A 43,452-nucleotide genomic window follows, 5' to 3' on the forward strand; every position below is an offset into this window, starting at 1 on the left:
TAGTTATAGAAGTTAGAGATGTATTTACTAACATATTAATTTGAGAAAGTGCTGTGATTATACAACAAAACGCTATATACGCTGGCACATTTAGCCCTTTTTTCACCATAAATGATGTTACAAATACCGAAACTATTGAACACACACTATAAATGGTTACGAATGTCAAACTTTGAGTTTTTCCAATATTTATAGTTTGTTGAGCAAATGTTGGTATCCATATAATAAAAATATTAAATAACGAAGCTGATATGAATGAAAAAGCTAGTAATGCCGCTCCCTCAATACCTATTTTAGATTTTAATTTTGGAAGTTCTACCTTTTTTTCTTCCTCTTTATACATTGGCGGAAACTTCATTCTGGAAATTACCACAAAATTAAATATTATAAATATAGAAATAATTATAAACGGCCATCCAAAATATAAATCTCTTAGTAAAACGAATTGTGTCATCAATGGTAGTATGAATTGTCCACCTGAGATACCCGCTTTAACAAAGACGTTAAATGTGCTACTTTCTTCTTTATATGCATCTGATATAGCTGGGTAGGTTGCTGTATCTAAAAATGCATTTCCTATTCCTGCTATCATCGTTAAGATAAATGCAGCTATATAACTTGGAAATAGTAACAATCCTATGTAAAAAATCAAATAACAAGTTAAACCTATGTAAATTCCTTTTTTCCTACCATATTTATCTGAAAAATATCCTGCATAATTTATACTAATAATTCTACCTACACCCAATGCACTTATTACTAAAGCAACTTTACTAGCTTCAACTCCCCAAAACTCTTCAAATGTTGACATATTTTGAGAAATTATTATTTGATCCATTCCTTGGAAAATATAATTTATTAGTAAAAAAACAATAAGTGGAAGATAGTTTCTATTTTTATTCTCCATACACTATTCTCCATAAATTTTTTAACTACATTATAGATAGATAAGTGTTGTTCTAATTTTATTAGCTTATTACCACTTATCCATCTCGTACAAACATGACCTATTTTTCACTTATTCTTTTTAGGTATGCTTCGTGTTCTTTTATTGCAAACTCACGACGTCCACCAGGTTTTGGCGTTTGATCACCCATCATAATTCCAAATCCACCTTCAACTCTTAACTCATGTCCATTTGTATAATTAGAACGATCACTCGCTAAATAAAGAACAGCATTTGCAATATCAAAAGTGTTACCAATACGTTTGTTGGCTGTCAATGCTTTTCTTCCTTGTTCTACTTTTGGATCTGCATAAAACGACTCTGATAGTGGCGTTTTAACAAAACATGGCTGAATACAATTACTACGAACTCCAAACACTCCCCACTCTGCTGCAATTTGCCTTGATAACATGTTTACTCCTGCTTTACTTGGACTGTATGCTGCACTATAAGTTTCTGGAAATACTGACGCTATTGTAGAAATATGGACCATATTTCCATATTTTTGTTCAATCATAACACGTCCAAAACGTTGCGATACTAAGAAATATCCAGTTAAATTAACATCAATAGTTTGTCTCCATTCATCTAACGGAAGATCTTCTAATGGACATGCTCTAAGCATTGCCGCTGTATTTACTAAAATATCCACTCTACCAAATTTTTCTTTTACAGCTTTCACCGCCTTATCTACCGTTTCTTCTTTAGTAGTATTTACTGCTAAACTTAATGTTTCTACACTATAAGTGTCTTCCAAATATTTTGCATATTCGTCAGCTTTATCTTTAAACAGGTCTAATAGTACGATTTTAGCATTTTGTTTTGCCAATTCTTCGCAAATAGTTCTGCCCATGCCTCCTACTGCACCAGTTACAACTGCTACTTTACCTTCTAATCCTAACCATTTATCCATTTATATTTCCCCTTTGCTTATTTTTATTTATTTTCTGGAAGTTGTTCTTTCCACGCCTCTTTTAATACTTTTGCGGTATGTTCAAAATTGTATTTAGATGCTTCTTCTAATCCTTTTGCTAAAATATTATCTGAAATCACCTCTACTCCTATTACTTTTGGCGTGATACCTGATTCTTTGATCATTTTAACAAAACCTACCGTATCTTTAGCACCAGTTCCTGGTGCTAATCTATCATGCATACTCTCATCACGTAAAATTGATTTCGCATAAGGACGCTCATACGCATCATTTATTTGAATAGAAATTACTTTTTCCGCTTCTTCTTTTGTTAACGTTCTATATTCTTGATCTGCTCTTACCCAATGCCAAGAGTCTAAAATAATAGCCGCATTCTCCGCGCCAGATTCTTTTACTACCGCATATGCTTTGTCAAAATTAGGTATACCACTGTATGGCATTGGTTCTACACCTATTACGTATGGATATGATCTATGACAAAGTTCTTTTAATTTTCGTGCTGTATGTTCTACAGAATAATTTTCCATTAATCCGACGTTAATATGATTTACTCCAAATAATTTACACATATGAAAACACATTTGTTCTTTATATTTTTGTTCATATGAACGATGATTTTCTGCCCACTGTACTATATATTCAACCTCTGTTACTTTTATATCATATTTTTTTAAAATATTTAAAATATCCTCATCATGTAACCCTTCTGCTAAAGCATCAACATAAGTTTCTGCTCTTAAACCTATCCCTTCAAAACCAGCATCTTTTGCTGCTTTTACACGATCTTCAAACTTACATACATCTCCTAGTGTCCATGAACTTATTGTTATTGGTGATTGTTTACTCATTTTTATATCCCCCTTGAGCATAATTTTATTATTTGTATAATTATTTTTTATTTTTTTTATAAATTTAGTGAATTTTTATTTAATTAATGATAAAATATATTTATTAATTTTTTAAAGGAGTTTTATATGAATATATCTCAACTTGAAGCTTTTGTTCTTTTAGCAGAAACTGAACATATGACTCAGACTGCTAAAAAACTAAAAACTTCACAACCAAATCTTAGTTACACCATATCAGAACTTGAAAAAGAACTTGGTGTTCCACTTTTTAAAAAATCTGGCCGTAATATAAAATTAACGAAATACGGTCATATATTTTATGAACACGCCTCTAGTGCTTTAACAAAATTAAAGCAAGCCACAACTATAATTCAAGAAGAAGTCAATCCTAATTCTGGAACAATAAACTTTGGTTTCATCTATACCATAGGTTCTGAAATAGCCCCTATGCTTACTAGAACATTCTTAGAAAAAGAGGAAAATAAAAATATTAAATTCTCTTTTTCACAAGGAAACTCTTTCCAACTTCTTCAAAAACTTAATGATGAAGATATTGATATTGCTATTACATCTTTTGTAAAAGATGCAGACAATGTCAATTTCGAAAAACTACTACAACAAAATATTTATTTAGTAGTTCCTAAAAATCATCCACTTGCCGAAAAAGACGGCGTTTATTTGAAAGAAACTGCTAATTATCCTTATGTTTATTTTGATAAAAACAGCGGTTTACGTCCTTATCTTGATAATCTAATGCGTACTCTAGATTTCAGCCCAAATATCACTATTGAGGCCAATGAAGATCATACACTTTTAGGTTTTGTTTCTCAAAATCATGGAATTACTATTATGCCTAAAATAAGAAGTTTGAATTCTTATCCAGTAAAAGTTTTAGAAATTCTTGATAAACATGAACCTAGATGGCTTTATCTTGCAACTAGGAGTGATGGTTTTACTACTCCTACTGTACTTCGATTTAAAAATTTCTGTACAGATTATTTTAATAAATAATTTTATTTTTGTTAGGAGTGGATAAATATCCACATCCTAACTTTTTATATTTGCTATTTAATTATATTTTTTCTCAATTGATTCCGCTGCAAGTTTTCCTGAAGTTAATGCCCATGCATTATTTGCTCCAGATGGTGAGTCAGTTCCCATAACTCCACCTACTACTTCCCCAGCAGCATATAGACCATTAATTGTATTTCCTTTTTTATTAACAACTTCTAAGTTTTCATTAACCACTAATCCACCCATAGTTGTTGCAAATCTCGGTTTTTGTTCAACTAAGTAATACGGTCCGCTTCCTACTTCTTTCTGTAAGAATCTGTTTTCACGATTGAAGTCTTCATCAACACCAGCTTTAACAAAACCATTAAATCTTTCTACTGTATTCTTAAGACTATTTTCTTCCATATTAGCAACCTTAGCTAATTCTTCTAGAGTTTGTGCATGGAAGAAATGTGGTGTTTTTTCTCCATTATTTTCTAGCCAACGATCAATATCTTGACCAGAAATACCACCTTCTGCTACTGCTTCTCTAAATATATCAAAATGTTCTTTATCTAAAAGAATATACAAAGTCTGATCTTCTTCTTTCATCAGCACATCTAATATATCATGATTACTTGCTCTTTCATTTACTACACGACGACCTGATTTATTTACTAACAGTCCATTTTCACGAAGAACTGCAATATTTCCACCTATAGTTGATTTCGCATAACCATTCGAAACCTCAATACCGTTTGGATATATTTTTCCGTACTCCATCATACGAGTAGCTGCATCTACACCCTCTTTAGTGGCCATCACAAGACCTTCTCCATTAGAAGATTTAGTTCCATAAAACAATACTTTTCCTAATTCTTTACTCAATAATTGTTTATTATTACCATAACCACCAGTTGTAAGTATTACTGATTTTGCACGAATAATATGTTTTCTACCAGTCTCTTCACGAGCAACTAATCCAACCACATTTCCATCTTCATCTTGCAACAATTCTTTAGCTTTAGTTTGCATTAAAACTTTAACATTACTATTAGTAATTTTCTCTCTTGCTGCTCCAGCAAATCCATGCCCACCATGGTTATACGCTAATTCTCTATCTTTTCTATACTCAGCAAGAACATGTAATCCTTCGTTTACATCATATTCTACACCTACATAATCAGTCAACCAATCTGTAGTTTCTCCAACATTATGAGCCAATAGATTTAATAACTCTGGAACATTTTTCCCATTTCCATTTTTCATAAAATCTTCATACATAAGTTCTGGAGTATCGTCTTCAACACCTAATTGTTTTTGAAGTTTAGAGCCCAAAACAACCTGGTTACCTCCACTAATAGATATTGCCCCACCAATGAAGGCTTGTTTTTCAATCAAAGTAACTCTTAATCCAAGTTCATCTGCGCGAAGCGCTGAAGAAATTCCTGCAGCACCTCCACCGACTATAACAACATCTGTCTCTTCTTCAACTACTTCTTTAATCCATTTTACAACTGGTTTTGGTCTTACAAATAATACTTCTGGGTCTGCACCCGCAAGTTTTACAGCTTCCGCAACCCCATCAATAAGCCCTTGACTTGAACTTGAAGCGCCTGAAATAGCATCTACATTAAGTGTTTGTCCCTCAATAATTTGTTTCGGTAATCTTTCAAATACCTGTTCTGATAATCCTTCCGATTCTTCACTATTATCAACTTCAATTTTTTCTATTCTATCCTTGGAAAAAGTAACTTTCATAGGAAGACTATTATTATGACCCTTAGCTTCTACATCATAACTTCCTTCCTTAAACTCTAACTTAACTTCTAAAAGGCGTTTGATTTTTTCATGTTTTTGTCTTTCTACTTCTGGATCTGAAACCATATATGACATAAAATCCCATAACGGCATTGGAATAATAAGTTCTTCTCTTAAGTTCTTATCAGCAAAGTCAGAAACTTTTTTTCCTTCTTTAATCGCACTTACCCAATGTGGTTCAATTAAAAATCCTTTACCTACCGCTAAGATATCATACCCTAACTTCAATGCTTCTTCTGCATCTTCTTTTTGCAAAATTCCTCCAACACCTACTACAGGGATTTCAGCTAATCTACTACTTCTTCTTGCCAAAAATTGTGTAATAAGTTCTTCTGGATCATCTGTATCTACTATTGAACTTCTTGTATAAATTCCCATCGAAAAATGAACATAATCTAAATCATATTCTGCAAGTTGATTTAGTAAATACATTGTATCTTCAAATCTAATTCCTGGAATTTCTAATTCTTCAGGTGAAAATCTATAGCCAATAACAAAATTTTCTTTTCCTGATTCCTTTACTACTTCTTTAATCGCTTTAACTATCTCGATAGCAAAACGTGAACGATTTTCTCTATTTCCACCCCATTTATCTTCTCTACGATTTGAATGTGGTGAGAAAAATTGTTGAACTAAGAATGTATTAGCACCATGAATTTCTACTCCATCAAATCCTGCTTTAATAGCACGTTTCGCCCCATCAGCAAACAATTGTATCATATTTAAAATTTGCTCTTCTGACATTTCTCTTGGGACAGGAGCATTTGGTCTAAGTGCAGGAACTGGACTTGGTGCAATTGGTTCTGCTCCACCATTATATTCAGGCCAAGCCATTCTTCCTGCATGATACAACTGAGCAAAAGCTTTAGAACCAGTCTCTTTTATCGCTGAAGCTAATTTAGTTAAACCAAAAATTTTATCATCATTATCAATTCCAATTGCACCTGGGAAACCTCTACCATCTTTTTCTACAAAACAACTTTCAACTACTATTGCACCAGCTTCACCAGATCTATGCTTGTAATAATTTATAATTTCTTCTGTTATGCCACCATCATAAAATGCCGATTGAGTTGTCATAGGTGCCATAAAAATTCTATTTTTTAAAGTTACACCAGATTTTAGCTTCAATTCATCAAAAATCTTTTTCACCATTACGACCTCCATTATTTATAGATATATTTTATTAATAATTTATTATTGATAAATTTATTATATATCTTCTGTGACAATTTGTAAAGCATTATCTAAAAGAAAAATCACCAAAAACCATTGATACATCTGTGTTAATCTGTAATATATTAATTATAAAACAATAAAATAATAATATTATCCTTGTTAAAGCACCTTTTTTCGATATTCAATAAATACTGTTTTATTTTTTCGAGAATAAAACTTTAATTTTCAAATTTTTAAAACTATAAATACATAAAAAAATAAGGTTACACATATGTATATGTAACCTTATAAAATTTTATGAAAACATTTGGCGGGAATGTGTGGGAATCGAACCCACCCAAGAGGCTCCTAACCCCTCATACTAGTTTTGAAGACTAGAGAGCACACCAGAACTCATCCACTCCCACAGACAGAGAATATTATACAACAAAAACAAAAAAAAAGCAATAGTATCTTTTTAGATACTGTATGCTAGATTAATTTTCCAGTAATTTCTTTTGATAATTTTTTATATCTTTAGCAAACAATATTTAATAAATCTGTTTTTATTGTAATATTTTCTACCTCTTACTCACTTAATTAAACCACTTAGTAGAAAACTATTAATTTTCTATACAAAATATAGTATCATATAATATAGAAGGAGTTAAAAAGGAGATTCCTATGAAAATTACTATTGAGATAGATCCTAATTTAGTTAATATTGAGCTCGTAATTAGAACTAGCGGATTAAATGATAACGTTCAAAACATTAAAGCTACTCTTGAAAAAAGTTTGGCTAAAACAGAAAAAATTATTTTTTATAAAAATAACGTTGAATTCTTTATTCCCCTGAAGGATATTATTTTCTTTGAAACAGACAGCAATAAAATCTACGCTCATTCAATTGATGATTTCTATGAAGTAAAATTCAAACTTTATGAACTTGAAAAGATTGTTCCATTTTACTTCTGCCGTGTTTCTAAATCTACAATAGTTAATTTAAGAGCAATTTACTCCTTAGAAAAATCCTTTTCCGGTTCTAGTACTGCTTCATTTTTTGATAGTTATAAAAAAATTCACATATCACGGCATTACTATAAAATTGTAAAGGAAAAATTAAAAGAGACGAGGTAATTATTATGAGAAGAATAAATTTTGTTGGAGTATTTTTTATAATACTGGCAATTTTTACAACATTTAACGAGTTAAATTACTTTCCTACAGGTACTGTATTTTTATCGTTAAGTACTATTGTTTTGGGATATTTCATTGTTAGGGGACTAATGAATTTTGATTCTTTTGGAGTGGTACTGCCTTCAGTGTTATTACTTATTATTTATAATAAACATTTTCATTTTCTAAATATTTCTACTGGAAAAATAATTTGGATTGCTATACTTTTTAGTATCGGGTTTTCTATACTTATTCCAAAAAAAATAAAATATAAACATCATAAAAAAAATAAATTTAGAAATTACACAAAAAAAAACGATACAAAAGATTACTCTAACATTTTATTTGGCGAGAATGTTAGATATGTAAACATCAATGAAACTGATTATTTTAATGTTACCACAACATTTGGCGAATCTAATATTTATTTCAATAAACCTAGCACTTACGCTATCAAAGATATTCAAATAAATATTACTGCAACATTTGGTGAAGTCAAGTTATTTATTCCCAAAGAATGGCGAGTAAAAAATGAGATTAGTACTATATTCGGAGAAGTTTCAATTCCTATATTTAGCGATAATACCAATAATGATGTAAAAATTTTTCTTACTGGAAATCTAACTTTTGGTAAAGTAACTATAATACATATATAATAAAAAACTTGATTGATATATTATCAATCAAGTTTTTTTATAAGTAACAATATTATTATCTATTAAATTCTTCTAAAAAACAAACAATTTTAGCAAACGGAATTACATCTTTTTTATCATATAAATCAACGTGATTTGCATTTGGAATAATATATAATTCTTTATTATCTCCTTTTAATTTTTTAAAAGCATCTTCTGATAAATAACGTGAATGAGCTTTTTCTCCGTGAATCATTAAAACCGCATTTCTTATTTGGTCTGCATATTCTAATATTTTTGAATTTACTAAACTCGCACCACTCGTCTTAGTCCAACCACTTGCTGAATTTATAGAATTTTCATGATAACCACGAGGAGTAGCATAATAATTATAATAGTCTTGGAAAAACTGTGGCTCTTCCCCTGTTAATTCCTCTGGGAAACCATTTAATTGAAATTCTTGATAACCTTTTTCAAAATCTATAAAACGTTGAGCTGATATTCTCTCTAAATTACTATATCTTTCTTCCATGGTTCCACCATCAAAATATCCTACTGCTGCCACCCTCGTCATATCATACATTGTTGATGTTATAGTTGCTTTTATTCTTGGATCTTGACTTGCTGCATTAAGTGCAAATCCTCCAAAACCACAAATTCCTAATACACCAATTTTTTCTCTATTCACATACGATCTCGTCCCTAAAAAGTCAACAGCTGCACTAAAATCTTCCGTATTAATATCTGGACTCGCTATATTATGAACCTCTCCTCCACTTTCTCCCGTAAATGATGGATCAAACGCTAATGCTACAAAACCTTTTTTAGCCAGTTCCTGTGCATAAAGACCTGAACTTTGTTCTTTTACTGCTCCAAATGGCCCACTTATTCCTACCGCTCCTTTATTATTTTTTAAATCCGTTGGTAAATAAAGATGTCCTCTTAATTCTATTCCAAATCTATTTTTAAATCTTACTTCTTCTACTTTTATGTCTGAATATATTTCAAATACTCTTGTTTCTAATGTCATTATTTTTACCTCTTTTTATATTTCTATATATTTTTAATTACCTTTGCGGGAGAGCCTGCTACTATTGAATTTGCAGGAACGTCCTTTGTTACTATACTGCCCGCCGCTACTACTGAGTTTTCTCCAATAGTTACACCAGGAAGAATTGTAACATTAGCTCCTAACCATGCATTATTTTTTATCAAAATCGATTTTGTTACTAATCCTCTTCTTTTTTCTTTATCTAATATATGACTAACTGTAACTAACATAGATCTTGGTCCAATCAAAACATTATCTTCTAATTCAATCCCTCCTAAATCAACGAACATCACATCTTTATTTATAAATATATTTTTACCAAATGTTATATGTTGTCCATAATCTGTTTGAAATGGCAACGAAATTTCTACCGTATCATCTAGTTCGTTATCTATTATCTCAGAAATCAATCTATTTTTCTCTTTTTTCCCTACTAAAAAATTATAATTTAGTTTAGCTATTTTTATTTCATTTTCTTCTTTTATTTTATGAATTTCTAAAAATAATTTATCATCTTCCAAAATTTCATTTTTACTTTTTATTTTTTCTAATAGCCTATTCATTAGTTCCTCCTACTTTTAACTTTATATTTTCAGTATAATATATTACAATTAAGATAACAAATACTTATAAATTATATAAAAGCATAATAAATAGTTATACTGTAAAAATGAATATTTTATTTATAATATACATAAGAGAGGTCTACTATGGAACTTAGAGTTTTAAATTATTTCTTAACAGTAGCAACAGAAAAAAACATTACACGTGCTGCTGAAGTACTACATATCTCACAACCAGCACTATCAAAACAGCTTAAAGATTTAGAAGAAGAACTAGATGTATCTCTTTTTTCAAGAGGAGCAAGATCAATCACACTAACAGAAGATGGGATTTATTTCTTGGAAAAAACAAAAGAAATACTTTCTCTCGTTGATACTACAATTTCTAATATTTCTTCAAATAATTTTTCTAATGGAGAGTTGAATATTGGTGGAGGAGAAAGCATTCAATTTCAAAAAATATTAAAAATAATTTCTAAACTAAAAAAAGATAATATAAATATAAAAGTCAATATAACTAGTGCCAACGCTGATGATATATTGCCCAAACTTGATTCAGGTCTACTAGACTTTGCTTTAATAGTTGGTTTTATTGACAAAAATAAATATAATCATCTAACTCTTCCCTGGGCCCATACTTGGGGAATTCTTATTAATAAAGAGCATCCTCTAGCTAAAAAAAGATTTGTAACACCAAAAGATTTGAAAAATTCACCCCTTATTATATCTAAGCAGTCTCATGCTGATTCCTTTATTGCTAGTTGGTTAAACAGCAATATAGAAAATTTCAACATTGTAGGAACTTATAACCTTATCTACAATGCATCACTTATGGTGAAAGAAAATCTTGGTATCGCACTCACTTTGGATGGTCTAATTAACACAAATAATACAAACATAAAGTTTATTCCTTTAGAAACAAAGCTAGAAACTGAACTGAGTATTATATGGAAAAAGAATTATACACTTTCAAAAACAGCACAGAAATTTTTAAAAAAATTAAAGGAGGAACTGAATAACTATAAATAAAATTTAAATTTAAAAAAATACGAGGTTTTCTTTTAAACCTCGTATTTCTTTATTTTTTTTGTTCTCTTTTTTCTATTAGCTTTGATAAGTATATTGAACCTATTGTCAATAAAATAACTAATAATGATGCTATTAAAAATTCTTTACTAAAAATATTTGTACTAGTTGCACCAAAATTTAGAAACACAACAGTACCTGGAATTATTCCTAAAACACTTGCTACCATATATTTTGTTAATGAAATGTTAGTAAGCCCATATCCATAGTTAATCATATTATATGGCACTAACGGAATCAATCTTAGTATTACCAAACTCATCATTAGTTTTTCATCACTAACTCCAAAAATACGTGCATGATGCTCTGGCTTCATTTTTTTCTCTAAATAATTTCGGACATACTCACGACCAAAACGACGTGAGAGTATGAACATCAAATAACAATTTATAGATGCTCCTAAAAATGTAAGTAAACTACCTTCCACAAAACCAAAAGCTACTCCTCCCGCAACTGCCAAAATCGGTACTGGAAAGAAAAATATAGGAAGCAATGCAAACATCAAAATATAAATAATCGGTGCCGCTACACCAAAACCTTGAATAAACTCTGTCATAATATTCTCCTTATTTTCTACTCAAAATATTTTGAAATTTTTTCTAAAAACTCATAACTTATATAGGAAGATATTTTTCCAAAAGTAAAGTTATCCATAAGCATTTTTTCACTTTTAGAATACTCCACATATGCCATAGAACACCATGTAATGCCACGCAGGCAATTAAACACTAAATATCTATTAAATCTTTTTCTATCAAATTTACGATATTTACTATAATCTTCTAAAAATAAAGATATTTCTTCTTCATTGAAAATTTTATCTGTCTTCCAAAAGCTGGTTGTTGGTGCCAAAAAATGTGCAAGATCTTGTTCACATTCTCCGATGATAGCTTTCTCCCAATCAATAACATAACTATCTTCTTTTCCATTACCAATTATAAAATTACCAGAATTAAGTTCAGTATTAATAATACACGGATTATTAATTTCATATTTTTCTGGAATCAAATTCTTACAAATATTTAAAAATTTTTCAATAAATATTGCTACCTTCTTGTCACACTTAACCCAATTCAAATACTTCTGAGCCATACTCTCACACTCATCGTACATGAGTTGAAATGGATTTTCGGCTTTAATTAAATTATTTTCTTCAAATTTTGTGTTATGAACTGAACTTAATAAAAAACTGGCAATATTCATATCTTTATTATAGTCCAAAGCTCTTCCTTTTAAAAATTCCATAGTTAAATATTTGTAGGGAAGATAGTTAGTTTCAGTAATTAACTCATAAACCTTCGGAGTTACTCCACTTTTCTCAAGAAGTTTTAAAGTTTCATATTCATACTCAATTTGATTAGAAAGTTGCATCTGACTTTTCATATTAATGCGTAAAACTTTTTTTTCACTATTATAATTATCATTAAAGGTAAAATTAATATTGTATTCTCCAGCACCTAAAAGTTTAATATTTTTATAACCTGTTTCTGCATAAAGCAAATCTTCCTTAGTATCAATATCTAAACCTGTTTCTCCTAAAAAATAATTTAATTTATTATTATTTAAAATCTTTATTAAATTTTCTAAAACCGAGCTATCTCCATAGCGAGGAAGATCAAAAACTTCTTTAATACAATTTTTCATACCAATTAAAAAGTAACCACCATCTTCACTAGGATTTATTACTAAATCAAACTCATTTAATTTTTCAAATGCAGTATTAATCATCTTATTGTTAAGATTAAAAATATCAGATCCTAATAAAATAACCTTATCACTGCTATTTAACTCACTGCAAATAGCATTATACATTTTATCTCCTAATGTATTTCCTGTCTGATAATAAAAACTACTCTCAGAAATAATTTCTTTCATATAAGCATCATCACTTTTGGTTCCATCATGGTAAACTTTTAAATATTTTCCTGTGGATAAAAGAATATCATAATTTTTTTTCAACAATTTTTTTTGAATGTTTATGGCTTTTTGTGGTGTTAAAAAATCATAAAGTCTAGTCTTTGTCGTTCCAATTTTTGGTACTCTTGTAAATAATATAACTGTTTCTCTCATTTTTATAAAAAGGCTAACCTCAATTTTAATATATTAATGTTATTCTTTGTAGGTAGCTCTCCTTTCATTAAAAATTAATGGTTATGTCCTGAATGATCGTCCTTTTTGCCAGTATTATCATTATGATTTGAGTGATCATGGTTTGAATGATTGTGATTTTCATGATTATGACCATTTTTATCATTTTCATCAATACAACACTCTGCCATTTCAAACTTATAACTAAATTCTTTTGTTCCATCCATAGCATTGTACACATTTTTATAACCAAGATCTATTAATTTTTGTGCAACTACTGCTGATCTATTTCCACTATAACAATATGTATAAATTGGAATTTCTTTATTTTCTGGTAAAATATTTTGTAAATTATCTAGATTTTTAGAATCAACATTCTTCGCTCCTGCAACATGCTTTTCATCAAAATCTTTTTTCTCACGAGCATCTAAAAATACTTTATCTGTCTTAGTGTCAAAGATAGCATCTTGAAATTTTGCACTTGTTAAAGTTGAGAATTTTACTAAATCATAATTAAATTCTTTAATATTTTGTGCACTTGATACATCTTTAAACCCTTGTTTTGTTAATTTTTCTACAGCTTCTTTAGTTTTACTAGCGTCATCACTATAAACTACTACTTTTTTTTCTCTCCATGTTCTTATCTCTTCTACACTCTTATCAATATTTTCAAGAGAAATATTAATAGCATGCTTTAAATGCCCTTCTTTATAAGCAACTTCATTTCTAATATCTATAACAAGATAATTTTCTTTTTCTTTGTCATCTTTTTCTATTTTATTTAACTCCTCACCTTTTATTTCCTTTAAATTGCTTGCACCTGAACTTGCTGCACACCCCACCAGAGATAGCGACAAAAGTGCAACTATACTCCCAATTAATAATTTGTTATTTTTCATCTAAGCATTTTCTCCTTTTTCCCTCAATTAATAAAACAAGGTGCACGCTTTAAAGTCTAACTATAAGGCATGCACCATTTTTAATTTAAATTTAGACTATGTCATATCTTCCATAATCTTCTAAGAAAAGTTAAAAACTTCTCTCATTAAAATTTATATTCGTGTTCTTTTGTTCCATCCATAGCGTTATAAACATTAGTGTAACCTAACTCAACAGCTTTTTGTGCAACTTTAGAAGAACGATTTCCACTGTAGCAATAAGAATAAATCGGTGTAGATTTATCTTCTGGTAATAGAGAGGCTAAATTATCTAAGTTTTTAGCATCTACGTTATGTGCACCTTCTACATGTGAAGCATCAAAATCTTTTTTCTCACGAGCATCAAAGAAAACACCTTCTTTTTTAGTGATAGCTTCTTGGAACTCACCAGCTAGTAGTGTAGTATACTTAACTAATTCATAGTCTTTATATTCTTTAACCCCTTTAGCATCTGATACATCTTTGAATCCTGCTTTAATTAATTTATCAGCTGCTTCTTTACTTTTCTTACCAGTATTACAATAAACAACTACTGGTTTTTCTTTCCAAGAGTTAATTTTTTCTATATTTTTATCAATATCTCCTACTGAAATATTAATAGCGTGTTTTACATGCCCTTCTTTATATTCTTTTGCATCACGAACATCAATTACAAGATATTTTTCTTTTTCTTTATCATCTTTTTCTATTTTATTAAGATCTTCTCCTGACATAGCTTTAGCAACAGTATTACCATTATTGTCTGTCGCTGGTTTAGATGATGAAGAACATCCTGCTAATGTTAATGATAGAACAGCTGCCATACTCACAGCTAACAACTTACTTTGTTTCATAAAATATAATCTCCTTTTGGTATTGTTTTCAAAGTCATTATAACAAATTATTAAACTTTATTCAATACTACTAAATGAAATACTCAACAATTATTTTAATTTTATTTGCTTAAGCTATAGTTTAAAAAACAATTTTAACCATATAGAAAACAATAATATCGAACTTCTATTATTTAAAATATTTTTTTATTTTCTATATAGTTAGAAAAATAATTTTTATTTTCCTATATTATAATACTTTCTATCTTTTCTATAAATTCTTTTATACTTCTTACTTTGCACCCAGTATATTGTTTTTTTTCATCATCAAAATGCCATTGTACATCTATCAAACAAGTTTTTAATCCTAATCTTTCCGCTGGTTGAATATCATGAAAAATCGAATCTCCTACCATAATAGTTTCAGCTTCTTCAAAATTATTTTTCTCTAAAACATTTTTAAATGCCTCTAATTTTGGTTTACTCAGGTAAGTTTCTTCAGAAATATAAAGTTTAAACAAATTTTCCAAACCTAATTTTTTTATTTTCATTCTCTGCTCATAAGATTTACCGTTAGTCAAAATAACAAGATTATAATCTTTTTTTAATATCTTTAACTTTTCTATTAATTTTTTATCAGGGACTATTAATTCGATAATAAATTCAAACTGCTTCTTATAATATTTTTCACAATCTTCATTATTTAAGATGATATTATATTCTCTTAAAGTTAAAATTAATCTTTCGTTTCTTAAATGTATAAGACGTAATTCACCCGCATTTATTTTCTGCACCAACATATTATTTATTTTTTTATAAGTTTGAAAAAATTTTTTATATGTTGTTTTTTCGTTGTAATTAAAATAATTAAACGTAAGTTCGTTAGATTTTTTCCATACTGTACTAAAATCATATAATGTATTATCTAGATCGAATATTAAATTCTTAATTTTACTCATCACTTCTCAATCTCCTTATTGTATTCAATCTTAATAATTTTAATTCCAAATAATATATAATTTGCATTAAAAAATAAAATCCAAGTAGATTCATCTTGGATTTTATTTTTTTCCTTTTATCAAACTTGGGCTTAGTTAACACAAAAAACAAAAGAGAATTGCTTATATACTTATACTCTCAATTATAAATTTTCTGCTCAACTATCTTTTTATGATATTAGCAAGCTACTAATTTCAAAAGAGATATTAATCAGAATATTTTACCGTTGGGCGTGCTTCGTAAACCGTAGCTCCTGATGGAACATTATGCTTTACTACCGCATTAGCCCCTATTCTCACGTCATCTCCTATTGTAATATTTCCTAATACTTTAGCTCCTGCTCCAATCATAACATTATTTCCCACAGTCGGATGACGTTTTATCGGATCAAGCGTTGTTCCCCCTAAAGTTGTCCCGTGGTACAATGTAACATTATCACCTATTACTGCCGTTTCTCCAATTACAACTCCCATTCCGTGATCAATAAACAGTCCTTTCCCTATTTTAGCTCCAGGATGAATTTCTATTCCAGTCACTCTTCTAGCTCTTTTGGCCAAAATCCTTGCCCAAGTATGCCAACCTCTTTTATAAAGCTTATGAGCAAAAAAATGATAATTAAGAGCTTTTATATGTGGATATGTTAAATAGATCATTAATTTAGATTTTGCTGCTGGATCATCATTTAATACTCTATTTAAGTTATAACGTAAATTTTCACAAAATTTCATTATGCTTCTACGTATGTGATATCTTCAAACTCAAGCATAGATAAATATTTATCCACACCATCAGGTAAGATTGTTACTATTTTTTTGTTTGGATATTTTGCAGCAACTTTTTTCGCACCAACTATTGCAGCACCTGATGATATTCCAATACCAATTCCCGTTGTTCTCATAAAGTCCTTAGTTTCTTCAATGGCTTCTTCACTTGAAATCGTATATACTTCATCCATTAATTCTTTTTCAAAATTCCCTGGAATAAACCCAGTTCCTATACCCTGAATTTTATGAACACCCCCGTGTCCTTTACTTATTGCTGGTGATTCTTCAGGTTCGAGTGCTACTGCTAAAACCTCTGGTTTACTTTCTTTTAGGTATTTTGCAACACCTGAAAATGTTCCGCCAGTCCCAACACCAGCCACAAAAATGTCAATATCTGGAACTTGCTCTAAAATTTCTTCTCCAGTTGTTTTGTAGTGATAGTCTGGATTTGCAGGATTATCAAACTGACTTAATGAAATTGCATTAGAATATTTTTCTCGAATTTGCGCAGCTTTATCTATTGAACCTTTAATACCTAATTCTTTAGGAGTCAAAATTAACTGAGCACCATATGCTTTTATTAAGGTACGACGTTCTGCACTCATACTCTCTGGCATTATAATTACAGCTTTTAATCCTAATACCGAAGCTAAAATTGCCACAGCTATTCCTGTATTACCACTTGTTGGCTCAACAATAACTGTCTCCTCATTAATTGCTCCTTGTCGATTAGCTTCTTCCAACATACCAAGAACAGCTCTATCCTTAACACTTCCACCCAAATTGTATTTTTCTAATTTAACAAAAATATTTGTGTTATCTAATTGATAAATTGGTGTATTACCTACTAATTTTAGTGATGTTGCTAACATAATGCTCTCTCCTTTTTCTTTTGATTTAATAAAAATTATATCACAAATTATATCTATAAATAAAGTGGTTAGGTTTAATTTTCAAAAAATATTTCTTTTTACTTCAACTTAAATACATAATTCATCCTTAATACTAATTAGTGACACCTATTATAGAAAATTAAAAAAATATTTTTCTATTACAGTATTCATATCAAATGGTATTGGAGCCTTTACATCTATTTCTTCTTTTGTTATCGGGTGTGAAAATTTTAAATTATTACAATGCGGCGCCTGTCTATTTAAAAATTTCGAATTTCCTCCATAAAGTTCATCACCTAAAAGTGGATGTCCTAAATAACCCATATGAACTCTTATTTGATGTGTTCGTCCTGTAAACAATTTTAATTTAACTAAACTGATATTTTCTCTTGTAGAATATTTTTTGCACCAAAACTGAGTTTTCGCATAGTCTCCACTAGGATCAACATACCTAGTTATTATGCTATCCTCTTTTCTCTTTATATTTGCTTCAATAATCCCTAGATTTTCCAGCTTTCCTTCTACCAATGCTAAGTAATATTTTTCAATATTAATTTTACTAAATAAAGCATGAAGATGCCTGTGCTTTGCTATAAGAACAAGACCTGTTGTATTTTTATCAAGTCTTGTAACAATATGTGGAATTACTCCATAATTATTTTTTTTAAAATAAAAGTTTATTTCTTCTAAAAGCGAACTAGCCTCAAGATTCCTTGATGGAATAGTTGGTAAATTGTTAGTTTTGTTTACGATAAGAAAATACTCATCTTCATACACTATATCTAACTCAGCTCTTATAAATCTAACATTTGGGCTAAATTCTTCACCTGGTAATGTTAATTCGACAATATCATTTACTTTTAAATTATACCTAACATTTTCCTCTTTACCATTAACTTTAATACTCCCATCACTATCAAATTTTATTCTAGTCAAAGTTTTTCTAGAAATATTATTAACTAATAAAAAGTCCCTTAAAACTTGTTCTTTTTTCACAATATATTTTAAAATTAAACTACTCATTTTCTATAAACGATCTCTTAACTCTCTTCCAAAAATCCACATCGTTATAACGAATAAATGAAATTTTCTTATCTTTAGCCAAAGTTATCTTCAATTTTGACACAGTATCATAATTAAAATTCATATAATCAACACTAATCCTATGGCTATCATATTTAGTCGGCTTAATTACCAACTCATCTTGTTTTGATAAAATAATAGGATTCCCTAATGTCCTATAAACTAAGTTATTTAAAGCTGCAATTTCTGTAACTTGATAAAGATCCATTTGTGGATGAATTACGGCTCCTCCTAAACTTTTATTATATGCTGTAGAACCAGTTGGTGTACTAATACAAAGCCCATCGCCTCTAAAATTTTCAAAATGTTCTCCATTTATAAAAACTTTGGCTGCATATGTAGATCCCGACATATTATTTACAGCTATTTCATTTAGTGAATAATAATCTGCAATCAAATTTCCTTCTTTACAATACGCTTTAAGCCTTAATAACGGATACTCGTCTACTTTAGGTTCAAGTGCTAACATATCAAAAAAAATTTTTTCAAAATTTTGAACAGAATAATCAGTATAAAATCCCAAATGTCCTGTATGAATAGATAAAAATTTCACACTATTTATTTTATTAACATACTTATTGAAAGTACGCAAAACTGTTCCATCACCACCAATTACGAACACATAATCGGGTGATAAACTATTCTCTTCCATTTCGTTAAATAAAAGAAATTCTTTTAACTTTTTTCCAATTCGTTCAGAAACTTCATCTTTTCTAGTCTCTATACTAAATCTTCCTTTTAACATCTTGTCCCTCATCTTTTATTTTTTCATAATTTTCTAACCAAACATTCGCAAAATCTGGTGACAATGCTCCTTGTTTATTATCAATCCACTCCTGCAATTTATTTACATTATATTTTAATATTTTATCAATTTTTTCTCCATAACGATAACGTGCTTTATTTTGATTATATTCTTCTTCATCTAATAAAAAATATTTCCCATCAGGATATTTCTTTATATCTAGGTCATAATCTATATACTTCACTCCATCTACATCATAAGCAAAAGGGCTACTTAAATTGGAATAATAATGTATACCATCTTCTCTAAACATACAAATTATATTAAACCAACATTCATTATGAAAATAGACTAGTGCTATTTCTTTTGTTACCCAAGTTCGCCCATCACTTTCTGTAACTAGCGTCCTATTATTTGCCAAAATTAAAACTTGTTCATCTGCTTCAAGAACAACATTTTTGTGCCAAATTCGATGTATAGAACCGTCATGCTTATAAGCAATTATTTTTACGACATCCCCTTTTTTGGGTTTTTCATCTCTATACATACCTTCTCCTTTCAACTTTCTATTAATAGATCTTTATAATTATAGCACATTTTTTATGACTCGTTCCACTATGATTGTTCATTTTTTCAAAAATATTTTTTATAAAACCATAAAAAACTAAAATACCTTAATTTTATTTTTTAGATGTTTTTTTTTTTATTTTTTCGTGGCTATCTTCATTTTACAATATACGATTTTTTATTTTTCTGTAATTTTTATATCAAATCTCGAATTTTTTATTGACAAATCTATTTTTTATTGTTAATATATAAGTGTATATACTAGGGCTCTTTATATTCAGTTTAACCGTCTAGGGGTATTATATGAAAAGAATTTTCACTAGAAAGTTTGTAGGGATTTAATAAATTTTCTTTTGAAGATAGCACCATTGAAGTAACATCGAACTGATATAATCTGCAAACTACACCTACTTTAATTTAAGTAGGTGTTCCTTTATTTGAATATTTGAACAACACTTTACTATAAAAATAAAGCTCAGAGTTAAATTAACTCCGAGTCTTATTTTTTATTCGTAATCTATAACTCCTAATGCTATTTTAGCATAACGGGACATTTTATCTTTTGTCCAAGCAGGTTCCCAAACAATATTAACATCAACTTTTTCTATCTCATCTACCCCAAGCATTGCAGTTTCTACTTGTTCAATAATAATCGGAGCTAACGGGCAGCCCATTGATGTTAATGTCATATCTACTATAGCGTGTTTATTATCATCACTCATTTTCACATCATAGACCAATCCTAAATTCATTATATCAATTCCCAACTCCGGATCTATTACATTTTCTAACGCTTCTATTACTCTATCTTTTAAATCATCCATATTAATCTCCTTATAAATTCATTAGAAATTATATATCACTGTTATTCCATAATTTTCTTCTAGTAATTTTCCTACCTTAACTACATAACGCTCAGGATTTTCTTTATGATTTCCTATACTTATATTATTAACTTTTTTCCCAGATTTATCTACTATATCGAATGAGAAATTCTTATCTCTACTCTTAGGAAGTATCTCTCTATTAAATGTTATAGTTTCAATATTATTTAAAATTTCAAAATTAAAAGTTTTATTGTATGCTATAAGTGCATCTTTATAAATTAATAATTTTAATTGTTCATCTATAAAACTAGCCTCTCTTACTAAAATATCTAAGTCATATTCAACCTCAGGATATTCTACAAATAAACTTTCATAATTTCTTTTAGCCTTGAAGACGTTCTTCAGTATAGAATAAATCAAAGTAATTGTTATCAAAATAAATATTATTGCTATGACTACCGTAGATATATAATAAGATTTTCCTGCCTTAACTACATACATATCAGTATAAAATGGACGCTCTGCCATTTTTTTTCTATACGTATCTTTACTAGCCTGATATCCTACTTCTTTTATAACTTCTGTCATTCTTTGCTTTATTAAATAGCTCTTTGTTGCTGAATCGGCGAATTTTTTCTGGAGTTCCTCAGGAATATTTATGTGAGTTCTATGTTTACTTCTTGTTACAGCTAGGACCTCTCCAGCTCTAAAGTATATATTTTCTCTTCCCAAATCTGTCAATTTTCCCGAAATCAATTCTCTGCCACCTAAAACGTTTGACAATTCTTCTTTCGTAGCCTTCAGCATAACAAATCCTTTTTCATGTTCAACTAGATAAAATTTTTCACCTTTTTCTAATTTTTCATCCTCTATACTTTGCTCTTCCACTCCTAAAACTTTTATGATCGGATAGTCCGAGTTACCAATCATATCATTTCCTTTCGCATACTGCCTTTCTAAATCGTCAAAACTGTTTAACGATGCACCTATTCCTCCAATACTAAGAATACACATAAAAAAGGTAATTAGTATACGTATTTTCAAGCCCTTTGTGTAACTTTTTTTCATGGACAAACTCCTTTTATTATTTTTTGTTTGGATTTTCTATTATGACTGCTCCATTCTCCGTTCCTTTTATACAAAATCTACACACATTTAAAAATAATCCATGTTCAACAACGCCGACAATAGTACTTAACTTTTCTTTTACTTCACTAATATTGAATCCATATCCTAAGTGCAAGTCTACTATATAGTTATGATTATCCGTTATTAATTTTTTTCCATCTTTAAGACGCAATACTGGATTCAATCCCACCTCAGTCATTTTTCTAATGGTATGGCTATATCCAAATGGCAAAATTTCTACTGGAAGATTAAATGCACCTAATTTTTCTACATCTTTGCTTTCATCAAAAATCCAAATAACTTCGCTTGCTATATCCGCAACAATTTTCTCTCTAAATAATGCCGCTCCCCCTCCTTTTATAGCATTAAAGTTTTTATCAATTTCATCTACACCATCAACAGCTAAATCTATATGATCTACATCTTCTAATTCTTTAATATTAAGTCCTAAACTTTTAGCGAGTTCTACTGTTTGAATAGATGTTGATACCATTTCAATATTCAATCCATCTTTTACTTTTCCAGCTATGGCATGCACAAAATAAAATACTGTAGAGCCTGTCCCAAGTCCGACGATCATTCCATCTTTCACAAATTCAACTGCCTTTTTTCCAACTATTTCTTTTAAATTCATTTCGTTTCCCTCTTTTTCGTATGTTATTTTACAAATAATATCTTAAAAAAATCAAACTCAAAATCCTTATTCTTTGTCTAATTTTCTCAACCTCTGTGTGATTTTTATTTATATTCTACTAATAAATATTTTTTCTTGCCTCGTCTTAATACTGTAAAACTATCTTCCAATCTATCTTTATTCTCAACTAGATACTCTAAATCTGTAATCTTGTCTCCATTGACATATATCGCTCCGTTATTTATATCTTCTCTAGCTTGCCGTTTTGATTGCACTAGATTACTTTCTACCAAAAAGTCTACAATACCATATTCTTGTTTTTCAAGTTTTACTTTCGGCATTCCTTTTACTGCGTATTCTAACTCTTTTGAAGTTAATTCTTTAATATTCCCTGAAAATAACGCTTTAGTAATATTTAACGCACTTTCTAATGCCGCTTCGCCATGTACTATTTTCACTAATTCTTCTGCTAAAGTTTTTTGAGCTAGTCTTAAATGCGGCTCTTTTTCTAAACTGACTGCCAATTTTTCAATTTCTTCTTTTTCCAAGAAAGTGAATTTTTTTATTGCAGGAATTACGTCACTATCTGCAGTATTAAACCAAAATTGATAAAATTCATAAGGTGTTGTTTTTTCTGGATCTAACCAAACTGCTCCTCCTGTTGATTTTCCAAACTTAGTTCCGTCAGATTTCAACATTAAAGGAATTGTAAAACCATAAGCCTCTACATCTCCACGTAGTTTTCTCATGATTTCTAATCCAGTTGTAATATTACCCCATTGATCTGACCCACCGATTTGCATTTTCACATTATGATGCTCATTTAGGTATGCATAGTCAATCCCTTGTAGAAGAGTATAACTAAATTCCGTAAATGATAAACCACTGTCTAAACGACTAGAAATAGAATCTTTCGCTAACATGTAGTTGACATTTACTAATTTCCCATAATCACGTAAAAATTCAATCATGGAAATTTTTCCTAACCAATCATGATTATTCACGAATTGTATATTATCATTTCCTCTAAAAATATTACGCAGTTGATTTTCTAGTTTTTTACTGTTTTCTGCAATAATTTCTAAATTTTGTAATTGGCGTTCTTCACTTCTTCCAGATGGATCACCAATAATACCTGTCCCTCCACCAACTAAAACAACTGGTTTATGTCCATATTGTTGAAATCTTTTTAATGTTAAAAATGGTAGCAAGTGTCCTATATGAAGTGAATCACCAGTTGGATCAGTTCCACAGTAAATTGATACACTTTCATTTTCTAATAACTTTTCTATTCCTTCTTCATCAGTTTGTTGGTAAACTAAATCTCTATATTTCAAGTCTTCTAATAACTTATTCATCAAAAACCTCCATAACATATTTTATTGTACATTTACTTATCCTTCATTATACCACAAGTTATCAATTTGTTTTATTTTTTTAAAAATATTTCTTGTGGAAGTTATAAAAATATACTAAAAATAATTCCTTATTTTTGCTCTTTGAATAAAAATACTTTAAAATTACTCGTTTCCCACCTTTCTACTACTTATAAAAATTTAATCTAGTTAGTTTATAACATCAAACCATCTTTAATTTATAATTTTTCATGAAAATATGGTATAATTAAATGAATATAAGTAAATCAAGGAGATTTCTATGAAAAAAAAGAAGAATAAAGTTTCAATTCTTGGAGTTATGTTACTCACAATTTCTCTTTGTGTAAGTTTAGGACTAGGAATTGCTATCGGCTTTGTTGGTGGTCTTGTTAAAAATCAACCTATTCTTAATCAAAAGGAAATGCAAGAACAAATTAATAATATCAGCCAAAATAGTGAAGTCTACTTTGGAAGCGGCGAAAGACTTGGAACTATTAACTCTGAATTAATTAGAAAAGTAATAAGTTATGATGAAATGGGAGATAATGTCAAAAATGCTATTGTAGCTAGTGAAGATGCAAATTTTTATTCTAACAATGGTGTTGAACCATTAGCAATACTTAAAGCTACATTTAGTGAAATCACAAAAAAATCTAGCCTTGGCGGAAGTACAATTACTCAACAACTTGTTAAAAATCAGATGTTAGATAATTCTCGTTCTTACGAAAGAAAGGCTAAAGAAATTTTACTGGCACTAAGAATGAACAATTATTTTTCAAAACGAGAAATTTTAGAAACCTATCTTAATGTTGCTCCCTTTGGAAAAAATAGTTTAGGTCAAAATATCAGTGGAATAGAAACTGCTGCTATGGGAATTTTTGGAATTCATGCAAAAGATTTAAATATTGCTCAAGCAGCATATTTAGTTGGGTTTGTTCAATCACCTTATAAATATACACCATTTGATTCCTCTGGAAACATTCGCAGTGATAAAGAATTACAGGCGGGGCTAAATCGTCAAAAGTATGTTCTTGAAAGGATGCTAGCTAACAATTATATAACTACCGAACAATATAATGATGCAAAAAAATTTAATATTAAAGGGGCATTTACTAAGCAAAGAGCTTCAGAATATACAGATTACCCTTATATAAGAGATGAAGTAACAACTTCTGTAGCAGAAATTTTGGCAGAACAAACCGCCAAAAAAAATAATAAAGAACAACAATTTAAAGAAGATAGTGCATATAGAGACGATTTAATAGAAAAAAGTAAAACCAAGTTTATTACTGGTGGTTATAAAGTCAAAACTACTTTAAATAAGAAACTTTATGATACACTTCAAGAAGTAAGAAAAGATTTTAAATCTTATCCAACCTCCACACAAAATGGGACTGTCTACCCATTAGAAATAGGAGCCTCTGTTATTGAAAATAATACTGGGAAAATTTTAGCATTTATTGGTGGAATGGATTATAATAAACAACAACTAAACCATGCAACACGTACTCATCGTTCACCTGGTTCTACCATAAAACCTTTATTGGTATATGGTCCTGCGATAGATAAAGGGTACATCACTCCTAATTCTACGCTTCTTGATAAAAGATTCAATTATAATGGTTGGAAACCAGAGAATTTCTCTCTTACTGAATATGGAAATCTATCTGCGAGACAAGCATTAGCACGTTCTCTTAACCTTGCGACCATAAGATTATATTCAGGATTCGTTAATGAAAATCCCGCCAAAGATTATTTAGAAAAAATGAACTTTAAAGGTATTACTCCTAACGATCAAAATAATTTAGCCGCTGCTATTGGCGGGATGGCTCATGGTGTATCTGTAACAGAAAACACAAATGCATTTGCTACTTTTGCTAACATGGGAGAATATAAAAAAGCATACATAATTGAAGAAATTCGTAACAATGAAAATGAGATTGTTTATAGAGCCACTCATACTCCAACCAGAGTATATAAAGATTCTACTAGCTATTTAATTTTAAATATGCTTAATGATGTCATCAATGCAAGTTATGGAACAGCACCTGATATAGCAAAAGAATTAAACTTTAATAACAAAAATCTATTTGTAAAAACAGGTACATCAGAGTATTATAAAGATTTGTGGGTTGTTGGTGGAACAAAAAACATAACAGTTGGCACTTGGACAGGGTATGATAAGCCAGCAACAGTTCCTAATTACATTTATGGTCATAAAACTTGGATACGTATAATGAATGCAATCTATTCACATGATAGCAACTTAGTATCACCTGATACTTCATTTACTAAACCAAAATCTGTAGTAGATTCAAAAATAAATCCATATAATAATTCTTCAGGAAGTATTTCTGATATGATTCCCGAAGACTTTAAGGAATTAAGTAAAGAAAAAACATTACAAAAGTTTGGGTATAACATTGATAAGAGCATTATGTTTGTTGAACCTAAAAAAGAAGTCAAATCCAAAGATACTGAAGATACTTCTAAGGAAAATAAAAAGGATAATTCATCACCTTCAAACAGAAGTGAAGATGATAACGATGAAGGCTACGAATAAGAATATATAAATAGGGATGAACCTAAAAAGTAAAAATTAAAAAATTTTTCACTTTTCAGTCATCCCTATTATTTTCTATTCATCTAAAACATCATACAACGCTGTTAAATCATGTGCATTTGCTATTTCTACCCAACCTTCAAGATCATCAAATTCTTTAACATGTACTAAAGTATAAATCGCTCTTATTAAAGTATAAAACTCTTGCAATGGTTTTAAAAGATTTTTTAAACTTTTTGCAGTTTCATTGTTCAAAACTTTTTCATATAAATTAGTTGCTTCTCTACTATTTTCACTTTTTATTATATCATCAGGAATAATCCCTGAATGTGCAAGATAGAGCATATAATTATAAAGTGCTTTGAATGACCTATAAGAGTCTTTTATATTGGAAGTACTTTTATTATCTTTGTTATTCCAATGACGAAGATTGGTTAACTGGGCCTGAATAGGATCTTTTATCTGTTCAATCAAATAATTTATGAACTCATCAGCAATTTCTTTTTGCTTTTCCTTCACAATATCAGGTGTGATGTGTTTTTTCAAAAGTTGATTATAAAAACCACCAAAAATTCTATCTAATTCATATGTATCTTCCTCCGTTAAATAATTTTTAGGATCTATAAATTTTGGTAAAACAGGTGGAAATTCTATTGTTTTCCCAACAGTAAATGTACCTACTGTCATATTTAAAGATTGGATAAAATCATTTTTTCTAATATAATTATAAATATGATGGGAGTTTTTTGCATAATAACTAGAAGTAAAGTTTTGCAATCTATTTGTCTCTTTTAAATCTTTTTCTAAAAAGTATTCACTAAGTTTTTTATTATATTTTTTGTCATACTTCCTAAGTTGTTTTAGTTGTGGCAAAGCTGTATTATATGTATATACTCTTTGAAATGTATTTTTTAATAATTCAATCGTAATTGCTAAATGTCCCCCTAAAGAATGACCTGTTGCAACTTTATAACAATTATCAAAATCGGGTAACTTTCTTCTTAAAAATCGTACAAAACTCAATCCTGAATCTAATTGACTCGTATTTTCTCCTGAAACTATCCCTGTATAATTGTACAACCAATCACTTATATCATCACGTTCACTTCCTCGAAAAATCACCAAAAGCTCATTATACTTTGGAACATAAATTGCGGTCGCCTGAAAACCATTTTTACTAAGTTTTGGGGTGGATAAGCCACTATTATAAACTTGAATATCTTTTATATCTTCTCCAGTTACTTGTTTTATAATTCTCTTTATTTTATATTCAATAGTTGTTTGCTTTTTATTATCTTTTATTAAATATTCATAATATGTTAACTTTGCAAGTAGCAAAGGATTATGAAAAAAACGTAAAAACATAACTTCACACTCCTACGAATTTTTATTAGTCCTATTATATCATAAAATTTTAAGAATTAAAAAACTAGAACAAAAACCTTAAAATAAAAATTTTAATTTTGTCCTAGTTTTTCATCTTATACGTTAAATCTAAATAACATTATGTCACCATCTTTTACTTCGTATTCTTTCCCTTCAAGGCGAACACGACCTGCTTCTTTAGCTTTTGGCATGCTTCCATACTCTACTAAATCATCATAGCTTACAGTTTCTGCACGAATAAATCCTCTCTCAAAATCTGAATGAATAATCCCTGCACATTCAGGAGCTAACATGCCTTTTTTAAATGTCCATGCTCTCACTTCTTGTACTCCTGCTGTAAAATAAGTTGCTAGACCTAATAAACTGTAACTTGCTTTAATAAGTTTATCAAGTCCACTTTCATCAATTCCAAGTTCTTCTAAAAACATCGTTTTTTCTTCATCTTCTAATGCTGCCATCTCTTCTTCAATTTTCGCACAAACCACGATTACTTCGCTTCCTTCACTTGCGGCAAATTCTCTTACTTTTGCTACATGCTCATTTGAATCAACTTCAAGAAGATCATCCTCACTAACATTTGCCACATAAAGCATCGGCTTCATAGTTAATAAGTGTAAATTTTTAGCAACTTTTTGCTCTTCTTTATCAAGTTCCAAAAGTCTTGCTGGCTTTTCTTCTTTTAAGATATCTCTCACTTTAGATAAAACTGCAAATTCTACCATCGCATCTTTATCTTTTTGTTTAGCTTGTTTCTCTACACGTCCAATACGTTTTTCCACACTTTCAAGATCTGCCAGTATTAATTCTAAATTAATTACTTCTATATCGTACAGAGGATCTACTCCACCTGCAACATGCGTAATATTTTCATCTTCGAAGCATCTAACAACTTGGCAAATTGCATCTACTTCTCTAATGTGACTTAAGAATTTATTTCCTAAACCTTCTCCTTTAGATGCACCTTTTACAATACCTGCAATATCTGTGAATTCGAATGATGTCGGTACTGTTTTTTTAGGTTCTACCAATTCTGTTAATTTATTCAATCTATGATCAGGAACTTCTACTATTCCTACATTTGGATCAATAGTAGCAAATGGATAGTTTGCTGCTAATGCCCCTGCTTTTGTAATTGCGTTAAAAAGTGTACTCTTTCCTACGTTTGGTAATCCAACTATTCCGGCTGTTAATGCCATAGTATTAATCACTCCTTCTATAAATTTTCTTAGTTAAAGCTTTAGTCTTTCTCAACTCTCCTATTATAACATAAAAAAAACTTATTAGCATTTAATATAGAATAATAAAACTATGAATATTAATTTTTTTGTCAATAAAATACTAATTTCAACATTTTCCTCCTAGCTTATAATATCTTATTTTTATCAAATAGTTTCTCAAAAGTAACTATATTACAATATTGTGCCTACTTTACAAAATTTAATGTACCTTATATTATATACTATAAGTTCAAAATATTATTTTAATTTAATAAAAACGAGGTGTACCTATGAATAATTATAATTCAAATATTAAATTTGGAATTGCTACTCTTAATGTTAAAAATTTAAATAAACAAATTGACTTTTATACAAATACTATGGGAATGACTGTCCTAGACGAAACTGATGATATTGTACTTCTAGGAACAAAAGATAATAATCCTTTGTTGAAACTTCAAAAAACAGAAAAAAAATTCGTTCACTCTTATGGTCTTTATCATATAGCATATTTAGTACCTAGTGAACAAGATTTAGCAAATATTTTAAAGCATTTTGTAACACATAAAACTTTATTGGATGGTGGAGCAGACCATGGATACTCTAATGCAATATATTTAGATGATGCTGAAGGAAATGGAATAGAAGTTTATTATGATAAAGATATGAGTTATTGGAATATTCAAGAAGATGGTCGTATTATTGGAATCACTGAAGAATTAGATGCTACTCATTTGTTAAATATTTCCGAGAATATTATTCCCTACGAGCTTCCTAATGGAACGATAATCGGTCATATTCATCTCACTGTAAAAGATTCGAGAGAATCTTCCACTTTTTACCAAAATACTTTGAATTTCTTAGATAAATTTACTGTACCTAATGCTAGTTGGATTGCACATGGTGACTATCATCACCATCTTGCAGTAAATAACTGGGCTGGTGCTAATTTAGCACTTAGAGAAAAAAATTTACCTGGATTAGCATACTTTGAACTTATTGTAACCAGTCAAAAAGAATATGCCAATTTGTTAAAAAATATAAAGGCAAACAATACAGCTATAATATCGGAAAATCCAAATAAAATTTCTATACTAGACCCGAATGGAATAGAAATACATTTGATCAATAAAAATTAAAAATTTTAAAACTTATATGATTTTTAATAAAAAATCATATAAGTTTTTTTTGAAAGATTCATAAACACTAAGCATATACTATCGTCTATAAAAAATTTTTCAAAAAAATATTTTATTTGCAAATTTTTATTATTTTTCTAATTTACTTCTCTCCTAAGGTGGTTGCACATTTTTTATTCTATAAATTTTAAATTAAATATAAATTATTAATTAAAATTTTAAGTTTCATTTATCTGATTACATTAAAAAATGAGTTGATTTTTCTGAAAATTCATGTTTTAATATTAAACAATACTTTAAATTTACTTAAAATAATAAGGAGCTGATTTTTATGAAATTTCCCAAGAAAACTGCCATTAGTGCTTTAACATTAACCTTCCTTTTAGGTAATTATTCTTCTATTAATTTAGAAAACTTAACTAAATCCAATGTTACTTTCGCTCAACAAGAAAGTAACTTAAACGTACTGTCTAATCTAAAAGAGAATGAAGAATATAAATTTAATGATAATGATATTGTCAAAGTTATCGTTAAACTTAAAGAAGCTGAAGTTAATCCTGCTATTATTGCTACTGAAGAAGGTCGAAAACAACGTGAAAAAGAAACAGAACCTGTTCGTAAATCTGCACTAGAACAAATAAAAAATAGTGGAATTAAATTTAACAAATTACTAGATTACAATTTATTATTTAATGGCTTTTCTTTAGAAACCTCTTATGCTAATGCTAAAAAAATACAGAAGTTAGATTTTGTTGATTCTGTTGAATTAAATGTTCAGTATGACAAACCAACTACCACTTCTACTACATCTGACTCAACACCTCAAGTAGATCCAGCCTATGGCCAAGCGATTGATAGTAACAATATTATTAATATTCAACCATTATGGAACAAAGGGATTAAAGGGCAAGGTCAGGTTGTTGCAATTATTGACTCTGGCTTAGATACTAATCATGATATTTTACGCATCACAGATCCCTCACTTGCAAGATATAAAAATAAAACTGAGTTAGAAGATGCTAAGAAAAAAGCTGGTATTAACTATGGACGTTGGTATAACGATAAACTTATTTTTGCATTTAATTACAATGATTGGAACGATGAAATTAAAGAAGAAGCTAATTCTTCTCATGGTATGCACGTAGCTGGGACAGCTGTTGGTAATCCGAGTATTAAAGCACAAAATGGAGATTACGTAGCTGGGGTGGCACCCGAAGCTCAACTTATGTTTATGCGTGTATTTTCTGATAAACAAGATAAAGGCACAACAGATTCATTTATTTATATTAAAGCAATAGAAGATGCTGTTAAACTTGGAGCTGATTCTATTAATATGAGTTTAGGATCAACTACTGGTTCTGTTTTAGAAGTCGGAAAAGGTATTTCTAATGCTATTGCTTTAGCAAAAAAAGCAGGTATTACTGTCTCTATTGCTGCTGGTAACTCAAACACATTTGGTAATGGTCACAGTACACCTATCGCCACTAATCCTGACTACGGCTTAGTAGGAAACCCATCTGTTGATTATGATTCTATTTCTGTCGCAGCTATTAGTAATACTGTTTTAAATACTGAAGTTGTAACTGTTAATCAGCTAAATGGAAATTCTGAATTCGACAATGGAAATATTGCTATCGGGACCTATAAAACTTTATTTGATTCTACTAAAGAGTATGAATATGTTTACGTTGAAAAAGGAACTGTAAGTGACTTTGAAGGAAAAGATTTGCAAGGAAAGGTAGCTTTAATTAAACGTGGTGATATTGCCTTCACCGAAAAAGTACAAAATGCCATTAATGCTGGTGCTGTTGGTGTTGTTATCTTCAACCATGAAAGCGGCGGTGAAGATCTTCCTGGCATGCTTTTAAACGATTTAGACAAACAAATTCCAATAGTTTCTATGGGAAATAAAGGCGGTATCGAATTATCTAAACACTCTGATAGCTATAAATTATCATTTTTAGGCACTTATGCGAAAAAACCAAATCCTAATATAGGAAAATTAACAAACTTCTCTAGTTGGGGATTATCTGCTGACGGAGAATTAAAACCTGATATCACCGCTCCAGGTGGAGATATCTTCTCATCATTTAATGATAATAAATATGGTCTTGAAAGTGGAACTAGTATGGCTTCCCCTCACGTAGCTGGAGCAACTGCACTTATTAAACAAGCACTCCTTCAAAGATTCCCAGAATTACGTGAAAATCCTGAAGAAATTCAAAGGCTTATAAAACATTTAGCTATGAGTACTGCAAACCCTAACTTTAATAGTGAAACTAATGCTTATACTTCTCCACGTCAACAAGGTGCTGGTGTCCTTGACACAAATAAAGCAGCTTTAGGTAATTTATATGTAACTGGAGAAAATGATTATGGAAGCATAAGTTTAGGTAATGTAGAAGATGAATTCACACTTAACTTAGTAGTTCACAATATTTCTAACGAAGATAAAAAATTAGTCTACACTACTTTCTTGAATACCGATGAAGTTAAAGATGGAAAAATTACACTTCTTCCTAGAAAATTAGCAGAAATATCTGGTGGTAAAGTAATAACTGTTCCTGCTAACGGAAAAGTGAAACTATCAATACAAGTTGACGCTACAAGATTTAAAAATGAACTTATCTCCCAAATGCCTAATGGATATTATCTTGAAGGATTCGTAAAATTCTTTGATGCTGATAACAATACAGAAGATATAGTAAGTATTCCTTTCGTTGGTTTTAGAGGAGAATTCCAAAATCTTGCCGTTGTAGAGAAACCTATCTATGACTTTACTGGATCTGATAAACCATTTTACTACAATTATCCTGGTACTGATGAAAGAGATGAAGATAATAACTTTACTTCCTTAGTATCTGCCACTACTCTGAACGGTAAAAATATCCTAAAAGTACTTGGTGAATTTACAGATCCCAAAACTGGAGAAAATTATTTTGGAAAATTAGCATTCTCTCCTAATGATGATGAAAACTATGATGAAATTGGATTCAAAGGTGTATTCCTTAGAAATTATGAAAACCTTAAAGTAAGTGTTTATGCTAAAGATGATGTAAATCGTGAACATCCATTATTCCAAAAAGGAAATGAAAATGGACGAAAAAATTATTATGATAATAATCCAAGTAATCCAAAATCCCAAATAATTGATGCAACTATTTGGCAAGGTCAAGATAACGATGGTAATCCACTTGCTGATGGTGAATACCAATATGTAGTAAGCTATAATCCTACTGCAACTGGTGCTAAAACACAAGAGCTAAGCTTTAACGTTACAATCGATCGAGTTGCACCAAAAATAGAAGGAACAGGTGGTGTTTATGATGAGACTACTAGAACATTCAAGCCATATCTTGTCACAGAATCTGGTAGCGGTGTTTTATACAAAAAATTAAGCTATATCGGAAAAGTAGATAATGGCGAGGGGACTCAAGTTGATTCTGAAATATTAGTTGATGTAAATCCTGACGGTTCTTACACTCTTCCTGAGGGAATAGATTTAGATATGTTTACTTACAGTGTAGAAGATTACGCTGGAAACAAAGATAGCATAAAACTTTCTAAAGTACACTCTTCTGAAAAAGGTACTATTGATGTTAATTTAACTTCTAAAGATGGAAAAGTTAGCTATACTTCATTTGGTCGTTATAAAGTTACTAATGAACAAGGAGAACTTGTTGGAGAAGATTTTATTAAAAATAACAAAACTCTTCGTGCTCTTCCGTTTGGAAAATATAAAGTTGAGTTAGTTCTTCTTGATGAATATCTTAAACTTACTACTCCTAAAGTTGTTGATATAGAAATCACTAAAGACAAACCTAGTGGAGAAGTTAATTTCCAATTCGAAGAATTAGAAGATAATACAATGATTGTAAGATTCGATAAAATTCTTCCTGAAGGAAGTGAAGTTTATGCTATTAATACTGACGGAGAAAAAACTAAACTTCCTAGAAGTAAATATAGCAATAATGAATTCCAAAAACGTCTAATTACTGGTGAATATACTTTCGAAATTATTTTACCTGAAGGATATAGTTCTTCTGAAAATAATTTTAAATTTGAAATAAAAAATGAACGAAATGTTAAAAACTTAAAACTTATTATGGCAGAAAAAGTTTCTACTCTTGCTACTGAGTTTGACGAAAAAACATTTACAGTAACATTCCCTAACAGCACCATTTACAGTGATACTAAATTAATCATTTCTAATAGTAGTAAAGAAAATATTCAATCAATTAGCAAAGAACTTACTGAGATGGGAGAAAACTTAAACGAGTATAATGCTTTATTCTATGATATTCACCTTGAAAAAGATGGCAAGGAAGTAAAATCAAACAAAACTCGTTTAGTTAGCCTAAACATCAATGCCGATAAAGTAAAAGTTTATCACAAAAAAGATAATACTGCTGTAGTCGCTCTTGATAGTAGCAAGGTTACTTTATCAGATGGAAAACTTACATTTGAAATAGATGAGTTTAGCAACTTTGTAATTCTTACTGAAAAAGGCATTTCTAATGAAGATGTTGCTGTTGACAAAACTACTCTTGAAGCTGAGTTGCGTGAACACGATAATATTGTAGCTTCAGATGTTTTCAAATTTGATACTCAAGAAAAACAAACTGCATACGAATTAGCAGCTCGTGAAGCAGAAAATGTTTTCAATAAAGAAAATGCTACTCAAGATGAAGTTAATAATGCTTTAAATACATTACAACAAGCACGCACTGCACTTTCTGGAAAAAAAGTAGAAGTTAATAAACAAAACTTAATTGCTGCCCTTGAAAAATACGAACAAGTAAAAACAACTGATAAATATACTTATGCTACCGAAAAACAAAAACAACAATACGATGTTGCTGTTGAAAAAGGGAAAGCTATTAATGAAAAAACTAACGTTACTCAAGATGAAGTCGACACTGCTCTACAAAATATTACGAATGCAGAAGCTACCTTGAGTGGTACAAAATCTTCTATTAATAGCAATAACCAAACTAATATTGACAATCAAAACGAAAATAACAATAATCAAACTAATACTGTAAATAAAAAAGAACTACAAGAAGAAGTAAATAAATCTAAAATTATTAAAGATGAAGAAAAATTTGCTAAAGCTAGTGATGAAGAAAAAACAAATTACGAAAATATGTTAAATGAAGCTAATCTCGTTCTTGCAAAAAAAGATGCAACACAAGAAGAAGTAGACACAGTACTAAACAAACTGAAATCTCTTAACAAAAAATTAGAAACAAAATCATCATTTATCTTCGGAAATAATTCAAAAGATAATAATAAAAAAGGATTAGCTGAATTTACAACAAATAACTTATCTAAAACCCAATCAGGTACTAGCTCTCTTAGCAAAACAGGTATTTCTTCAACTACAAACTTTACTATCTTAGGTGGACTAGTACTGCTTGTAACGTTCATGATAAGAAAAAGAGTAAAAAAATAACAACAAATAACAAATAATATTAAAAATCCAAGATTTTGAGTTTATTCATTATCTTGGATTTTATTTTTTATCGATTGAAATATTTAACTATTATTTACTTTGCACCAAACGCTACTCTTCAGTCTCAAAGACACTTTCATGTAAATATAAAATACTTTCTTGCCCTGGTAGTGGAGGTAACCCTAATGAATCTTTTCTCGTAAAAGCCTCTTGAAGACCTTTCGTCCAATAAGTATATTTTAACTGCTCAGGAGAAATTTTAGAAATTATTGTTTCACCTTTTCCATTTTTAATTTTTTGTCCAAAAAGTGGATCGATAAGAGTTCCTCTTCCTACTGCAATTAAGTCGGTATGATTTTCCACTGCATCCTTGGCATCTTTTTCATTAAAAACTGAACCAACAACGATAATTTTTGTTTCTTCTCCTACAATTTCTTTGAAAATTTGACCAAATGATTTTTCTTCATCTTTAGGCTTAGCATCATAACCACCCCAAATAGAAAGACTAATATAATCAAATTCATGTTTAATGACTTCTGCAATTAGTTGTGTAGATTCTTTGTATGTATATCCAACCGCTGATCCATGAATTTCCTCAGGAGAAATACGATAACCTACTATAAAATCTTTAGGTGCATATTCACTAATCACACGTTTTACCTCTTTTACTACTTCAAGAGCAAACGTCATACGCTTTTCAACTGATCCACCCCACTTATCCTCACGAATATTTGATGTAGCTGAAAAGAACTGTTGAATAAGATAATGGTTAGCTCCATGAATTTCTACACCATCAAAACCTGCATCAATCGCACGCTTTGTTGCTTTTCCAAAATCTTTAATAATATTCTCGATTTCAGCATCAGTCATTTCTCGGACTGGATAAGATAAAAATGAAAAATCTATACCACTCGGAGCAAGAACTTCTTTACCTTTTGCAGCTCGCCCCATAGCTTCACGTCCACCGTGATGAATTTGTAAAACAGCTTTATTTCCATCTTTTTTTAGGGCTTTTGCTATAGCTTTAATAGAGTCCAAATGTTCATCATCTTGAATTCCTAATTGTTCAGGATACCCAGGAACTGAACAAGGTCCACCTGTCGGTGTTACATAATGATATTCTGTTATTAAAAGGCTGGCTGCTTTTGAACGTGCCTCATAATATTTAATCGTATCTTCAGTCGCAAAACCATCCTCTGCTCCTGAAAAAGTTAACATTGGCGGCATTACTATACGACTGTCAATAGTTGCACCATGTCGAAAAGTTATTTTATCCGTTAAACGTTTAACCATAAATACACCTCACATATTCAATTTTTTAGATATGTTTATTGTATCATAGATCTTTGCATTTCACAATTATAAATTTAATTTTTTAGATATGTTTTTTTCAATTCTTTCTTTTTATAATAAAAAATATGATATTATTAAAATATTTTAATAATATCATATTCCTTTTATAGTTTATTTTACAATTTTTTATCCGTATATTTTTCATCTTTACTTAAACACCAAATGATGAATCAAATTTCCTAGCATATATGATATATATGGTGCCTCTCCTACTTCTCACCATTTATTTAGTAGCTTCTCATGCTATGAATCAATAACAATTCTACTCCTTTTATTTTTTGTAAACTCTTTAATTATTATCTTACATTTTATAATTTAGTAGATAAATATTCAGCAAGTTTTTGTACAACCTCATCATTTCGTTTAAAATACGTGTATTTTCCTATCCGTGTTGCTATAACAAGTCCTTCTCGCTTCATCATATTCATATAGGTTGATGTCGTTGATTGACTAAGACCTGAAACTCGCTGAATTTCTTCAACACAAACTCCAAATTCATCCATATCAATCTCAGATTTACAAGAAAAATGTTTTTTAGGATGTTTTAATAAATGTAAAATATTTAATCTTGTTTCATTTGCTAATACTTTTAGTACCTCTATATAATTCATAATACTGATTATATCACAAAACATATAATTTTTTCTAGATATTACTATTCTGTTCTAATTACTTTTTTGTAATTGAAAATATATGTATATAAAAGACACTCCAAATACTAATTTTATTATTAACATTTGAAGTGCTATATACTTTTAATTTTCTTTTTTATCAATAATTTTTTTTACTTTTTTATTAAATTCACGTCTTGGCATCATAATATTATTATCACATTTTATACATTTAATTTTTATATCTGCTCCCATACGTGTAATTTGCCACCTATTGGTCCCACACGGATGCTGCTTCTTCATTTCAACAATATCCCCTAAACTATACTCCATAAACAAAACCTCCTATTTATCAGTACTAGTTTTCAATCTTTCTTTAAAGACATTATAAAAATCTCGTCTTAACATGGTCTCAATGCTCTGCTTTTTACCAATTTTTGTTTTAGCAACAATCGTTATATATGCTACATTATCTTCAATTTTATTAATAACGTCAACTTGTAATTTGTCATTCTTATATAAAAACTTCTTATAATCCTCACTCAAGTTTACTTTATTCAAAATACTCTGTACTTCTGCTTCTAAATTATCCATTGAATCAAGAATACTAATTGGAAACTCACAAACTGCTAAATTATAAGTCAAAGAATAATTAATGACCTGATTAATTGAACCATTAGGAATAAAATAAATTTCTCCACCCTTAGAACGTACTTTAGTAGAACGTAATCCAAGCGAAAGCACGTTACCACCAGCAATAAAAGCACCTTGATTATAAATTTTCACATTATCACCAACATCAAACTGCCCTTCAAGTATTATAAAAAATCCTGAAATAATATCTTTCACTAAACTTTGTGCTCCAAAGCCAATTGCAACTGAAGCAATCCCTGCACTAGCTACTATACTCGTCGTATTAACACCAAGTGTTGCTAAAATTTGGAAAAATGCTATAAAATAAATTGTATAACGCATTGCACTTTTAACGAGTTTATGCAATGTTTCAGAACGTTTCTCATTGATTTTTATATTAAATTTTTTGTTTGCGTTCTCTCTTGTTGTCATAACATAATCAATTATTTTATTCAGCAATCTTACTGCTAGTATTGCTATCAAAACAACAACAATTATCACAATAACTTTTTCTAAGATTTTAAACCATATCTCACCGTTATAAAATAGTTTAAAAATTTTTTCATTAATGAAATTCATCTACTAATCTTCCTTAAACAACGCCAAAATTCTCTCAAATTCATCATTGTCTTTAAATAAAATTTCTATTTTACCTTTTTGACTTCGATTTTGTTTTATCGTAACTATTGTTCCTAATCTTTCTTTTAAAATATTTTCCTGTTCTTCAATAAAAATATCTTTTTCTTTAACTTTCTTAATTTCTTTCGGTGCTGTAATTTTTACTACATATTCCTCTAATTCTCTTACAGACATTTTTCTTTCAATAACACGTGAACAAACTTCCAGCATAGCTTTTTTTGTTTTCAATGCCAGTAGTGTCCTTGCGTGTGCAGTACTAATTTCTCCACTAGCTAATTTCTCTTTTATCTCCATTGGAAGTTTTAAAAGTCTCAAACTGTTTGCGATATAGGGTCTACTTTTACCCAATTTTTTGGAAAGCTCTTCTTGGGTAAAATCCATCTTGTTCATAAGATTTCTATAACTCTCGGCTTCTTCCAATGCTGACAAATCTTCCCGTTGCAAATTTTCTAGAACACTGAAAATCATCATTTCTTCGTCTGTTAATTCTTTAATAATAGCAGGAATAGTTTTTCTTTTTAAAAGTTCAAAAGCACGAAAACGTCTTTCTCCTGCAATAATATAATATCCTTTTACCGCTTTTTTTACAACAATAGGTTGAAGCAAACCATTTTTTTCTATAGAATCTTTTAGTTCTTCTAATTTCTCCTCACTAAAAATCGTACGAGGTTGATATGGATTTTTCTTAATTTCCTCTAAAGGAATTTCTAAAACTTTGTCCCCATCTTCTACAAGCTCTACATTCTCTGTTGCAAATATTGCATCTAGCCCACGACCAAGTCCTTTACCTATTTTTTTAGCCACGTTCAATCACCTCTTTAGCCAAAGATAAATATTGTTTAGCACCATTTGAATTTTTTGCATATTCTAATATTGGTTCTCCAAAACTAGGTGCTTCACTTAATCTTACAGTTCTAGAAATAACCGTGTCAAAAACTTTGCCTTTAAAGTGTTCTCTTACTTGCTCACCAACTTGATTAGAAATATTTGTTCTACTGTCAGTCATTGTTAATAATACCCCAAAAATATCAAGGTTGGAATTTAAATGTTTTCTAACAATATTAAAAGTATTCATAAGTTGACTCAATCCCTCTAAAGCGTAGTATTCCGTTTGGACAGGAATAATTACTCCATCAGCTGCAGTAAGAGAATTTAAGGTAATCAATCCTAATGAAGGAGGACAATCTATTATTACATAATCATAAATATTTTCTATTTCAGAAATTGCATTTTTCATTCTTTGTTCCCTACTAATTGCCGAAACTAATTCTACCTCTGCACCTGCTAAGGCAATACTTGATGGAACTATATCTAAATTTTCGTATGAAGTTTTTAAAATAACTTCATTAATATCTACTTCATCTACTAAAATATTATAAACAGACTCTTTCACCTCATTTTTATCCACTCCTATTCCGCTTGTTGCATTAGCCTGTGGATCAGTATCTATCAGCAAAACTTTATTTTTCAAATGTGCAAGCGAAGCTGCTAAATTTATTGATGTAGTGGTCTTTCCTACCCCACCTTTTTGATTACATATCGCTAAAATTTTCATTATTTACCTCTTTTCATATATCTAGGCACTGTTATTTTTACAACAATGCTTTCCATATTTTCTTCTTCTTCTTTATTTAAACTAACTCCATATTTTTCCTCAAGTTTAGCTATATCTTTTGTCAATTTCGCTATTATTTTTTGTGCATTATAACTGATTTGTGAATTGTCAATAACCTTTGCATCTTTTTTTGTTTTTAAATATATTTCAATCTTTTCTTCAGTTTGAGATACATTTAAATTCTGTGTTAAAATTTGTGTTAAAATCTTTTCCTGGGTATAGCTATCTAATTTAATCATAGCACGCCCATGACGTTCTGTAATTTTTTTAGAATTAATTGCATCAATTACTTTATTGCTAAGTTTTAATAATCTTAATTTATTAGCTACTGTAGCTTGCGTTTTTCCTAACGATTTAGCCAACTCGTCTTGTGTAAGATTATTTATACTAAGTAACTCTTGATAAGCATATGCTTCCTCTATTGGTGTAAGTTCCTCACGTTGAATATTTTCTATTAAAGCTAGTGTTGCCATTTGTTCTTCTGTAAGCTCTTTTACTATTGCCTTTGTTGTAGGAAAATTTAAATACTTTATCGCCCTTAATCTACGTTCCCCTGCAATAAGCTCATAAAATCCGTTCCCCATATCTCTTACTGTAATGGATTGTAAAAGTCCATTTTGTCTTATTGATTCAGCTAATTCTCTTATTTTTTCTTCTGTAAATTCACGTCTAGGCTGATACTTATTTGGTACTATTTTATCAATTTGTATTTCTCTTAACACATCATCATCCGAAATTCCTACCTTCTCTGCCCTATGCGTTAAATCATATAATTTACTAAACGGCTTTACACTTTCTGTCATATTTTCCCTCCTATTTATGTCACTTTTTATACAGTAATACCTTATCATATTTTTTATATTTTGTCAAAATATTTCCCGAAATATTTTATTACTAAATCAAGATATTAAAGATATTAGATATAATATTTCCTGATAATTATTTTTAAAAATATATTTAAAAGCCTAAATAATAATTAAAAAATAAGAGGAATAAACATAATTATTATATTTACAAGAACAAAAAAACACAGCTTTTTAAAAGCTGTGCTTTTCAAATAAACAGGGACGGCAGGAATCGAACCCACACCAAAGGTTTTGGAGACCTTTGTTCTACCGTTAAACTACGTCCCTAAATGGTGGGAAGAAGTGGATTCGAACCACTGAACCCGAAGGAACGGATTTACAGTCCGTCGCGTTTAGCCTCTTCGCTATCTTCCCAAATATAATAAAAAAATGCCGGCCAGAGGACTTGAACCCCCGACCTACTGATTACAAGTCAGTTGCTCTACCAACTGAGCTAGGCCGGCAACATGGTGCCTCGAGACAGAGTCGAACTGCCGACACATGGAGCTTCAATCCATTGCTCTACCAACTGAGCTATCGAGGCATTATTAAAATTTACATAAAAAAATGGCGGTCCCGACGGGAATCGAACCCGCGATCTCCTGCGTGACAGGCAGGCGTGATAACCGCTACACCACGGGACCAGCTAATAAAAGAATTGCGGGAGATGGATTTGAACCATCGACCTTTGGGTTATGAGCCCAACGAGCTGCCAGACTGCTCCATCCCGCGATAATAAAAATGGAGGAGGAAAGGGGATTCGAACCCCTGCGAGCTTTTACACTCCTGTCGGTTTTCAAGACCGATCCCTTCAGCCGGACTTGGGTATTCCTCCTTAATATGGTGGACTCTGCAGGACTCGAACCTGCGACCGATCGGTTATGAGCCGATAGCTCTAACCAACTGAGCTAAGAGTCCGTGTTCCTAAAGAATTCACTTTCAATTATTGGTGGCGGCAGAGGGGATCGAACCCCCGACCTTACGGGTATGAACCGTACGCTCTAGCCAGCTGAGCTACGCCGCCAATAATGGCATAAAATTCAAATATAATGGTGGAGCCTAGGAGGATCGAACTCCTGACCTCCTGCGTGCAAAGCAGGCGCTCTCCCAGCTGAGCTAAGGCCCCTAATAATTTTTTAAAATGGTCGGGAAGACAGGATTCGAACCTGCGACCCCTTGGTCCCAAACCAAGTGCTCTACCAAGCTGAGCTACTTCCCGTTAATATTTTTAATGGCGCGCCCAAGAGGAGTCGAACCCCTAACCTTTTGATCCGTAGTCAAACGCTCTATCCAATTGAGCTATGGGCGCTAATATAATGGTGCCGAGGACCGGAATCGAACCGGTACGGTATTTCTACCGCAGGATTTTAAGTCCTGTGCGTCTGCCAGTTCCGCCACCCCGGCACTATATTAACTATATTGGAGCGAAAGACGGGATTTGAACCCGCGACCCTCACCTTGGCAAGGTGATGTTCTACCCCTGAACTACTTTCGCGAATAAAGAATGGTGCGGGTGAAGGGAGTCGAACCCCCACGCCGTGAGGCGCTAGATCCTAAGTCTAGTGCGTCTGCCAATTCCGCCACACCCGCAAAAGAATGGTGAGCCATGAAGGACTCGAACCTTCGACCCTTTGATTAAAAGTCAAATGCTCTACCAACTGAGCTAATGGCTCTAAATATTAAATGGTGCCGGCCAGAGGACTTGAACCCCCGACCTACTGATTACAAGTCAGTTGCTCTACCAACTGAGCTAGGCCGGCAAAAATGGTGGAGGTTAACGGGATCGAACCGCTGACCCCTTGCTTGTAAGGCAAGTGCTCTCCCAGCTGAGCTAAACCTCCTCAAAAGCCTGGCAACGTTCTAGTCTCACAGGGCGTAAACCCAACTACATTCGACGCTAAAGAGCTTAACTTCTGTGTTCGGTATGGGTA

At 30.5% G+C, this 43,452-nt stretch carries 36 protein-coding genes, 19 tRNA genes and 1 rRNA gene (1 of these 56 cut by a window edge); 7 read left to right on the forward strand and 49 right to left on the reverse strand.

The window, feature by feature from the left end; all coding sequences use genetic code 11:
* From H612_RS0100940 to H612_RS0100950, 3 genes are all read right to left on the reverse strand, one after another.
* On the reverse strand, positions 1–907 hold the 5' portion of the coding sequence (locus tag H612_RS0100940; RefSeq protein WP_027129762.1) for an MFS transporter. 287 nt of this gene lie to the left of the window's left edge; only the first 907 of its 1,194 coding nucleotides appear in the window; it begins with the start codon at positions 905–907; its stop codon lies off the left edge, out of view.
* Between the two features lie 100 nt (positions 908–1,007).
* Positions 1,008–1,859 (reverse strand): SDR family NAD(P)-dependent oxidoreductase, encoded by an 852-nt coding sequence (locus tag H612_RS0100945; RefSeq protein WP_027129763.1) that lies wholly within the window; start codon positions 1,857–1,859, stop codon positions 1,008–1,010.
* A gap of 23 nt (positions 1,860–1,882) precedes the next feature.
* On the reverse strand, positions 1,883–2,728 hold the full coding sequence (locus H612_RS0100950; protein ID WP_027129764.1) for a sugar phosphate isomerase/epimerase family protein: 846 nt from the start codon (positions 2,726–2,728) through the stop codon (positions 1,883–1,885).
* A gap of 126 nt (positions 2,729–2,854) precedes the next feature.
* On the opposite strand from H612_RS0100950, the gene H612_RS0100955 reads away from it, so the two are divergent.
* Entirely contained in the window at positions 2,855–3,739 is an 885-nt protein-coding gene (locus H612_RS0100955) for a LysR family transcriptional regulator (RefSeq protein WP_027129765.1), read from the forward strand.
* Between the two features lie 57 nt (positions 3,740–3,796).
* Here H612_RS0100955 and H612_RS0100960 read toward each other — a convergent pair whose 3' ends face one another.
* The gene (locus tag H612_RS0100960; RefSeq protein WP_027129766.1) at positions 3,797–6,697 is read right to left on the reverse strand and encodes an NADH-dependent flavin oxidoreductase; all 2,901 of its coding nucleotides are present in this window, start codon (positions 6,695–6,697) and stop codon (positions 3,797–3,799) included.
* A 332-nt stretch (positions 6,698–7,029) separates the two neighbouring features.
* Positions 7,030–7,126: transfer RNA gene (locus H612_RS0100965), tRNA-Sec, on the reverse strand.
* A 258-nt stretch (positions 7,127–7,384) separates the two neighbouring features.
* On the opposite strand from H612_RS0100965, the gene H612_RS0100970 reads away from it, so the two are divergent.
* Both H612_RS0100970 and H612_RS0100975 read left to right on the forward strand, forming a co-directional pair.
* Complete coding sequence (locus H612_RS0100970; RefSeq protein WP_027129767.1) at positions 7,385–7,837, forward strand: LytTR family DNA-binding domain-containing protein; 453 nt, start codon at positions 7,385–7,387, stop codon at positions 7,835–7,837.
* Between the two features lie 5 nt (positions 7,838–7,842).
* A complete protein-coding gene (locus H612_RS0100975; protein ID WP_027129768.1) occupies positions 7,843–8,532 on the forward strand; it encodes a LiaF transmembrane domain-containing protein in 690 nt (229 codons plus the stop codon).
* Positions 8,533–8,587: 55 nt separating this feature from the next.
* Here the strand turns inward: H612_RS0100975 and H612_RS08895 are convergent, their stop codons facing one another.
* Both H612_RS08895 and H612_RS0100985 read right to left on the reverse strand, forming a co-directional pair.
* Entirely contained in the window at positions 8,588–9,541 is a 954-nt protein-coding gene (locus tag H612_RS08895) for an alpha/beta hydrolase (protein WP_084167224.1), read from the reverse strand.
* A 23-nt stretch (positions 9,542–9,564) separates the two neighbouring features.
* On the reverse strand, positions 9,565–10,125 hold the full coding sequence (locus H612_RS0100985) for a DapH/DapD/GlmU-related protein (protein ID WP_027129769.1): 561 nt from the start codon (positions 10,123–10,125) through the stop codon (positions 9,565–9,567).
* 147 nt (positions 10,126–10,272) lie between these two features.
* Here H612_RS0100985 and H612_RS0100990 point away from each other — a divergent pair, with 147 nt between their 5' ends.
* Positions 10,273–11,154, forward strand: a complete 882-nt coding sequence (locus H612_RS0100990) for a LysR family transcriptional regulator (protein WP_027129770.1) — start codon at positions 10,273–10,275, stop codon at positions 11,152–11,154.
* Between the two features lie 49 nt (positions 11,155–11,203).
* On the opposite strand, the gene H612_RS0100995 is transcribed toward H612_RS0100990, so the two are convergent.
* The 14 genes from H612_RS0100995 to tyrS form a co-directional block, all read right to left on the reverse strand.
* Positions 11,204–11,767: a TVP38/TMEM64 family protein gene (locus H612_RS0100995; protein WP_027129771.1), complete on the reverse strand. Its 564-nt coding sequence runs from the start codon at positions 11,765–11,767 to the stop codon at positions 11,204–11,206.
* A 17-nt stretch (positions 11,768–11,784) separates the two neighbouring features.
* Positions 11,785–13,281 carry a TIGR04282 family arsenosugar biosynthesis glycosyltransferase gene (locus H612_RS0101000; protein ID WP_027129772.1) on the reverse strand — a complete coding sequence of 499 codons (1,497 nt, stop codon included), beginning with the start codon at positions 13,279–13,281 and terminating at the stop codon, positions 11,785–11,787.
* A gap of 74 nt (positions 13,282–13,355) precedes the next feature.
* On the reverse strand, positions 13,356–14,198 hold the full coding sequence (locus H612_RS0101005; RefSeq protein ID WP_027129773.1) for a rhodanese-like domain-containing protein: 843 nt from the start codon (positions 14,196–14,198) through the stop codon (positions 13,356–13,358).
* A gap of 146 nt (positions 14,199–14,344) precedes the next feature.
* A complete protein-coding gene (locus tag H612_RS0101010) occupies positions 14,345–15,070 on the reverse strand; it encodes a rhodanese-like domain-containing protein (protein WP_027129774.1) in 726 nt (241 codons plus the stop codon).
* Positions 15,071–15,294: 224 nt separating this feature from the next.
* Positions 15,295–16,008 (reverse strand): HAD family hydrolase, encoded by a 714-nt coding sequence (locus tag H612_RS0101015; protein WP_035500084.1) that lies wholly within the window; start codon positions 16,006–16,008, stop codon positions 15,295–15,297.
* A gap of 246 nt (positions 16,009–16,254) precedes the next feature.
* Positions 16,255–16,776: a serine O-acetyltransferase gene (gene cysE, locus H612_RS0101020; protein ID WP_027129776.1), complete on the reverse strand. Its 522-nt coding sequence runs from the start codon at positions 16,774–16,776 to the stop codon at positions 16,255–16,257.
* A complete protein-coding gene (locus tag H612_RS0101025) occupies positions 16,776–17,684 on the reverse strand; it encodes a PLP-dependent cysteine synthase family protein (protein WP_027129777.1) in 909 nt (302 codons plus the stop codon). The genes cysE and H612_RS0101025 overlap by 1 nt, the downstream gene beginning before the upstream one ends.
* A 150-nt stretch (positions 17,685–17,834) precedes the next feature.
* Entirely contained in the window at positions 17,835–18,728 is an 894-nt protein-coding gene (locus H612_RS0101030) for an RluA family pseudouridine synthase (protein WP_027129778.1), read from the reverse strand.
* Positions 18,721–19,533: an NAD kinase gene (locus H612_RS0101035; protein WP_027129779.1), complete on the reverse strand. Its 813-nt coding sequence runs from the start codon at positions 19,531–19,533 to the stop codon at positions 18,721–18,723. The genes H612_RS0101030 and H612_RS0101035 overlap by 8 nt, the downstream gene beginning before the upstream one ends.
* On the reverse strand, positions 19,514–20,080 hold the full coding sequence (locus H612_RS0101040) for a DUF402 domain-containing protein (RefSeq protein ID WP_027129780.1): 567 nt from the start codon (positions 20,078–20,080) through the stop codon (positions 19,514–19,516). Before H612_RS0101040 ends, H612_RS0101035 begins: the two co-directional genes overlap by 20 nt.
* A gap of 526 nt (positions 20,081–20,606) precedes the next feature.
* Positions 20,607–20,924, reverse strand: a complete 318-nt coding sequence (locus H612_RS0101045; protein ID WP_027129781.1) for a metal-sulfur cluster assembly factor — start codon at positions 20,922–20,924, stop codon at positions 20,607–20,609.
* A gap of 21 nt (positions 20,925–20,945) precedes the next feature.
* Positions 20,946–21,995: a hypothetical protein gene (locus H612_RS0101050; RefSeq protein ID WP_027129782.1), complete on the reverse strand. Its 1,050-nt coding sequence runs from the start codon at positions 21,993–21,995 to the stop codon at positions 20,946–20,948.
* Positions 21,996–22,011: 16 nt separating this feature from the next.
* Complete coding sequence (gene rpiA, locus H612_RS0101055) at positions 22,012–22,689, reverse strand: ribose-5-phosphate isomerase RpiA (protein ID WP_027129783.1); 678 nt, start codon at positions 22,687–22,689, stop codon at positions 22,012–22,014.
* A 104-nt stretch (positions 22,690–22,793) separates the two neighbouring features.
* Positions 22,794–24,047, reverse strand: coding sequence for a tyrosine--tRNA ligase (gene tyrS / locus H612_RS0101060; RefSeq protein ID WP_027129784.1), 1,254 nt, complete (start codon positions 24,045–24,047; stop codon positions 22,794–22,796).
* Between the two features lie 298 nt (positions 24,048–24,345).
* Here tyrS and H612_RS0101065 point away from each other — a divergent pair, with 298 nt between their 5' ends.
* Positions 24,346–26,628, forward strand: a complete 2,283-nt coding sequence (locus H612_RS0101065) for a transglycosylase domain-containing protein (protein WP_027129785.1) — start codon at positions 24,346–24,348, stop codon at positions 26,626–26,628.
* A gap of 75 nt (positions 26,629–26,703) precedes the next feature.
* On the opposite strand, the gene H612_RS0101070 is transcribed toward H612_RS0101065, so the two are convergent.
* Both H612_RS0101070 and ychF read right to left on the reverse strand, forming a co-directional pair.
* A complete protein-coding gene (locus H612_RS0101070) occupies positions 26,704–27,993 on the reverse strand; it encodes a DUF6792 domain-containing protein (protein ID WP_027129786.1) in 1,290 nt (429 codons plus the stop codon).
* Positions 27,994–28,109: 116 nt separating this feature from the next.
* Positions 28,110–29,210, reverse strand: coding sequence for a redox-regulated ATPase YchF (ychF, locus tag H612_RS0101075; protein WP_027129787.1), 1,101 nt, complete (start codon positions 29,208–29,210; stop codon positions 28,110–28,112).
* Positions 29,211–29,521: 311 nt separating this feature from the next.
* Between ychF and H612_RS0101080 the strand changes: the two genes are divergently transcribed.
* Together H612_RS0101080 and H612_RS0101085 are read left to right on the forward strand one after the other, a co-directional pair.
* Positions 29,522–30,370, forward strand: coding sequence for a VOC family protein (locus H612_RS0101080; protein ID WP_027129788.1), 849 nt, complete (start codon positions 29,522–29,524; stop codon positions 30,368–30,370).
* A gap of 331 nt (positions 30,371–30,701) precedes the next feature.
* Positions 30,702–35,825 carry a S8 family serine peptidase gene (locus H612_RS0101085; protein ID WP_027129789.1) on the forward strand — a complete coding sequence of 1,708 codons (5,124 nt, stop codon included), beginning with the start codon at positions 30,702–30,704 and terminating at the stop codon, positions 35,823–35,825.
* Positions 35,826–35,936: 111 nt separating this feature from the next.
* Here H612_RS0101085 and H612_RS0101090 read toward each other — a convergent pair whose 3' ends face one another.
* The 26 genes from H612_RS0101090 to rrf all read right to left on the reverse strand — a co-directional run.
* A complete protein-coding gene (locus tag H612_RS0101090) occupies positions 35,937–37,118 on the reverse strand; it encodes an NADH-dependent flavin oxidoreductase (protein ID WP_027129790.1) in 1,182 nt (393 codons plus the stop codon).
* Positions 37,119–37,486: 368 nt separating this feature from the next.
* The gene (locus H612_RS0101095) at positions 37,487–37,813 is read right to left on the reverse strand and encodes an ArsR/SmtB family transcription factor (protein WP_245570430.1); all 327 of its coding nucleotides are present in this window, start codon (positions 37,811–37,813) and stop codon (positions 37,487–37,489) included.
* Between the two features lie 120 nt (positions 37,814–37,933).
* Positions 37,934–38,122: a DUF951 domain-containing protein gene (locus H612_RS0101100; RefSeq protein WP_027129792.1), complete on the reverse strand. Its 189-nt coding sequence runs from the start codon at positions 38,120–38,122 to the stop codon at positions 37,934–37,936.
* A gap of 12 nt (positions 38,123–38,134) precedes the next feature.
* The gene (locus H612_RS0101105) at positions 38,135–39,001 is read right to left on the reverse strand and encodes a mechanosensitive ion channel family protein (protein ID WP_027129793.1); all 867 of its coding nucleotides are present in this window, start codon (positions 38,999–39,001) and stop codon (positions 38,135–38,137) included.
* Between the two features lie 3 nt (positions 39,002–39,004).
* The gene (locus tag H612_RS0101110) at positions 39,005–39,865 is read right to left on the reverse strand and encodes a ParB/RepB/Spo0J family partition protein (RefSeq protein ID WP_035500087.1); all 861 of its coding nucleotides are present in this window, start codon (positions 39,863–39,865) and stop codon (positions 39,005–39,007) included.
* The gene (locus H612_RS0101115) at positions 39,858–40,619 is read right to left on the reverse strand and encodes a ParA family protein (protein WP_027129795.1); all 762 of its coding nucleotides are present in this window, start codon (positions 40,617–40,619) and stop codon (positions 39,858–39,860) included. Before H612_RS0101115 ends, H612_RS0101110 begins: the two co-directional genes overlap by 8 nt.
* A complete protein-coding gene (locus tag H612_RS0101120; RefSeq protein ID WP_027129796.1) occupies positions 40,616–41,479 on the reverse strand; it encodes a ParB/RepB/Spo0J family partition protein in 864 nt (287 codons plus the stop codon). Before H612_RS0101120 ends, H612_RS0101115 begins: the two co-directional genes overlap by 4 nt.
* A 259-nt stretch (positions 41,480–41,738) precedes the next feature.
* A tRNA-Trp gene (locus H612_RS0101125) sits at positions 41,739–41,809 on the reverse strand.
* A gap of 3 nt (positions 41,810–41,812) precedes the next feature.
* Positions 41,813–41,896: transfer RNA gene (locus H612_RS0101130), tRNA-Tyr, on the reverse strand.
* Between the two features lie 16 nt (positions 41,897–41,912).
* Positions 41,913–41,985 (reverse strand) — tRNA-Thr (locus H612_RS0101135).
* 4 nt (positions 41,986–41,989) lie between these two features.
* Positions 41,990–42,065: transfer RNA gene (locus H612_RS0101140), tRNA-Phe, on the reverse strand.
* Positions 42,066–42,089: 24 nt separating this feature from the next.
* Positions 42,090–42,165 (reverse strand) — tRNA-Asp (locus tag H612_RS0101145).
* A gap of 14 nt (positions 42,166–42,179) precedes the next feature.
* Positions 42,180–42,253: transfer RNA gene (locus H612_RS0101150), tRNA-Met, on the reverse strand.
* Between the two features lie 10 nt (positions 42,254–42,263).
* Positions 42,264–42,356: transfer RNA gene (locus tag H612_RS0101155), tRNA-Ser, on the reverse strand.
* A gap of 6 nt (positions 42,357–42,362) precedes the next feature.
* Positions 42,363–42,439, reverse strand: a tRNA-Ile gene (locus tag H612_RS0101160).
* A gap of 29 nt (positions 42,440–42,468) precedes the next feature.
* A tRNA-Met gene (locus H612_RS0101165) sits at positions 42,469–42,545 on the reverse strand.
* A 26-nt stretch (positions 42,546–42,571) separates the two neighbouring features.
* Positions 42,572–42,647 (reverse strand) — tRNA-Ala (locus tag H612_RS0101170).
* Between the two features lie 16 nt (positions 42,648–42,663).
* Positions 42,664–42,740, reverse strand: a tRNA-Pro gene (locus H612_RS0101175).
* Positions 42,741–42,753: 13 nt separating this feature from the next.
* Positions 42,754–42,830: transfer RNA gene (locus tag H612_RS0101180), tRNA-Arg, on the reverse strand.
* An 8-nt stretch (positions 42,831–42,838) separates the two neighbouring features.
* Positions 42,839–42,925: transfer RNA gene (locus H612_RS0101185), tRNA-Leu, on the reverse strand.
* Between the two features lie 16 nt (positions 42,926–42,941).
* Positions 42,942–43,016 (reverse strand) — tRNA-Gly (locus tag H612_RS0101190).
* A 10-nt stretch (positions 43,017–43,026) separates the two neighbouring features.
* Positions 43,027–43,111, reverse strand: a tRNA-Leu gene (locus H612_RS0101195).
* A gap of 7 nt (positions 43,112–43,118) precedes the next feature.
* Positions 43,119–43,194: transfer RNA gene (locus tag H612_RS0101200), tRNA-Lys, on the reverse strand.
* A gap of 11 nt (positions 43,195–43,205) precedes the next feature.
* Positions 43,206–43,281: transfer RNA gene (locus tag H612_RS0101205), tRNA-Thr, on the reverse strand.
* A gap of 5 nt (positions 43,282–43,286) precedes the next feature.
* Positions 43,287–43,362, reverse strand: a tRNA-Val gene (locus H612_RS0101210).
* A gap of 6 nt (positions 43,363–43,368) precedes the next feature.
* A 5S ribosomal RNA gene (gene rrf / locus H612_RS10460) occupies positions 43,369–43,452 on the reverse strand; the annotation flags it as partial.

The organism is Gemella cuniculi DSM 15828 (assembly GCF_000425665.1).
Classification (GTDB): Bacteria; Bacillota; Bacilli; order Staphylococcales; family Gemellaceae; genus Gemella; species Gemella cuniculi.

Coding starts and splice junctions, on each gene's coding strand:
- H612_RS0100995 (WP_027129771.1), bottom strand. CDS start 11,767: ATGACAGAGTTTATTCAAGGTTTTGGTGTAGCGGCACCGATTATTTAT.
- H612_RS0100945 (WP_027129763.1), bottom strand. CDS start 1,859: ATGGATAAATGGTTAGGATTAGAAGGTAAAGTAGCAGTTGTAACTGGT.
- H612_RS0101090 (WP_027129790.1), bottom strand. CDS start 37,118: ATGGTTAAACGTTTAACGGATAAAATAACTTTTCGACATGGTGCAACT.
- H612_RS0101085 (WP_027129789.1), top strand. CDS start 30,702: ATGAAATTTCCCAAGAAAACTGCCATTAGTGCTTTAACATTAACCTTC.
- H612_RS0101070 (WP_027129786.1), bottom strand. CDS start 27,993: ATGTTTTTACGTTTTTTTCATAATCCTTTGCTACTTGCAAAGTTAACA.
- H612_RS0100970 (WP_027129767.1), top strand. CDS start 7,385: ATGAAAATTACTATTGAGATAGATCCTAATTTAGTTAATATTGAGCTC.
- H612_RS0101095 (WP_245570430.1), bottom strand. CDS start 37,813: ATGTTTTGTGATATAATCAGTATTATGAATTATATAGAGGTACTAAAA.
- H612_RS0101010 (WP_027129774.1), bottom strand. CDS start 15,070: ATGAAACAAAGTAAGTTGTTAGCTGTGAGTATGGCAGCTGTTCTATCA.
- rpiA (WP_027129783.1), bottom strand. CDS start 22,689: ATGAATTTAAAAGAAATAGTTGGAAAAAAGGCAGTTGAATTTGTGAAA.
- H612_RS08895 (WP_084167224.1), bottom strand. CDS start 9,541: ATGACATTAGAAACAAGAGTATTTGAAATATATTCAGACATAAAAGTA.
- H612_RS0100950 (WP_027129764.1), bottom strand. CDS start 2,728: ATGAGTAAACAATCACCAATAACAATAAGTTCATGGACACTAGGAGAT.
- ychF (WP_027129787.1), bottom strand. CDS start 29,210: ATGGCATTAACAGCCGGAATAGTTGGATTACCAAACGTAGGAAAGAGT.
- H612_RS0101100 (WP_027129792.1), bottom strand. CDS start 38,122: ATGGAGTATAGTTTAGGGGATATTGTTGAAATGAAGAAGCAGCATCCG.
- H612_RS0100955 (WP_027129765.1), top strand. CDS start 2,855: ATGAATATATCTCAACTTGAAGCTTTTGTTCTTTTAGCAGAAACTGAA.
- H612_RS0101035 (WP_027129779.1), bottom strand. CDS start 19,533: ATGTTAAAAGGAAGATTTAGTATAGAGACTAGAAAAGATGAAGTTTCT.
- H612_RS0101000 (WP_027129772.1), bottom strand. CDS start 13,281: ATGAGAGAAACAGTTATATTATTTACAAGAGTACCAAAAATTGGAACG.
- H612_RS0101040 (WP_027129780.1), bottom strand. CDS start 20,080: ATGTATAGAGATGAAAAACCCAAAAAAGGGGATGTCGTAAAAATAATT.
- H612_RS0101005 (WP_027129773.1), bottom strand. CDS start 14,198: ATGAAAAATAACAAATTATTAATTGGGAGTATAGTTGCACTTTTGTCG.
- tyrS (WP_027129784.1), bottom strand. CDS start 24,047: ATGAATAAGTTATTAGAAGACTTGAAATATAGAGATTTAGTTTACCAA.
- H612_RS0101025 (WP_027129777.1), bottom strand. CDS start 17,684: ATGTTAGCAACATCACTAAAATTAGTAGGTAATACACCAATTTATCAA.
- cysE (WP_027129776.1), bottom strand. CDS start 16,776: ATGAAATTTTGTGAAAATTTACGTTATAACTTAAATAGAGTATTAAAT.
- H612_RS0101045 (WP_027129781.1), bottom strand. CDS start 20,924: ATGGATGATTTAAAAGATAGAGTAATAGAAGCGTTAGAAAATGTAATA.
- H612_RS0100960 (WP_027129766.1), bottom strand. CDS start 6,697: ATGGTGAAAAAGATTTTTGATGAATTGAAGCTAAAATCTGGTGTAACT.
- H612_RS0100975 (WP_027129768.1), top strand. CDS start 7,843: ATGAGAAGAATAAATTTTGTTGGAGTATTTTTTATAATACTGGCAATT.
- H612_RS0101030 (WP_027129778.1), bottom strand. CDS start 18,728: ATGAGTAGTTTAATTTTAAAATATATTGTGAAAAAAGAACAAGTTTTA.
- H612_RS0101065 (WP_027129785.1), top strand. CDS start 24,346: ATGAAAAAAAAGAAGAATAAAGTTTCAATTCTTGGAGTTATGTTACTC.
- H612_RS0101015 (WP_035500084.1), bottom strand. CDS start 16,008: ATGAGTAAAATTAAGAATTTAATATTCGATCTAGATAATACATTATAT.
- H612_RS0101050 (WP_027129782.1), bottom strand. CDS start 21,995: ATGAAAAAAAGTTACACAAAGGGCTTGAAAATACGTATACTAATTACC.
- H612_RS0101080 (WP_027129788.1), top strand. CDS start 29,522: ATGAATAATTATAATTCAAATATTAAATTTGGAATTGCTACTCTTAAT.
- H612_RS0101105 (WP_027129793.1), bottom strand. CDS start 39,001: ATGAATTTCATTAATGAAAAAATTTTTAAACTATTTTATAACGGTGAG.
- H612_RS0101120 (WP_027129796.1), bottom strand. CDS start 41,479: ATGACAGAAAGTGTAAAGCCGTTTAGTAAATTATATGATTTAACGCAT.
- H612_RS0100985 (WP_027129769.1), bottom strand. CDS start 10,125: ATGAATAGGCTATTAGAAAAAATAAAAAGTAAAAATGAAATTTTGGAA.
- H612_RS0100990 (WP_027129770.1), top strand. CDS start 10,273: ATGGAACTTAGAGTTTTAAATTATTTCTTAACAGTAGCAACAGAAAAA.